The organism is Candidatus Brevundimonas phytovorans, from assembly GCA_029203145.1.
Lineage (GTDB): Bacteria > Pseudomonadota > Alphaproteobacteria > Caulobacterales > Caulobacteraceae > Brevundimonas > Brevundimonas phytovorans.
In genome coordinates this window covers 2440593-2496034 of record CP119309.1, presented here as the reverse complement: position 1 = coordinate 2496034, position 55442 = coordinate 2440593, and the positions used below count along the sequence as shown (strand labels likewise).

Genomic DNA, 55442 nt, shown 5'->3' with positions numbered 1-55442 from the left:
AGACGTCGATCTCGACCTTGCCGGTGGGGCCGACTTCGGCGTCGCCGCTGCCGCTGACGCGCAGTTTGGCGTCGGTGACGAACAGGTCTTCCAGGTCGGCGCTGCCGGCGCCCGAGATGTCCACGGTCACGGCCTCCGTCTTGCCCTGGGCCGTGATGTCCGAGGAGCCGCTCAGGGTCAGGTCCAGGGTCGGCTGGTCATAGGCGCGGATCGTCAGGTCGGCGGGACCGGACAGGTCGAAAGCCTTCACCGAGGGCGCCCTGATGGTGATCTTCAGCGCTTCGGTCTCGCTCCAGCCGTGGATGCCCGTGCCGGTCCAGCGGATATAGCTGCGGTCGCCCTTGGGGGCGTCGTCCATGGTCAGGCGACCATTGACGAAACGGACGCGGTCAACGGCGCTCTTGGGGCCGGAGATGGTGATGCCGGGCGAGGCGGCGTCCTGATCATAGGTGACGTCGGCGGGCAGATCGATGGCCAGGCGCTGGTCGCCGGTCCAGGCCAGGGTGCGGGTCACGTCAGGCGAGACGGCGCCGCGCTCGATCTTGAAGCTGTCGTCGCCGGCGTCGTCGTCGGTGACGACCCAGGTCCAGTCGTGGCGGGCCAGGTCGCGGCCCCCGACGGCGAAGGCGCCGCCGATGCCGACGATGGCCAGGATCAGGCCGGCGCCGGAGATGATGAGTAGATTGCGGATCATGTCAGTTCCTCCCTCAGAACCGGCTCAGGCTTGCGATTGGGGTTCGAGCGCGGGCTTGACCACGCGGTAGTGCAGGCGGGCGTACCAGACGGTGGCGTCGATCAGCCACTTGGTCAGCAGGGCCATCAGGCCGCCCATGAACAGGCCCAGACCCATCAGGCCGACGCCCAGCAGGGCCGCCGCCAGGCCGCCGCCCGGCACGCCGATGAAGGGCCCGGCCACCAGGACGAAGCCGCCGGCCACGAAGACCGCGATCCCGCCGATCAGGATCGACAGCACCGTGCCGAACACCGGCAAGGCTATGGGCAGCAGGATCAGGATGTCGATGGCGCCCAGGCCCAGGATGCCGAAGATGGCCCCGGCGGCGGAGGAGGCGGTCTGTTCCTGCCCCCAACGCTTGGCGCTGGCCTCGGCCTTGAGTTCGCGGGCCAGACGATCGGGATCGCCCAGGGCCTCGGCGACCTGCGCCTCGGTGCGGCCGGCGGCGAGCCCGTCGGCGAAGTGGCTTTCATAGTCGGCGATGATTTCGTTCGCCGTGATGGTCGGCAGTCCGACCAGGCCGCGTTGCAGGCGGGCCAGGAATTCGGCGCGGTTCATTGTTCAGCTCCCCGTTGAGCGTCTGCGGATTGATCGGTCAGGGCGGCCGGCTCAGCCGGGGCGCCCGCCGCTATGGCGTCGCTGTTCGGCGCGGTGTTCGCCACCAGGGCGTCGACGGCCTGGGCGAAGGCCCGCCACTCGGCGGTCTGACCTTCCAGGGCGGCGCGACCGGCGGCGGTCAACCGGTAATACTTGCGCGACGGACCGGCGGATGATTCGACCAGATAGGTCTCGACCAGGCCGTCCGTCTGCATGCGGCGCATCAGCGGATAGATGGTGCCCTCGCCCATGCCGATGGCGTCGGACAGGCGGCTGGCGATCTCGTAGGCGTAGCTGTCGTCGCGGGCCAGCAGGGCCAGCACGCATAATCCCAGCACGCCTTTCTTCAGTTGGATGTCGATGGAGTCGGGCATGGCGTTCCCTTCGTTGATGACGAATGGGTATCGCAAGGTATCGTGCGCTGCAAGGTAGCTGTCGCTACATGACAGCGAATTAATCCGCCGAACTTTTGCCTCATCCCGTCACTTGCGCGTCTTGATCGCTTGGCAAGCGCTACCCGAGCCGATAAGGACCGGCCCTGAAACGCCGAGGTCCGTCCAGGGCCCGGGGGTGTTTGCGAATTGCTCGCAAGTATCGGCTGCGAAACGGTTTATGAGGATTCGAATGGGGATGGGCACGCGAGCCATGGCGCGGATCGGAGGCGGTGTCGCCGCGACCGCCCTTGCCGCCTTCGTCGCCGCGCCGGCGTGGGCGCAGGATCTGCTGGGTCAACCGACCCCGGGCGGAATTGACCTGCAACCTGCTGCGGCGCCGCTGAAGCACGAGGCGATCTTCTTCCACAATGTGGTGCTGATGCCCGTCATCACGATCATCACCCTGCTGGTGCTGGGCCTGCTGATCTGGATCGCCATCCGCTACAACAAGAAGGCCAACCCGGTTCCGGCCAAGTGGAGCCACAACACGGTCATCGAGGTCATCTGGACCGTGGTGCCGGTGTTGATCCTGGTCGGCATCTCGCTGTTCTCGTTCCGCCTGCTGTTCGCCTACCACGACATGCCCGACCCCGACCTGACGGTGAAGGTCACGGGCAACCAGTGGAACTGGGCCTATGAATATCCCGATCAGGGCGTGGCCGAGTACATCTCGAACATGCTGCCCGAGGACAAGGCGCCGCCGCACCTCTACCGCCTGGCCGCCGACGAGCCGATGGTCGTGCCGGTCGGCAAGACCGTCCGCCTGCTGGTCACGGCCTCTGACGTGATCCACGCCGTCGCCTTGCCCGCCTTCGGTCTGAAGACCGACGCCGTTCCGGGCCGCGTCAACGAGACCTGGTTCAACGCCGAGAAGACCGGCGTCTATTACGGCCAGTGCTCCGAGCTGTGCGGCGTCGACCACGCCTTCATGCCGCTGCAGATCAATGTCGTCACCGAGGCCGAATTCGCCGCCTGGGTCGCCTCCAAGGGCGGCTCCATGACGAAGAAGGCCGACGAAGCCGCCGCCGCTGCGGCCGCAGCGGCTCCGGCCGCCATGGCTGACGCCGCCGCCGTTCCGGCCCCGACCGCCGCCGCTCCCGCGGCCCCCGCAGCCGCTGCCGCGCCCGTCGCGCCGGCCGCCCAGTAACAAGACGCGAGAGCCCAACGATCATGGCCACCGCTGCCACGCACGACGATCATCACGATCACAAGCCGGGTTTCTTCACCCGCTGGTTCTTCTCGACGAACCACAAGGACATCGGTCTTCTGTACCTGATGTTCGCCATCTTCACCGGTCTGGTGGGCGGCGCCCTGTCGGGCCTGATCCGCTGGGAACTGGCCGAGCCGGGCATCCAGCTGTTCAAGGAAGGCACGATCATCCAGCAACTGGGGATCGTTGAGGCTTCCAAGCACGGCTATAACGTCACGGTCACGGCCCACGCCCTGATCATGGTCTTCTTCGTCGTCATGCCGGCGACCATGGGCGGTTTCGCCAACTACTTCACGCCGATCATGATCGGCGCCCCGGACATGGCCTTCCCGCGCCTGAACAACATCTCGTTCTGGCTGCTGTTCGCCGCCTTCGTCCTGCTGGTCATCTCGATGTTCGTCGACGGCGGCCCGGGCAAGGGCTTCGGCGGCGGCTGGACGGCCTATCCGCCGCTCTCCACCATGGGCCACACGGGGCCGTCCTTCGACCTGGCGATCTTCTCGCTGCACGTCGCCGGCGCCTCGTCGATCCTCGGCGCGATCAACTTCATCACCACCATCTTCAACATGCGCGCGCCGGGCATGACCCTGCACCGCATGCCGCTGTTCGCCTGGGGCGTGCTGATCACGGCCTTCCTGCTGCTGCTGTCGCTGCCGGTTCTGGCGGGCGCCATCACCATGCTGCTGACGGACCGTAACTTCGGCACCAGCTTCTTCGATCCGGCTGGCGGCGGCGATCCCGTGATGTACCAGCACCTGTTCTGGTTCTTCGGCCACCCCGAAGTCTACATCATGATCCTGCCGGGCTTCGGCATCATCTCGCACATCGTCTCGACCTTCTCGAAGAAGCCGATCTTCGGCTACCTCGCCATGGCCTACGCCATGGTCGCCATCGGCTTCATCGGCTTCATCGTGTGGGCGCACCACATGTACACCGTGGGCATGAGCATCAACCTGCGCGCCTACTTCGTGGCCGCGACGATGATCATCGCCGTGCCGACGGGCGTGAAGATCTTCAGCTGGATCGCCACCATGTGGGGCGGCTCGATCACCTTCAAGACGCCCATGCTGTGGGCGATGGGCTTCATCTTCCTGTTCACCCTCGGCGGCGTGACCGGCGTGGTCCTGTCGAACGCCGGCATCGACTACAGCCTGCACGACACCTACTACGTCGTGGCCCACTTCCACTATGTGCTGTCGCTGGGCGCCGTCTTCTCGATCTTCGCCGGTTTCTACTACTGGTTCGAGAAGATGTTCGGCGTGAAGTACAACGAGTTCCTCGGCGCGACCCACTTCTGGATCATGTTCATCGGCGTGAACCTCGTCTTCTTCCCGCAGCACTTCCTGGGTCTGCAGGGCATGCCGCGTCGTTACATCGACTACCCGGAAGCCTTCACCTACTGGAACCACATCTCGTCGGTCGGCTATCTGATCACCATCGTCGGCGTCGCCGTCTTCCTGGTCATGCTGGCTGAAGCTGCGATCCGTCGCCGCAAGGGCGAGGCCAATCCGTGGGGCGAAGGCGCCACCACCCTGGAGTGGACCCTGTCGTCGCCCCCGCCGCACCACCAGTTCAACGAACTGCCGGTGGTCAAGGCGGACAACCACTGATCCGAACCGGATAACCCTTGAGAGGCCGCCCTTTCGTCACCGGAAGGGCGGCCTTCGGCTTTTTATGACCATGACCGACCGCCCCACACGCGAGACCCCCCTTGTTACGACCTCCCAGCCGGAAGACTTCTTCCAGCTGCTGAAGCCGCGCGTCATGTCGCTGGTGGTCTTCACCGCCGTGACGGGCCTGGTGGTCGCGCCGGGCCATCCCAATCCTCTGCTGGCCGCCATCGCCGTGCTCTGCATCGCCGTGGGAGCCGGGGCCGCTGGCGCCCTGAACATGGCGCTGGAAGGCGAGACCGACGCCTTGATGCGACGCACACGGGGGCGGCCGGTCGCGGCGGGTCGTATTCGCAAGAACGACGCCATGGCCTTCGGCTCTGTCCTGTCGATCTTCTCCGTCATGCTGCTGGGCATGACGACCAACTGGCTGGCCGGCGGTCTGCTGGCCCTGACCATCGTCTATTACGCCGGCTTCTACACGCTGCTGCTCAAGCGCCGGACGCCCCAGAACATCGTCATCGGCGGCGCCGCGGGCGCCTTTCCGCCGGTCATCGGCTGGGCGGCGGTGACGGGTGACGCGCCGTGGCAGGCCTGGCTGCTGTTCGCCATCATCTTCCTGTGGACACCGCCGCATAGCTGGGCGCTCGCCCTCTATTCGGCCGGCGATTACGCCAAGGCGGGCATTCCGATGATGCCGGTCGCGCGGGGCGCCAAGTCGACCCGCCTGCAGATCCTCATCTACAGCCTGATCTTCGTGCCGGTGGCCGTGGCCCCGGCCTTCCTCGGTCTCGGCGGCGTCGTCTATCTGGCGGTGTCGGTGGCCGGCGGCGCCTTCTTCCTGGCCCTGGCCTTCCGCCTGTGGCGCTCGCGCGCGGGCGACCAGCCGGACAAGGCCGAGGCGGTGGGGCGAGAGGCCGCATTGTACGACGTCCGGGCCGAGGCCAAACCGGCCCGCAACATGTTCGCCTTTTCCATCCTGTATCTGATGGCGCTGTTCTCGGCCCTTTTGGTCGAGCAGCTGCCGGGCCTGGGAGCCTGACCGCGTGACCCGTCCTGATTTTATCAAGCTGACCGACGAACAAGTCCGCGCGCGCAAGCGCCGCAACGTGGCCATCGCCCTGGGCCTGGTCGGCTTCATCGTCCTGGTCTTCGTCGTGACCGTGGTGAACCTTCAGCGCAACACCGAGGCCCGCAAGGCGGCCGAGGCGGCGGCGGTCGGCACGGTGCTACAGGCCGACCCCACGCTGCCCGCCCCCGCAGCCGCCCCGGCGTCGGAGCCGACGCCGTGAAGAACCGCAAGAACATGGTCGCGCTGATCTGCGCGGCCGTGGTCATGGGCATGACGGGCGCGGCCTTCGCCGCCGTGCCCCTGTATCGTCTGTTTTGCCAGGTCACGGGCTTTGACGGCACGGTGAAGAAGGCCGAAGCCGCCCCGACCCAGATCCTGGACCAGAGCGTCCTGATCCGCTTCGACACCAACGTCCGCAACCTGCCGATGACCTTCAAGGCCGAGCAGGTCAGCCAGCGGGTGCGAATCGGCGAAACCGGCATGGCCTATTTCAAGGTGACGAACACCTCGGATCAGCCGATCCACGCCACGGCGGCCTATAATGTCGTGCCGGAACGCGCCGGTCCCTACTTCCAGAAGCTGCAGTGCTTTTGCTTCGAGGGGCAGGAAATCGGCCCCGGCGAAACCAAGGAATTCCCGGTCCAGTACTTCGTCGCGCCCGAGATGGCGACGGATGCGGAGTCCAAGGGGGTGCGTGAAATCACCCTCAGCTACACCTTCTTCCCGACCAAAGGCTTCGAGCAGGCCGCTTCCGGCCAATCCGCTACTGGCAAAGCCGGATAGCGGGCGCTATAGCCCCTGATATAACGATCTCTCGCCTTAATTCAGAGACCCCTGGAATGGCCGACGCGCACGCTAAACCGCATCACGACTACCACCTGGTGGACCCGAGCCCCTGGCCGCTGATCTCGTCCATGGCCTGCGTGGCCATGTTCGTCGGCGCGGTCATGTGGATGAAGGGCCTGTTCGGCCTGCCGGAAGGCACCAAGTGGCTGTTCTTCGCCGGTCTGGCGGGCGTTCTGTTCGCCATGTTCGGCTGGTGGTCGGACGTGATCAAGGAAGGTCAGAAGGGCGACCACACCCCGGTCGTCTCGATCGGCCTGCGCTACGGCATGATCCTGTTCATCGCCTCGGAAGTGATGTTCTTCGTCGCCTTCTTCTGGATGTTCTTCGACATGGCGCTCTTCACCGAGTCGCGCGCCCTGACCCCGGAAATCGGCAACTGGGCCGACACCGCCGCCGCCTGGAAGACCTGGCCGCCCAAGGGCGTCGAGCTGCTGGACCCCTGGGGCCTGCCGCTGCTGAACACGGTCATCCTGCTGCTGTCGGGCACGACCGTCACCTGGGCGCACCACGCGCTGCAGGTCGGCGACCGCAAGGCCGCCAAGCTGGGTCTGTTGATCACCGTCCTGCTGGGCGTCCTGTTCACCGGCGTTCAGGCCTATGAATACCAGCACATCCTGCACGAGGGCTTCTTCTTCAACGAGGCCGCCACCCACTCCAAGCTCTATGGATCGGTCTTCTTCCTGACGACGGGCTTCCACGGCTTCCACGTCCTGATCGGCACCATCTTCCTGGCCGTCTGCCTGCTGCGTCTGCAAGCCGGTCAGATGAGCCCGCAGAAGCACTTCGGCTTCGAAGCCGCCGCCTGGTACTGGCACTTCGTGGACGTGGTCTGGCTCTTCCTGTTCGCCTTCGTCTACGTCACCTTCGGCTGACGTTGAGCGATCCAGGCTCTGCACTTCAGACGGCGCGGGACGAACAGTCCCGCGCCGATTTGCATGGCGGACAGGCGATCCGCGCGGGCCTGCGCGGCCGTTGCCCCGCCTGCGGCCAGGGGCCTCTGTTCCAGGGCTTCCTCAAGGTCCGCCCCCTCTGTGAAACCTGCGGCTATGACCTCGCCTCGGTCGAGACCGGCGACGGCGCCGCCACCTTCATCATGCAGATCGCCGGCTTTGTGGTCGGCTTCTCGGCCCTGGCGGTCGAGATCGCCTGGCATCCCCCCATCTGGCTGCACCTGATCCTCTGGCTGCCGCTGGTCGCCGCCCTGGCCCTGGGCCTGATGCGCCCCGGCAAGGGGCTGATGACGGCGCTGCAAATGCTGCGAACCCGAGACCCGAAATGACCGTTGCGACCCGCCCGCGTTTTCCCGTCATCCTGACCGTTCTGGCCCTCGCCCTGCTGGGGCTGCTGTTGTCGCTCGGCGTCTGGCAGATGCAGCGGATGCAGTGGAAGGAGGGCCTGATCGACGGGGCCGAGGCCGCCGCCGGCCTGCCGCCCCTGCCGCTGGTCGAGGCGCTGACGCTTGAGGACCCCGAGTTCCGGCGCGTCGTCCTGACCTGTCGCGGTCTGGGCGCGGCGCCCTATGTCGAGTTGCAGTCCATCGAGAACAGCGACGCGGGCGTGCGTCTGGTCTCGGCCTGTGCGGTTGAAGGCGGGCCGACCCTGCTGGTCGATCGCGGCTTCGTCTCCGCCGAGATCTCCGCCCGTCCGCCGGTGAACGCCGACGACACCATGCCGGTCGTCATCACCGGCGTCCTGCGCCGCGCCCCGGCCCCCAGCGCCCTGACGCCGCCGCCCGCCGAGGGCCGCTTCTATGGCCGCGACGCCGAGGCCATGGCCCGCGCCTTGAAGGTCGAGGGGCCGGTGTCGCCCTTCACCGTCTTCGCCACGACCTCGACCAATCCCGACTGGGCCGCGTTGAGGCCCTCGGCGCCGCCCGCCGCCTTCACCAACAATCACCTGGGATACGCCCTGACCTGGTTCGGTCTCGCCGTCGCCCTGATCGCCTTCTACGGGGTGCTGCTGCGCCGCCGCATGACCCGCAAGGATACAGACTCCTGACTGCTCGCCTTCACACCCTGTCCAACGGCGTCCGCGTCGTCTGCGACCCCATGCCCGGTCTGCGGACCTTCGCCCTGACCGTCGCCGTGCGCGGCGGGGCGCGGATGGAGGATGAGGCCCGCTCCGGCTGGTCGCACCTGCTGGAGCATCTGGTGTTCAAGGGCGCCGGCGACATGGGCGCCCGCGACATCGTCGAGCGGATCGAGGCCGAAGGCGGCTCGATCAACGCCGCCACCGGCTATGAGCGCACCAGCTTCGAGATTCGCGCCCTGCACGGCTCCCTGCCTCTGGCCATGCAGATCGTCTCGGACCTGGTCTTCCGCCCCACGCTCGACCCCGCCGAGATCGTGCGCGAGAAGGACGTGGTGGCCCAGGAGATCGCCGAGGCCTTCGACACCCCCGACGACCACGTCTTCGAAATGGCCCAGACGCGGGCCTATGCCGGTCAGGCCCTGGGGCGGCCGATCCTCGGCACCGTCGACAGCCTGAAGGCCGCCGACCGCGCCGCCGTGGCCGACTGGCGCGCCCGCCTCTATTCGCCCGACCGCATGGTGGTCGCGGTCTCGGGCGCGGTTGAAGAGAACGAACTTCTGGCCCTGGCCGAGCGCTGGTTCGGGCAGGAGGCCGCGACGCCGCTGGACCCGCTCGCGCCCGCCGTCTTTGTCGGCGGCGAGGCCAAGCTGACGCGCAAGATCGAACAGGCCAATCTGGTCTTCCAACTGCCGTCGATGGGTGTGCTGGATGCGCGCCTGCCGGCCCTGCGGCTGTTCACCGAAATCCTCGGCGGCGGCATGGCCTCGCGCCTGTTCCAGAGCGCCCGCGAGGACCGGGGGCTGGCCTACGCCATCGACGCCTATCAGGAGGCCTATGAGGACGCCGGGCTGATCGGTATCTACGCCGGGGCCGCCGCCGACCGCGCGGTCGAACTGGCCGAGGTCAGCGCCGCCGAGCTGCTGGATCTGGCCGAGAAGGGGCCTACGGACGCCGAACTGTCGCGCGCCAAGGCCGTGCTGAACGCCACCCTGTGGATGGCCGATGAAAGCCCCGCCAGCCGCGCAGGCCGCAACGCCGCCCAGACCCTGATCTTCGGCGCGCCGGTCTCGTCTGAGGACAGCGCCGCCCGCATCCTGGCCCAGTCCGCTGACGATCTGCGGGCCGTGGGCCGCGCCATGGTCGAGGCCGGGCGCTCGGCCACGGCGGTTCTGGGGCCCAAGGCGGCGGCCCCCGCGGGCGCCGCCTTCACCGCCCGATTGCAGGCCCGCTAAGTCGTGGCTGGCGCTGCGCGCGCGCTGAGGTAGTCTGCTCGCATGGCCCTGTTCGACTGGATGGCCGAGGCGACCGGACCCGTCCTGCGCGGACAGGGGGTCTTGCTGCGCCCGCCGCGTCCGGCGGATCATGCCGAATGGGCCGAGCTGCGCGGCGGCTCGCGCGACTATCTGCAACCCTGGGAGCCGGCTTGGGCCGAAGACGACCTGACGCGGGCGGCATTTCGCCGGCGCCTCGGCGTCTATGCCCGCGAGATGGAGTTGGGCACGGCCTGGCCCCTGTTCGTCTTCGATCCCGCCGAGGACACCCTGATGGGCGCCATCACCCTGTCCAACATCCGGCGCGGCGTGGCCGAAACCGGGACGCTGGGCTACTGGATCGGCCAGCCCTATGCGGGGCAGGGCGTAGGCACGGCGGCGGCCCGGACCATGCTGGGCTTCGCCTTTGGCGCCCTGAAGCTGCACCGCGTCGAGGCCGCCTGTGTGCCGACCAACGCCGCTTCGCGCCGCGTCCTCGAAAAGGCGGGCTTCCGTCAGGAAGGACTGGCGAAAGCTTATTTGAAAATTAACGGCGCATGGGCAGATCATCTGCTGTTCGGCGTCATCAGGGACGAGTTCGTCCCGGACCCGGCCGCGTCCAGTTCTTACATCCGGGATTCGCTTTGAACACACGATCCAGAGCGTTGGCCTGGGACCCCACCACGGCGATCGAGGCGCTGGCCGCCGCCGACGCCGCGCTGTGGATCTGGACGCCCGCCGACGACCAGATTCGCTTTACCGGGGCGACCCGATCCCTGGGCCTCGGTCCGCTGGCGCCTGAGTGTTCGGGCGCCGCCTTCGCGGCCCTGGCCATGCCCCAGGACCGCGCCCTGGCCGACCGCCTGCTCAAGCCCCAGGCTGAGGGCGTGGAGATCGCCGTGCGTCTGCGCATGCGCGGCTGCGAGACCTGCCTGTGGCGCGGCGTCTGGCTGGAGGACGGGTTGCGCGCCGCCGGCGTCGTCGCCCTGGAAACCAAGTTCGCCGGCGCCGACCGCGACACCCTGACCGGCCTGCTGGATCGTCGAACCTTCCTGGTCCGCGTGGCCGAGACCCTGGCCCAGCCGGGGGATTATGAGCTGGTGGTGGCCGACGTCGACCGCCTGCGCCGCCTGAACGAGGCCCTGGGCCATGAACGCGCCGATCTGGTGCTGTCGGCCCTGGGCTCCCGGCTGGCCGGCGCCTTCTCCAAGGACTGTTCGCCCGCTCGAATCGGCGAGGACGAGTTCGCCGTCCTGACCCGGCGCGGGGCGACCGGCGGCAGCGACCGTGTGCGCGAGGCGTTGGAACAGCCGTTGCGCGTCGCGGGCTTCGACATCTATCCGACCGTCTCCATCGGCGCCGTGGCCGCCGAGGGCGGACCGGACGCGCCTGATCCGGCCGAATTGCTGCGCCGGGTCGAACTGGCGGTGGAGCAGGCCAAGACGGCCGGACGCGGCGGAGCCGCCGCCTATGGCCGGGCGCTGGAGAGCGACAGCCTGTCGCGGCTGGCGCTGGAGGCGGACCTGCGCAACGCCTTCGTGCGCGGCGAGATCGAGCCCTTCTATCAGCCCATCGTCAACCTGAAGACCGGCGCCGTCGCCGGGTTCGAGGCCCTGGTGCGCTGGCGTCATCCGCAGCGCGGCCTGGTGCCGCCGGACGACTTCCTGACCCTGGCCGACGAAATGGGCCTGATGAACGAGCTGGGTCTGCTGATGATGACCCAGGCGGCGCGTCAGCTGGCCGAATGGCTGCATCGCCATCCTAGTGCGGGGAAACTGTTCTGCAGCGTCAACCTGTCGGTCGGCGAGATCGAGCGCGACCATCTGGTCGAGGACGTGGCCCGCATCATACAGGAGACCGGCCTGCCGCGCGGCGCGCTGAAGCTGGAAGTCACCGAGGGCGACATCATGCGCGACACCGCGCACGCCGCCGAGGTGCTGACGAAGCTGCGCGAGGCGGGGGCCAGCCTGGCGCTGGACGACTTCGGCACCGGCTTCTCGTCCCTGTCCTATCTGGCGCGCCTGCCCTTCGACACGCTGAAGATCGACCGCTACTTCGTTCTGACGATGAACAAGGACGAGGGCTCGGCCAAGATCGTCAAGTCCGTGGTCAACCTGGGTCGCGACCTGTCACTGGAAGTCGTGGCCGAGGGGGTCGAGAACGCCGAACTGGCCGGCCTGCTGCTGGACGCCAGCTGCCACTATGGTCAGGGCTTCGGCTATGCGCCGGCCCTTCCGGCCCAGGAGGCCGAGGTCTATCTGAACGAGTCGCTGGCCGACGGCACAGCGCCGATCAAGGCGCGGTCGGCATGAAGATCAAGGGCGCGACGCGGGACCGCCTGATCATGGTTGGCGCTGCGACGCCGACCATCCTGGGTTTTGGGCTCGGGTTCCTGTTCACCCGTGACCTCGTACAGGCGGCTGCCATCGGCGGCGTCCTGTGTCTTGCCTCAGCGGGGCTCAGCCTGACGCCGCCCGTGACCGCGGCCCGGATGCGGAATCTGCGCCGCAAGTATCCGAAGGAAGACTAGGCCCGTCCGCTCTGGGCTGACAGGCGGGCGGCGTCGACGCCGAGACCGGCCAGGGCGCGGCTCCACTTGGTGGCATAGTCGGCGTCGAAGATCAGGTCGGGGTCGGCGTCAGCAGTTAGCCAGACGTTTTCGCTGAGTTCCTCCTCCAACTGACCCTCGCCCCAGCCGGCGTAGCCCAGCAGCAGGACCGAGCGGCGCGGGCCGTCGTCTTCGCTCATCGCCGCCAGGGCGTCGCGGGTGCCGGTCACGGCCAGACCCTCGCCGAAGCTCAGGCTGATGTCGTCATTGGTCCAGTCGTCGGTGTGCAGGACAAAGCCGCGCTCGCGCTCGACGGGCCCGCCGATCAGCACCGCCTGTTTCGCCAGGGCGTCGGAGACGGGCGTGTCCAGCTTCTTCAGCACCTCGGACAGGGTGACGCCCGGCGCCGGCTGGTCCAGCCGCAGTCCCATGGCGTGCTCGTCGTCATGGGCGCAGATCAGGATCACGGCGTGGCGGAAACGGTCGTCGTCTATGCCCGGCATGGCGACCAGAAGACGCCCGGTCAGGGAGGAAAAGGCGATCATTCCGCTATCATCGGGTGGGGAGCGTCACGACGCAAGGCGCGAGGGAACGAAGGGCGCTTGGCGATCCTTCCTGTCGTCTCTATCTGACATTCGAACGCTGCCCGGATTCCCCGGGCCTTTCAGCCCTCGGAGACACCCATGACCATCCAGATCGGCGACCGCATTCCCGACGCGACCCTGACCACCATGACCGCCGACGGCCCCAAGCCGGTCACGACCAGCGAGCTGTTTGCGGGCAAGACCGTGGCCCTGTTCGCCGTCCCCGGCGCCTTCACCCCGACCTGCTCGGCGCGTCACCTGCCGGGCTATGTCGATAATCGCGCCGACCTGGCCGCCAAGGGCGTGGACACTGTCGCCTGCCTCTCGGTCAACGACGCCTTCGTCATGGGCGCCTGGGCCAAGGCCAACGACCTGAACGGCGCCGACGACGTGGTCATGCTGGCTGACGGCAACGGCGACTTCACCCGCGCGGTCGGCCTGGCGCTGGACGCCAAGGGTTTCGGCATGGGCGAGCGCTCGCAGCGCTACTCGATGCTGGTCAAGGACGGCGTGGTCGATCAACTGAACATCGAACAGGGCGGCGAGTTCAAGGTGTCCTCGGCCGAGCACCTGCTGGCCCAGCTCTGATGCTGACCGTCATGGTCTGATCCATGACGGACGTCTTCACCCCGGAGAAACGCAGCGCGGTCATGCGCCGGGTGAAGGGGCGCGACACCGCGCCCGAATGGAAGGTCCGGCGGATGCTGCGCGCCGCCGGGATCGGCTACCGTCTGGGCGGCTGCGGCCTGCCTGGACGGCCCGACGTGGTGATGAAGGGGCGCAAGGTCGCCCTCTTTGTCCACGGCTGTTTCTGGCACGGCCACGACTGCCCGCGCGGGGCGCGACAGCCCCAGGCCAACGCCGCCTACTGGATCGCCAAGATCGACCGCAACCGGGCGCGTGACGCGCGGGCCGCGGCGGAGCTGACCGCCGGGGGATGGCGGGTGCTGACGGTCTGGGAATGCCAGTTGCGCCAGCCAGGCTTCGCTGAGGCCCTGGCGACCGAGGTGCGAGAAGACTAGGCGGCCGCGCTTTCGGCGGCGTTGGCCGCGGCGTTCAGCACCTGGGACAGGGCGCCCAGCAGGGCGCCGGGCGTCAGCGGCTTGGAGACGAAGTAGTTCATCCCGGCGGCGGTGCAGGCGGCGATGTCCTCAGGCGCTGTGTCGGCAGTGACGGCGATGACCGGAACGGCGGCGTTCAGCCCGCCGCCGGCGCGCAGCCGCCGCGTGGTCTCGCGTCCGTCCAGTTCGGGCATACGCACATCCATGAAGACGACGTCGAACGGAGTCCGCGCGCAGGCCTCCAGCGCGGCCAGGCCGTCCTCGGCCATGGCGATCTCGCAGTCCATGGACTGAAGGATCAACTGGATGGCGCGGCGGTTGATGGCGTGGTCGTCGACGACCAGGACGCGCAAGGGGGCCTCGGCGAGGGTCTCCTCGGACGGCGCCGGCTCGACGACCGTCGCCGTCTCCGCTGGCGGCGCCTTGGCGGGCGCGGGGGCGGGCGCAGTCGCGGCGGCCGGGGCCGTTGCAACGGGCCGGCTCAGCGGGCGGACGATGGTGGTGCGCGCCTCGGGCGCCAGGGCCGAGGGCGTGGCGTCCAGTGCGGCGCCGCGCGGCAGGATCAGGGACAGGGTGAAGATCGAGCCCTGGCCGGGGGTGCTTCGCACGGTCAGGCGGCCACCCATCAGCTCGATCAGGTCCCGGCTGATGCTCAGGCCCAGACCCGAGCCGCCGAAGCGGGCGGCCACGCCCTCGGCGGTCTGATCGAAGGCGTTGAACAGCCGACCCAACTGGGCCTGCGTCATCCCGGCGCCGGTGTCCTCGATGTCGATGAGCAGGACATGGGCGCCGTGTTCGTCGGGCCAGGCGTTCAGACGCAGGGTGATGGCGCCCGCGTCGGTGAACTTCATGGCGTTGGAGATCAGGTTGTTCAGCACCTGGCGCAGGCGCATGGCGTCGCCGCGCACCATCTGCGGCAGGGTGCGGGCCCCCTCCATGCGCAGGCGCAGACCCTTGGCGCGGACGGGGCCGGCCCATAGGCGCGCCGTCTGCGACAGCAGCAGGCGCAGGTCGAAGTCGCGGCTGTCCACGCTCATCCGTCCAGCGTCCAGCCGCGCGTGGTCCAGCAGGTCGTCGAGCAGGGCCTTCATCATCAGGCCGGCGTCGGTGATCAGGGCCACCTGCTGACGGGCGGACCCGGACTTGTCGCCGCGATCCAGATCGTCGGCGCCGGTCAGGATAGCGCTGATCGGGGTGCGCAGGTCATGGGCGACGGCGGCCAGGAAGGCGCCCCGGCTGGCCATGACGGTTTCGGCCTCGGCGCGCTTGCGGTCCGCCTCGATACGGGCGGCGGTCTCGGCGCGATTGGCGCGGGACAGGTGCTTGCGCGTGTTCAGGCAGAAGACGGTGTAAGACAGGATGGCGATCGCTGTGGCGGTGACGATGTGCGGCGCGGCGCCCATCTGGGCCATGAACAGCGGGGTCAGGGCGAAGATCGACAACTGGGGCAGGACGGTGCAGGCGAAGATTCGCATCGACCCGGCCGACATGATGACTGAGTTGATCATGCCCGCGGACAGAAGGACCGAGGCGGCGACGCCGCCCATGGCCCCGCCCACGGTCCACAGCGGCACGGCCATGACGCCGAAGAAGCCGGCGTTCAGCATCAACACCAGATCGCCGTAAAGGCCGCGCCAACCCGTCGGCTCCGTCACCCTGCCCGCGACGACGGGGGCGAAGACCTCCGCCTCCAGAAACTGGATCAAGGTGTAGATCACCAGCCAGGTCGCGCTGAAGCGCCAGCCCAGCATGGGGCTGAACACAAGGGCGGTCGCCACCCCCATGACGATGCGTTGCAGCATCGCCTTGCGGCGTTGACGAATGGCGGGCGCCCAGATGGTCGAGGCGGCGTCGGCGGCGGGTTGCGTCATGCGACTTTCCGAGCAGGCGATTTCGCCTATCGGGTCAATGATGCAGCGGCTTGCCCTAATGCTCCGTCAACGACCGGCGCCGACCGCGTCGGAAAGATGGGCGAAGCCTTCGGCGCGCAGACGGGCGGCCAGATCGCGCTTGACGGCGCCGATCAGGCCGGGGCCGTCATAGATGAGGGCCGAATAGATCTGCACCGCCGTGGCGCCCGCGCGGATGCGCGCCCAGGCGTCAGCCCCGCTTTCGATCCCGCCCACCGCGATCAGCGGCAGACGCCCGGCGGCGGCCTCAGCGGCGGCTTCCAGGGCCTTCTGGGCGAAGGGCTTGAGCGGCGCGCCCGACAGGCCGCCGGCCTCGCCCGCAAAGCCGGATTTCAGCGTGGCGGGGCGCTCCAGCGTGGTGTTGGACACGATCAGGGCGTCGATGCCGTGCGCCAGCGAGGCCTCGACGATCATGCCGATCTCTTCGCCGATCAGGTCGGGCGCGATCTTCAGAAACACCGGCGCGCCGTCGGCGGGACGGGCCTCGTTGATCCGCCCCAGCAGGTCGTCCAGCGCCTCGCGCCCCTGCAGCGCGCGCAGACCGGGCGTGTTGGGCGAGGAGATGTTGATGGTGAAGTAGTCGGCCAGACCCGCCAGTCGTTTCAGGCCTGCGACATAGTCGGCCGCCTTGTCCTCGGTGTCCTTGTTGGCCCCCAGGTTGGCGCCGATGGGGGTGCGCTTCGGACGGTGGGACAGCCGCGCGGCGAAGGGCTCCAGCCCCTCATTGTTGAAGCCCATGCGGTTGATGACGGCGCGGTCTTCGGACAGGCGGAACAGGCGGGGCTTGGGGTTGCCTGGTTGAGCGCGAGGCGTGACCGAGCCGCATTCCACGGCGCCGAAGCCCAGGCGTGAAAGCCCGTGCAGCGCCTCGCCGTTCTTGTCGAGCCCTGCGGCCAGACCGACCGGGTTGGACATTTCCAGCCCGGCGATGCGGGTCTTCAGGATGGGATCATCGGCGCGGGCCGCCGGCAGGGGCGTGACCTGCAGGGCGCGAATGGCCAGACGGTGCGCCGTCTCGGGGTCCATCTGGCGCAGGATGACGGCGCCGAGGTCGGTCAGGCTCATGGGTTTTCGCTCAGGATCATCTCGCCGTCGGCGCTGACCGTCAGGGCGCGCACGCTTCGCGTCGCCGCGACCGGCAGGGGGCCGTAGATATGGGGGAAGAGGGCGCCGCCGCGCGACGGCTCCCAGACCAGGGCCTCGCCCAGCGCTGTCAGATCGACCTCGACCAGCATCAGGTCGCTCTGGCCCGCATAGTGTTTGGCGGCGGTCACGGCCAGCTGATCGGCGGCGGACAGGTGGATATAGCCGTCGGCGTGGTCGACCGGCGAGCCGTCATAGGCGCCCTCGGCCAGGGTCGCCCGCCAGTCGGCGCGGCTCAGGATCTTGAAGGCGGTGGTCGGCAGGTCGGTCATTTGGCGAGATCGTGCGGCGTCAGCCAGCCTTCGTAGGAGGGGCGTCCGGCGACATCGACAGTGAAGATGGCCGCCGCCCCGGTGGGAAAACCGCCGCTCATCTTGTCCATGACGCCGGGCGAGGCGGCGCTCTCGATCAGATATTCGACCGCCAGCTGGTGCACGCCGGGATTGTGCGCCACCAGCAGCAGACAGCCCGCCGTATCCTCGGCGGCCTCGACCGCACGGCGCAGGGTGTCGGACGAGGCGTTGTAGAGGGCGGGCGACAGATGCACCTCGACGTCGCCCATGGCCTCGCTGACCGCGTCCCAGGTCTGATGCGTGCGCCGGGCGCTGGACACCAGGGCCGTGTCGGGACGCAGGCCGCGTTCGGCCAGGGCCCGGCCCATGGCCAGGGCGTCGGCGCGGCCGTGTTTGGACAGGGGGCGGTCGATGTCGCCGCCGGTGGCGCTTTTCTCGGCCTGGGCGTGACGCATGATGATCAGTCGCTGCATGGGCTCGCCTTAAGGCCGTTTGCGCTCGCCGACCAGTGCATGAGCGGGCGGCCCATGGTCGCGCGAGGCGGGCGAGGGTGTCAGCGCCGGGCGTCCCGCCAGCACCGTCTGGGCCAGACCCTGCGGGCGTACCCGCGCATAGGATTGCCGCGTAGCCTCCAGCATGATCAGGCCCGCCGCCCCCGGCAGCATCCAGCGGCCCATCTGCTCGATCCCGTCAGCCATGGGCAGCAAGGGCCGCCACGGCGGGACATAGAGGGCTTGCGACCAGGCGGCGGGCTCCAGGCCCACCTCGCGCACCAGCCGCTCCAGTTGGCCGCGGGTAAAGGGGCGGCCGTGGCCGAAGGGGGTGGTTTCGGCCCGCGCCCACATGCCGCCGCGCGCCGCCGTGGCCAGGATGATGCGCCCGGCGGGGGCCAGGGCCCGCACCGCCTCGGTCAGCAGGGCGCGGGGATCATCGGCCTCCTCCAGGGCGTGAACCAGCAGGATGCGGTCGAAGGTTCCGGCGGCGAAGGGCAGGCGTTGCTCATCGACGAGCAGGGTGCGATTGCGGCCCCCCGCCGTCCACGGCTCGGCGCCCTGTCCGCCCGGCATGGCGGCGATGACGCGGCGGGCGCCGACAAAGCCGTCCAGCCAGGGCGTGGCGTAGCCCAGCCCCAGGACGTCGCAGCCGTTGGCCTCGCCCCAGGCGTCTTCCAGCCGTCGCGCCAGCATGCGCCGCACCAGCGCGCCGGTCGGCTCGCCGTAGAAGGTGCGAAGATCGTCGATGCTGCGGCGCATTTCTCTCACTCACGCTCTATTCGCTGCGCTCATCGCTCCGTGGGGGGGCGAAGGGTCGCCGACGCCCGGTCGGGCTTTGGGCAGCGGGGTCGAGCTTGGTTCTCTCGCGCCACTATAGTCCCCAGATGGCCTTGGCTGCTAGGATGCCTCCATGACCCTGACCGTGCGCCAGTTCGCCTGCCTGTCCGACAACTACGGCTTCCTGATCCGCGACGAGGCGACCGGGATGGTCGCCACCGTCGACACGCCGGACGCCGAGGCCGTTCTGGCCGAGATCGAGGCGTCGGGCTGGGGCCGGTTGGACCTGATCCTCAACACCCACTGGCACCCCGACCATACCGGCGGCAATGAACGCCTGAAGGCCGAGACCGGCTGCGAGATCATCGGCCCGGAAGAAGTCCGCCGCGCGGCGCCGCTCGATCGCGTCGTGGTCGATGGTGATGTGGTGCGGTTGGGCGAGACAGCCTTCGACGTGGTGCTCTTGCCCGGCCACACCCTGGGCCATGTAATCTATCGGTCGGTCGAGGACGATCTGGCCTTCGTCGGCGACGTCATCTTCGCCCTGGGCTGCGGACGCCTGTTCGAGGGCTCGCCCGAACAGATGTGGGACAGTCTCGGCCGCATCGCCGCCTGGCCCGAGACGACCACCCTCTACTGCGCCCACGAATATACGGCCTCGAACGCCCGCTTCGCCCTCAGCCTGGACGACCGGCCCGAGATGAAGGCCCACGCCGAGGCTATCTTCGCCGCCCGTGAGCGGGGGCAGCCGACCGTGCCGACCACGGTCGCGGCCGAGCGCCGCTTCAACCCCTTCCTGCGCGCCGCCGACGCCGCCGACTTCGCCGCCCGCCGCGCGGCCAAGAACGGGTTCAGGGGCTAGTTCTTCGCCTTGCGGTCGATCAGGACGGCCTGCTGCCAGCGGCTAGGCGCCTTGTCGGTGCGGTGGATGCAGCCGGCCCAGCAGCAGGGGCGCTTCTGGCCTTCCCGCAGTTCCTCAGTCGTGCGTTCGATGCGGCGCTGGCGCGTCTTGGGCTGCTTGGCGTCCTCGACCCAGCAGATGAACTCGTTGCGGCCCAGCGGCGTCAGCGCCTTCCACAGGGCAAAAACCTCGGGGTCCGCCCGCAAGGCCGCTTGAAGTTCGGCGTCCGCTTCATGGACCACGCCATGCGGAAAATCGCTGGCCATGAAGCCTCCAGATGCAGACGGTGGCTGGAGCTTGTTCGCGAAGCGGCCGAATGTCCATCACCGGCTGTGGGGTGCAGTTCGGCAATGGGGGGAAAGCCGGCTTTGCCATATGTAGCTTGGTTGCATGACTGAAGACGATTTCCGCCGTTACGAAAAGCTCGTCACCGAGGCTGGCTTCGACGTGAAAACGAGTCGCTACGACGTCGACCATTTCGGAAACTGGATGATCGTGGTGGGCCGAATGGATCTACCGCAACAGCGGATCGTATGGGATGGCAAGGACCGCACGCTGACCGTCGAGACCGCCGCGAGTAATGGGTGGTTCCCGAAGTGGTTCGGGCCAGAGCACGCATCAGGCGCCGCGCTCGCGAGCCTTTCATCTCATGTTTCTCAAGAATGGCTATCGCAGATGGAGCGGGAGCGTCTGGAAGGATGGGCGACCTTTTATCTGCAGCAGGTCCTCTCCATCGCCGTCGGTCTTTGGGAGGAAGGCCGCTACGCTGAATATGTCCAAATGCTTTCGCCCCACAGAGAGCGACTATCGCCAGCACAACTGAAGCGTCTTGATCTCGCGAAAAGGCGCGCCGCCGACGGCTAACGCCGACAAGCGGAAGATTGTAGATTCCCCCATGGGTCGAAAACAGACTTTCATGGGGTCCGCTCTCAAGCGCGGAGTCAGTCCTGCGGGATCACCGCGCGGATGACACGGGCGGACGAGGGTCGGCCGGCGATGCCGCGCTGGGGGTCGACCACGACGCGCAGGTCGCCCTGGGAATAGCTGACCGAGGCGCGGCTGCCCTCGACCACGGTGATGCTGCGCAGCCGGTCCAGGAAGGGCCGGGCGCTGGGCGAGCGGGCGATGCGGACCACAGCGTCGGTGGTGACGATCAGGGCCTCGATGCACAGGGCCTCGGACTGGTCGCCCGAGACGTTGATGCGCACCAGCCGGCCCATGGCCTCGCTGACCAGACCGCTGCGGCGGGTCATCAGGTTGAACATCTGCACGGGGCCGAGGCTGGTCGGCTCCAGGCTGACCGCGGGGCCGGCGGGGGAGACGGGCGAGCCGCCCGGGTTGCGCGTCGTATAGAGGGTGATGCCGCCGCTGGGGGTGACGCGCAGCACCTGTTCGCCGGCGTCGTTGCGATAGATGGTGTCGCCGCGCGGCGCCGAGGAGGGACGCAGGGCCCAGGTCTCGGTCGAGCGGTCGAACCGCAGCAGGGTCAGGGACCCGGCGCGGTCCAGCACAAAGCCCTGGCCGGCCTCGGAGACATAGCGGGCCGGAGGCGGCAGGGTGCGCGTCACCGACTGATCGCGGATCGAACGGCTCTGCTCGGCCTGGGCGTTGGAGCGCAACTGGGCCGCCGCCGGGGTGGCCGCCAGACCCGCCGTCAGGCAGGCGGTCAGGGTCATCAGGGCGGCGAGGTCCAGGCGCAGGCCCGCGACCGTCCGGGCGGGGTGCGCCGGGACGGCGAAGCGTGGCGGATTCTCCGCTGCAACCTCGACCGTGGCCATCATGAAAGCAGTGGTGGAACGCCCGAACGGCGGATTTTAGGCAAAGCGGATTTAGCCAACCAGGTACTGGCCGCCGTTCAGCGACAGGGTGCAGCCTGTGACATATCCAGCACGCTCGCCTGAAAGCCAGGACACCATGTCGGCGATCTCCTCGCCTTTTCCGAGCCGTCCGACCGGAATCTGGGCCACGATGCTGTCCAGAACCTTCTGATCCATGGCCCCGACCATCTCGGTGTCGATATAGCCGGGGGCGATGCAGTTGACGGTGACGCCCTTGCGCGCGTTCTCCAGGGCCAGGGCCTTGGTGAAGCCGATCATCCCGGCCTTGGCGGCGGAATAGTTGGCCTGACCGATCTGGCCCTTCTGGCCGTTGATCGAGGAGATGTTGACGATGCGGCCAAAGCCCCGGTCGCGCATGCCGTTGATCACCTGGCGCGTCATGTTGAAGACGCTGTCCATGTTGACGCGAATGACGTCGGACCACTGGTCGTGGCTCATCTTGTGGAAGAAGCCGTCGCGGGTGATGCCGGCGTTGTTCACCAGGGTGTCGATGGGGCCCAGTTCGGCCTCGACTTCCCGCACCGCCCGTTCGCAGTCCTCGAACGATCCGACATTGCCCTTGATGACCATGACGCCCAGCTCGCGCGCGGTCGCCGCCGCCGCTTCGTCATTGCCGGAATAGCCGGCGGCGACGGCCATGCCGTCTTCCCTCAACCGCTGGACAATCGCCTTGCCGATACCCCGGGTTCCCCCCGTCACCAGAGCCACTCGCGCCATGATCCGCTCCCCATTTTGGACGACGCCGCATCAACGTCGTCCTACCCTCGGCAACCAGCCTTAGCTTGGCAAGGGGCGTGGGAGAAGACGCCGTTACGCGGCTTGGTCAATCTGGGCCATGTCGATGACGAAGCGATAACGGACGTCGGATTTCTCCATTCGCGCATAGGCCTCGTTGATCTGATGCGGGGCGATGGTCTCGATGTCGCAGACGATGCCGTGGGCGGCGCAGAAATCCAGCATCTCCTGGGTCTCACGGATGCCGCCGATCAGGCTGCCGGCCACGCTGCGACGACGCCACAGCAGGGGCATGGCGAAGACCGGCAGACCCTCGGTGGTCAGGCCCAGCATGACCATGGTCCCGTCGCGCGCCAGCAGGTTCAGGTGGTTGGCGATCTCATGCGTGGCGGAAACCGTGTTGATGATCAGGTCGAACTGCTCGGCCGCCGCCGACATGGCGGCCTCGTCGGAGTTGATCAGGAAGTGCCGGGCGCCCATGCGTTCGGCGTCGGCGCGCTTGCGGTCCGAGGTCGACAGGACGGTGACTTCCGCCCCCATGGCCACGGCCAGCTTCACGGCCATGTGACCCAGTCCGCCCAGACCCACGACCGCCACCTTGGACCCCGGACCCACCTTCCAGTGACGCAGCGGGCTGTAGGTGGTGACGCCGGCGCACAGCAGGGGCGCGGCGGCGTCCAGCGGCAGGCTGTCGGGAATGGACAGGACATAGTTCTGATCGACCGTGATCCGGTCGGAATAGCCGCCTTGGGTTATGGTCTGGCCGACCGCCTCGCCCTTGGGATCGCGCGAGCCATAGGTCTGGGTCATGCCGGGGACGCAGTATTGCTCCTCGCCCGCCTGACAGGAGGCGCAGGTGCGGCAACTGTCGACCATGCAGCCGACGCCGACGCGGTCGCCGACCTTGAAGCGGGCGACATTGGCGCCGACGGCGGTGACGATCCCGGCGATCTCGTGGCCCGGCACGATGGGATAGCGGGTGCCGCCCAGGTCGTTGTGGACGACGTGCAGGTCGGAATGGCAGACGCCGCAGTACTTGATCTCGATGGCCACATCGTCCGGTCCCGGATCGCGGCGATCAAAGCTGTAGGGCGTCAGGGGCTGGTCGGCGGCGGTGGCGGCGAAGGCGCGCGTGGCGATCGGCATGGGACGGTCCTTGAAGCTGGGCGGTAAGGCGCGCCGCAAATGGGACGCGCCCCGCGTCGCCGCAAGACGACCCGGCCGCTATTTCAGTTTCGCGATCAGCGCCTGAGCCGCTGCGGGGTTCCGCACCTTGGCCCCGGAAATGAAGTAGGCGAAGACGTCGCCGCGCTTGGCCCAGTCGCGCGCCTGCTTGGCCACGGCGTCCAGTTCGTCTGAGGTCATGCCCGTCGGTTCATCCTCGCGGCTGGACATCAGGCGGGCGTAGGAGAAGTCGGCGGTGGCCTCGTCGATCTGGGGCCAGGTCGGGGACTCGTCGTCGACGGCATAGACGATGGCCGCGCCGTATTGGCGCGCCAGGTCATAGAATTCCTGACAGGCGAAGGTCGGGTTGCGGACCTCAAGCGCGTGACGCAGCCGCACGCCGTCCTTTTCCCTGGGCAGCAGTTTCAGGAAGCCCTCGAAGTCCTCGGCGTCGAACTTCTTGGTGCCCATGAACTGCCAGTTGATGGGCCCCAGCTTGTCGCCCAGCAGGGTCAGTCCTTGCGACAGGAAGCGGTCGAAGCTCTCGCCGCCCTCCGACAGGACCTTGCGGTTGGTGCAGAACCGGCTGGCCTTGATCGCAAAGACGAAGTCGTCGGGCGTCTCGTCGCGCCACTTCATCCAGCTGTCGGGCTTGAAGGTCGAGTAATAGGTGCCGTTGATCTCGATCGAGGTCAGCGCCCGGCTGGCGAACTCCAGCTCGCGCTTCTGCGTCAGGCCCTCGGGATAGAAGACCCCCCGCCACGGCTCAAAGGTCCAGCCGCCGACGCCGATATGGATGGAACCTGTCATGGCTGAGCCTCCTGCGTCCCTCTTGATCGCAGAAATCGCGCTGTCCCGCCACGGAAAGCGGACCCGTCGAATGTCGGCTCAGGGGGGGTAGCGGACCTTACAACCGCGCGATCTACGAGCGGGCGGGACGTGGCCTTCAACCGCCTTCCTCAACGGCTACCCGTCGCGGCCCGCGAGTGCGCTGGTGCACTCGGCCCATTGACGGGCCTGTTCGTCCGTCAGCATGACGGGGAAGGTGGTCGGCATTGACCCGCCTTCCATCGTGTAAGCGACGTCAAGCTGGCCTTCAGTAGACAACCGGGTCATGGCGTTCAGCGTCTCGTCGCCGGTGAAGTCGTAGACGAAGAGCCGGAAGTTCGGGTCGTCGGCCTCAAAATTCGCCCGTTGCTCCGACAAATTTGTACGGTAGCCGTTGACCACGTAAGCGTTTGCCGGCGGCCGCCAGCCGCCATTCTCCACGGCCAGGACGCCAAGCTTCATCCCGATGAAAACTCGGCTCTGATCCGGCCAGTTGTAAAAGGTGAAGCTCCCTGACACCGCAACCGGCTGACCGCGGAAGTACGCCGTGTCCACCACGTAGACATCGAAGCTTGCCTCACAGGCGAAGTGGATGCCGTCTCTGAACTTCGGACTGACGACGACAGACTCGGTCTGGGCCTGGGTATGAAGCGCGAGGATCGCTAGGGCAGTCGCAAGCATGTTGGTCCTGTCAGTGGGGGCCGCTAGCAGCTTCCCCTTTAAACTGTTCGAGTCGCCTACACTTGCGAAGATAGCCTCCTTTCCGCAGCGTGGACAATGTGATGCCAGCGCGGATGGCGGGCGGGTCGAAAACCGTCGTTGTCTCGCGCGCCGATTAGCCGTCGTTGATCGTCCTTCACCGCCGAGGCAGCCGAAGGCTGGCGGCGCAGTGGCGCAACGCCGCAGCCGGGTCTATAGCGCCGCCGTCGTGGGAGTGTTGTGCGCGTGCCGGAACTGACGCCTGAAATCATCGCCCTTCTGGGCCTGGCGTCGGTCATCGCCGGATTCATCGACGCCATCGCGGGCGGCGGGGGTCTGATCTCTCTGCCGGCTCTGTTGTCGGTGGGATTGAACCCGGTCGCCGCCATCGCCACCAACAAGGTGCAGGGCAGCGTCGGCACGGCCAGCGCCCTGTGGAACTTCTGGCGCAAGGGGCGTGTGGATTTCCGCCTGATTCGCTGGCCTCTGGCCCTGGTCGGCGTGGGGGCGGGGCTGGGCGCCGTGGCCGTGACCCTGGTGGATTCGCGCTGGCTGATGATCCTGCTGCCGGTCCTGCTGATCGGCATTGCGCTGTATTTCCTGCTCGGACCCAAGGCCTCGGACGAGGACGCCCACGCGCGCCTGACGCCGCTGGCCTATGCCTTTGTCGCGGGCGGGATCGGTTTTTACGACGGCTTCTTCGGCCCCGGCACGGGCTCCTTCTTCGCCCTCAGCCTGGTCATGCTGCTGGGCATGGGGCTGACGCGGGCCACGGCCCATACCAAGGCGCTGAACCTGATGAGCAATGTCGTCGGCATCGTGGTGCTGGCGGCGGGCGGTCACGTGGTCTGGACGCTGGCGGGCATCATGGCCGTGGGTCAGTTCGTCGGCGGGCGGCTGGGCTCGCACGCCGCCATGCGCTTCGGGCCGCGCCTGATCCGACCCCTGCTGGTGGTCATTTCGCTGGGCATCACGGCGCGGCTGCTGTCTGACCCGGCCAATCCCCTGCGGGTCATGGCGGCGGGCTGGTTCAGCTAGATCGGCCTAGTTGGGCGTCAGCATCGCCAGGGCGGTCAGCAGGTCGCGGGCGGTGACGGGCTTGGCCAGATGCAGATCGGCGCCGGCCTCGCGGGCGGCGTCGCGGTGCTCGGCCATGGCGTTGGCGCTCAGCATCAGGATCGGCGTGCGCGGGGGCGTCGCGCGCGCGGCCTCCAGCGCACGAATGGCCCGCGTGGCCGTCAGACCGTCCATGCCGGGCATCTGCATGTCCATCAGCACCACGTCGAAGGCCTGGGTTTCACAGGCGGCGACGGCCTGGGCCCCGTCATCGACGATGACCAGTTCGGCCACATGGTCGGCCAGGATCAGTTGCACCACGCGCTGGTTGACGGGGTGATCCTCGGCCAGCAGCACGCGCAGGCGGCGCGACAGGCCGGGTCCCGCCGCGGCGGGCTCTCGCGCGTCATAGGCCTGAAGGCTTTCGGCGCGGGGCAGGGGCAGGACGACGCTGAACCGGCTGCCGAGGCCGGGCGTGGAGGCGCCCTCGATGCGCCCGCCCATCATCTCGGTCAGGGAGCGGCAGATCGACAGGCCCAGGCCGGTGCCGCCAAAACGGCGCGTGATGCTGGTGTCGGCCTGGCTGAAGCGCTGGAACAGCTGGGCGGCATGGTCGGCGTCAAAGCCGACGCCGGTGTCCTCGATCACGAACGACAGCAGCGTCGGGGCGCCGTCGTCCTCGCTCAAGCTGAAGCGGACGCTGACCGAGCCCTCGGCGGTGAACTTGACGGCGTTGGACAGGAGGTTGCCCAGGATCTGGCTGATGCGGACGCTGTCGCCGATGAAGACGCCGCGCACATGGGGCGGGCGATGGACCTGGAAGCTCAGGCCCTTGTCCTCGGCCTTCATCCTCAGGGTGTCCAGGGTGGCGGCCAGGGCCTCGTCCAGATCGAAGGGGCGCAGCTCCAGCGTCAGCTTGCCGGCCTCGATGCGCGACACGTCCAGCATGTCCGAGACCAGCCGCTCCAGCGTCACGCCGGAGGTGGCGATCAGCCCCACCATCTCGGCCTGCTCCGGCGACAGGGGCGTGCGCGACAGGGCGTCGACGATGCCGATGACCCCGTTCAGGGGCGTTCGGATCTCGTGGCTCATATTGGCCAGGAAGTCGGACTTGGCGCGGTTGGCGGCCTCGGCGGCGGCCTTGGCGTCGATCAGGGCCTGTTGCGCGGCGATCTTGGCGGTGACGTCGCGGGCGACGGCGTAGATGCGGTCGCCGAACTTCTGGGCCCGCCATTCCAGGGTGACGTAGTGGCCGTCACGGTGACGATAGCGGTTCACATGACCCCGGACCGGGGCGTCGGGACCGCGCATCTCGACCTCGGCCACGCTGTCGCGTGTTGCGGGCAGGTCGTCGGGGTGAACCAGGGTCAGGATGGCCAGACCGATCAGGTCCTCGGGCTCATAGCCCAGGATGGACGCCCAGGAGGCGCTGGCCCGGACGATGATCCCTTCCAGATCGCGAATGACCAGCAGGTCCAGCGATACGTCGAAGAAGGTGGCCAGATCGGCCGCAGCGTCGCGCGCCAGCTGCGGCTTTCCCGTCAGGGATAGGGCGGCGGCCGGCGGCAGGGGCATGGGTGATCCTTGGGCTACAGATCGCCACGCTTAAACTGCGCCGGTTAAGGCAGCCTTGCCGCTGTGTGACAGCGGGCCGCCGCCGGACCGGTTCAGTAGGCGAAGTCGCGATAGATGCGGCTGACGTCGCCCTGCCACTCGCCGTGATACAGCTCCAGCAGGCGGTCGGCCGGGGTCACGCCGCTGTCGGCGATGTCTTCCAGCTCCGACAGATAGCCGCGCTCGTCGACCATGCCGCCCGAGAAGCGGGCGCGGTTCTTCAGGCCGTGCTTGGCGATCTCGACCAGATCGACGGCGATGTCGCGCACGCTGCGGCCCGCCACCTCGGCCTTGAGGCCCAGGCGGGTGACGTCGCGGCGCAGGCGCTCGTGGTCGGCGATGTCCCAGTCCTTGCACAGGTCCCAGGCGGCGGCCAGCGACGGCGCGTCGTACAGGATGCCGGCCCACAGGGCGGGCAGGGCGCAGATGCGGCTCCACGGACCGCCGTCGGCGCCGCGCATCTCCAGATACTGTTTCAGGCGCACTTCGGGGAAGAGGGTGGTCAGGTGGTCGGCCCAGTCCTTGGCCGTGGCGCGCTCGCCGGGCAGGGCGTCCAGACCCTCGGTCATGAATTTGCGGAACGACTGGCCCGACAGGTCGACATAGGTCTCGCCGCGCTTGGCGAAATACATGGGGGTGTCCAGCGCATAGTCGGCGTAGCGCTCGTAGCCGAAGCCGTCGGCGAAGACGAAGTCCAGCATGCCGGTGCGGTCGGGATCGGTGTCGGTCCAGACATTGGCGCGGGCCGACAGGAAGCCGTTGGGCTTGCCCTCGGTGAAGGGCGAACAGGCGAACAGGGCCGTGGCGATGGGCTGAAGCGCCAGCGAGGTGCGGAACTTCATGATCATGTCGGCTTCTGAATCGAAGTCGAGATTGGCCTGGATGGTGCAGGTGCGCAGCATCATGTCGAGGCCCAGCGAGCCCTTCTTGGGCATGTAGGCGCGCATGATGCCGTAACGGCCCTTGGGCATGACCGGCACGTCCTCGCGCCGCCACAGGGGGTCGAAACCGGCGCCGAGGAAGCCGAGGTTCAACTGGTCGGCGACCTGCTTGACCTCCATCAGGTGCTGGCCGGTCTCCGAACAGATGTCGTGGATGGTCTGCAGCGGCGCGCCCGACAGCTCGAACTGACCGCCCGGCTCCAGGCTGATCGAGGCGGTGAAGCCCTCGGCGTTCTTGCGCTCCAGGGCGATGACGTGGCCGGCTTCCTCCACCGGCGACCAGCCGAAGCGTTGCAGCCCGGTCAGCATGGCCAGGATGCCGTTCTCGCCCTCATAGGCGGGGCGGCGCAGGGTGGACTTGTCGAAGCCGAACTTCTCGTGCTCGGCGCCGATGCGCCACTGGTCCTTGGGCTTCTCGCCCTTCGACATGGCGTGGATCAGGTCGTCTCTGGAAAGCGGCGCCGTGTCGGTCATCTGTAACCCCTGCTGTCGCGGCTAGATGGGCGAGGATACGGCCCCGCTCAAGAGGGGAGGCGAGAAACTTCTATCGCTCCCAGTCGCCGATGGCGGCCTGCCACAGGGTCATGGCGGCGATGGCGGCGGTGTCGGCGCGCAGGATGCGCGGGCCCAGAGAGACGGCGGTGGTGAAGGGCAGGCTGCGCAGCCGCTCGCCTTCCTCCGGCGAAAAGCCGCCCTCGGGGCCGATCAGGATGGCCCACTTGCCCCCGCCCGCCGCCGTCAGGGCCGAGACGGCGGGCGCCCCGCCGGTCTCGTCGCAGAACATCAGGCGGCGCGAGGCGTCCCAGCCGTCCAGCAGGGCGTCCAGCTTGACCGGATCATCGACCAGGGGCACGTCCAGCCGCCCGGTCTGCTCGGCGGCCTCCTCGGCGATGGCGTCCAGACGATCGAGGCGCAGGCGGTCGGCGTTGGTCCGGTGGGTCAGGGCCAGTCGCACGCGCGCGGCGCCCAGTTCGGTGGCCTTCTCGACGATGGTTTCGATCCGCGCCTTCTTCACCACGGCGACGATCAGTTCCAGATCGGGGCCGTGGGTCTGTTCGCGCACCTGTTCCTCGGCGCGCAGGACGACGCCCTTCTTCAGCACCTCGGCCACGCTGACGCGCCATTCGCCGTGACGGCCGTTGAAGGCCAGCAGGTCGTCGCCCGCCTTCAGCCGCATCACCTGGGTCAGGTAGCGCGACTGGTCGAGGGTCGGAGCGACGGCGAGGCCGGGGGCGAGGTCGCCCTGAACGTGCAAACGGATCATGTCAGGGATTTAGCGGGCGCGCGGGCCGCCGTCATCCCGGACTGATGCGCCAATCCGTCTTGCTGTCTGATGCGATCCTATCCACATATCGATGGTATCGATATGGAGTGCGCGAATTGCTGCGAGCGTTTGAGCGTCGAGCGGGGCCCTTTGCGGCGGTCGCCGTGGCTGTGATTGTTTCCATCGGGACCTATGCGCAACTTGCTCTGCCCTACCCCCGAGGAGGGCCTTGGCCAGCAGGGTGCTATTTCGGGGATGCCCTCATCGTCTTCATTCGATGCGACGCTAGCGTGCCCGGATTTATCGAGCCGGTTCTGACCTGGAGCTGGTACCTGACCTGGGGGTGGTTCTGGCTGGTGGCCTTCTTTGTCCCGCTTGCGCCCTACCTGGGCCTGCCGGTGCTGGGGGTATGGATCACCACGCTGGTCATTGCGGCCCGCTGGGTCTGGCGAAAACGCCCGTGGCGCCCTCGCGGGGATGAGCGGGAAATATAACGCAGCTATCTTCTATGTCAGCCGGTCGCGCTGGGCGGGCCAGACGGGGGGCAGGTCGGTCCAGCCCTGGGCGTGGCGCAGTTCGCGTTCCAGCATCCGACTCATGGCGTCCAGCGGCAGGTCGTTGGGATCGTCGCCGAAGGGATCTTCCAGTTCGTCGCCCAGAGCGTCGAGCCCGAAGAAGGTGTAGGCGACCAGCAGGGACACCGCCATCGTCCACCACCCCAGCGCGGGGGCCAGGGCGAAGGGCAGCATCAGGCAGAAGGCATGGGCCGTGCGGTGCAGCAGAAGCGCATAGGCGAAGGGCAGGGGCGTGGTCTTGATTCGCTCGCACCCGGCCAGAACATGGCTCATCTCGGTCAGCCGCAACTCCAGCACCGAATAGCGGATCGGGTCGATCAGGCCGTCGCGCAGCAGTTCGGCGCACTGGCGGCCCACCGAAGTCAGGGCGGCGTCGGTGGCGTGGGGCGCGGGCTCGACCGAGGTCCAGCGGGCGATCTCGCCAGCCTCGTCGCGGCCCCGCAGGCGGGCGGCCAGGCCGAAGACGAAGCCGCCGACGCCATCCAGCATGGGCGTGCGGCGCTCAGCCGGCAGCAGGGTCGTCTGGCGGACGAAGGAGCGGACGGCGATGATCAACTCGCCCCACAGCTTTCGCGCCTCCCACCAGCGGTCATAGCAGGCGTTGTTGCGGAAGCTCATGAAGATCGACAGCGCCAGCCCGATCAGGGCGAAGGGCGCCGCCGCCAGATGCACCGGCAGGTCGGGCCGCGCCCGGTGCAGTAGAACCGCCGCCACGGTGATGACCACGGTCAGGGCCAGCCGCCCGACCACGCGCGGCAGGATGGACCCGTTGATGGCGAACAGAATTTCCAGCGGGCCGGGGCGGGAGCGGACGATCATGCGCCACCCCATACCGCCCCGGTGGTCTGTTTTACAGCGTGCGCGCGATCAGCAGCTTCATGATCTCGTTGGTGCCGCCGTAGATGCGCTGGACGCGGGCGTCCTTGTAGAGCTGGGCGATCGGGTACTCGTTCATGTAGCCGTAGCCGCCGAACAGCTGCAGCATCTCGTCGATGGTCTCGCCCTGGATGTCGGTGACCCAGTATTTGGCCATGGAGGCGGTGGCGGCGTCCAGCTGGCCCTTGAGGTGCAGGCCGATGCAGTGATCGACAAAGACCTTGGCGACGGTCAGTTTCGTTTTGACCTCGGCCAGCTTGAACTGGGTGTTCTGGAAGTCGATGACCCGCTTGCCGAAGGCCTTGCGCTGCTTGACGTAGTCCAGCGTCGCTTCCAGCCCGCGCTCGGCGGCGGCCACGCCCTGAACGGCGATGTTCAGGCGCTCCTGCGGCAGTTGCTGCATCAGCTGGACGAAGCCCAGGCCCTCAGCCCCGCCGATGGCGTTCTCCAGCGGAACCTTGACGTCGTTGAAGAAGAGCTCGGAGGTGTCGTTGGCCTCCATGCCGATCTTGTGCAGGTTGCGGCCGCGCTCGAAGCCCCCAATCGCTTGACCATTGGCGCCGTCGGTCTCGACCACGATCAGGGACGTGCCCTTGGCGCCCTCGGCCGGATCGGTCTTGGCGACGACGATGATGAAGTTGGCCAACTGGCCGTTGGTGATGAAGGTCTTGGAGCCGTTCAGGACATAGTGGTCGCCTTGCTTGACGGCGGTGGTCTTGACGCCTTGCAGGTCCGAACCGGCGCCCGGCTCGGTCATGGCGATGGCGCCGACCAGTTCGCCAGACGCCAGACGCGGCAGCCAGCGCGCCTTCTGCTCGGCCGTGCCGTAGTGCCAGATGTAGGGCATGACGATGGCGTTGTGCAGCGAGATGCCGAAGTGGTCCGCCCCCTTCCAGCCCAGCTGGCGCATCAGCACCACCTCATGGCGATAGTCGCCGCCGAAGCCGCCGTCTTCTTCCGGCAGGCTGAGGCCCAAGAGCCCTGCGTCCCCCGCGTCATTCCACAATTGGCGCGGCACCGAGGAGTTGGCGATCCACTGCTGGAACTTCTCGGGCGGCGCGTGCTCGTCGATCCATTTGCCGACGCTGTCGGAGAAGAGGGTGATCTCCTCGTCCTGCATGAAGTCGGGTTCGGGTGTGTTGAGCACGTTCATGGTTTTCCTCTCCTCCCCATCCCTGATGGGGAGGGGGACCGCGAAGCGGTGGAGGGGGCGACTCCGCCGCAAAGTGTTGGAGCGCGCCGATCTTGAACGTCGGCGTCGCCCCCTCCGTCACGGCGCTGCGCGCCGCGCCACCTCCCCATTCGCAAAGCGAACAGGGAGGAAAGACAAGATTAGAACGCCTCGGCGGGCATCTGCATCAGCACCTCGGCGCCGGTCTTCATCTTGACCAGGTGGGCGGCGGCGTCGGGCAGGATGCGCTCGACGAAGTAGCGGCCGGTCTGCAGCTTGGTCACATAGTAGGGGTCGGTGTCGCCGGCGGCGATCTTGGCCTGGGCCGACTTGGCCATCTGCGCCCACATATAGGCCAGGGCCGTCAGGCCGAAGATGTGCAGGTAGTCGGTCGAGGCGGCGCCGGCGTTGTCCGGGTTGGCCATGCCGTTCTGCATCAGCCACATGGTGCCGTCCTGCAGCTTCTTCTTGGTGTCGGCCAGACCGTCGACGAAGGGCTTGATGGCCTCGTCGTCGCCGTTCTCGGCCACGAAGGCGTCGATGTCGGCGAACCAGCTCATGATGGCGCGGCCGCCGTTGGACGGCAGCTTGCGGCCCACGAGATCGAGCGCCTGAATGCCGTTGGTGCCCTCATAGATCATGGTGATGCGCGCATCGCGCAGATACTGCGAGGCGGGGAAGTGCTCGGTGTAGCCCGAGCCGCCGTGGACCTGCATGGCCAGCGAGGCGACGTGGAAGCCCTTGTCGGTCAGATAGGCTTTCAGCACAGGCGTGATCAGGCCCATGTAGTCCTTGGCCTTGGTCGCCGTGGCCTCGTCCGAAGACTTCTGCAGGTCAGCTTGCAGAGCGGTCCACAGGATGAAGGCGCGGCCGCCTTCGACGAAGGCCTTCGATTCCAGCAGCATCCGGCGCACGTCGGGGTGGACCATGATGGGGTCGGCGGGGCCGTCCGGGTTCTTGGCGCCGGTCAGGGCGCGGCCTTGCAGGCGGTCGTTGGCGAACTCGACAGCAGCCTGATAGGCGGCGTCGCCGATGGCCAGGCCTTGCAGGCCGGTGCCGAGGCGGGCCTCGTTCATGACCACGAACATGTTGTTCATGCCCCGGCCTTCTTCGCCGATCAGCCAGCCCTTGGCGTTCTCATAGGCCATGACGCAGGTGGCGTTGCCGTGGATGCCCATCTTGTGTTCCAGGCCGGCGCATTGGACGCCGTTGCGCTCGCCGATGGAGCCGTCTTCGTTGACCAGAAACTTGGGCACCACGAAGAGCGACAGGCCCTTGATGCCCGGAACCGCGCCTTCGACGCGGGCCAGGACGGTGTGGATGATGTTGTCGGCGAAGTCGTGCTCGCCCGCCGAGATCCAGATCTTCTGGCCGGTGATGGAATAGGAGCCGTCGCCGTTGGGCACGGCCTTGGTGCGGACCATGCCCAGGTCGGTGCCGCACTGCGGCTCGGTCAGGTTCATGGTGCCGGTCCACTCGCCGGTCGCCATCTTGGGCAGGTACTTCTGCTTCAGTTCGTCCGAGGCCGAGGCTTCGATGCCGTGATAGGCGCCGCCCGTCAGGCCCGGATACATGGAAAACGCCGCCGAGGCCGCCGCCGTGAATTGGCCCACCGCCATGGAGACGATGGAGGGCAGACCCTGGCCGCCGTATTCCGTGCCGAAGGCCAGGCTGGTCCAGCCGGCCTCGACCATCTGATGATAGGCTTCCTTCCAGCCCTTGGGCGTGGTGACGACGTCGCCGTCGATGGTGCAGCCTTCCTGATCGCCGGCGCGATTGATCGGGGCGATGACCTCCTCGGCGAACTTGCCGCCTTCCTCGATGATCTGGTCGATCAGGTCGCGGGACAGGTCGGCGTCGGCGAAGTGGTTGGCGTAGCGTTCGACCTCCAGCACGTCGTGCAGGACGAAGGACAGGTCGCGGACAGGCGCCTTGTAGGCCATGGGATTACGCTCTCGCTTTGAAAGGCTGGAAGTGGGTGTCGGGGTTGAGCCGCTCGCTCAGCAGGTTGGCGTATTCGTCCGCCCCCGGCAGAAGGTCGGGGCGGTGTTCGCCCAGCTTGGACTCCATCCAGGCGCAGGCTTCCTCAGCCGTCTGGATGGCGCCCTCGATGTCTTCGAGCTGCTGTTTCAGCGCCTCGACCTGGGCGCGGTGACGGCGCAGGGCCACGGCCATCTGATGGACGTTGTGATCCTTGCGGTCATACAGATCCAGCATCTCCTGGATCTCCTGCAGGGTGAAGCCGATGCGGCGGCCCCTCAGGATCAGCTTCAGTCGGGCGCGGTCGCGGCTGTCATAGACCCGCGTCTGGCCCTTGCGGGCCGGGGTCAGCAGGCCCTTGTCCTCATAGAAGCGCAGGGCGCGCGCGGTCGCCCCGAACTCGCGGCACAGGTGCCGGATGGAATAGGTGCGGTGATCATCAGCGGTCGCCATGCGTCATCCATAACTTGACGCGGACGTAAAGGGAAGCTTCTCCACCGTCCCCTCGACAAGTTGTGAACAGCGGGGGTCGCAAACGCAAATCGGCCGCGGCGAGCTAGCGCCCGCCGCGGCCGATCCGGGGAGGAAACCTGTCGATGTCGCCTAGTGACGGCGGAACCAGAACACCGGCGCCGTGATGGCGATCAGGAAGAGGTTGGTCAGGGCCAGGCCGATATTCAGCTCCATGGCGTGCAGGATCAGCATGATGCTCTGCAAGGCCAGCAGGCCGACACTGGCGGTCAGCAGCAGAGGACGACCGATGCGCCATGACACCAGGGGGCTGAGCACCATCAGGGCCAGCACGATCTCGACCACGCCCAGACCGCGCACGAAGTTGGCGCTGGCCATGGCGGGCCAGTGCATCAGCACGGTCAGATTCTCCATCGACTCCGTCAGCTTGGCGTAGCCGGCGGCGACGAAGAACATCGCGATCCAGCCCTGGAAGGTCCACAGGGCCAGGTTCAGATAATCGGCTTTTGCGCGAGAGCGGGGGGTGAGGGTGGTGGAGGTCATGGCCGAAACCGGAGGGGTTTAATTGGTAACAGTGGCTATATCAGATCGTATCACCCGCATTCAAGGAACTGTAACAATCTGTGAAACGGGATAGGCGCGACCTGCGGCGGCGGCGTGGCTGAAACCACAATTCCCCGTAACCCGACGGTGATCGTCAAACGGCATTAGGCTGCGCGAAGCGGCCTGTCAACGCTCGATGACATCAGTTGATGACATGGGGCGCAAGTGTAACAAAATCCGTTCATCCCCGCGGAGGCGGGGACCCAGTTCTTTGGCCAAGGGCGTCACCTTGGATCATGGTTGTCGGTGGTGCGTGAAGCTCTCACTGGGTCGCCGCCTCCGCGGGGATGAGCGGGACGTGGCGGGCTATAAAGCCCAGGCGCTCCGGGCGGCGTCCAGACGGGCCAGTTTGGCGTGCAGGGGCGCCCAGTCGTCGCCCTGTTCGATGGCCGACCACAGGGCCTCGACCTCGTCGATCAGCATCTCCTCGGGCTCGGGCATGGCGAACATCGGGTGCTCCAGCCGCTCGGGCCGGTCGGGCTCATGCTCCAGCAGGGCGAAGCGGAAGGCGTCGAAAGCCTCGCCCTGATAGGTGGGGCCGCGCACCCCGCCCAGCGCCCGCGCGCCGGAGCTGAAGCCGCCGAACCAGTCGAAGAAGAGCGGCTCCCAGCGCAGGGCCTCGCCCTTGTCGCGCAGCAGGGCCAGGGTCGCGTCCAGCAGCCTCTGATCGGCGGCCTCGCTCAGGCTCTTGACCCCCAGCCGGTTGAGGAAGGCGGCGCGCAGATGGCGGATATAGGCGGGACCGAACCCGTTCAGCGCCTCGGTCAAGGCCGCGACCTGCGGCTCGGCGATCAGCTTCAGGCAGCCGGCGAGCTGGGTCAGGTTCCAGAACACGGCCTCGGGCTGGCGCGCGAAGGCGTACAGCCCCTCGCTGTCGAAATAGGCGGCGGTGAAGGCGGGGTCATAGTGGGGCAGGAAGCGCCACGGGCCGTAGTCGAAGCTCTCGCCTGTCACGTTCAGATTGTCGGTGTTCAGCACCCCATGGACGAAGCCGGCGGCGATCCATTTCGCCGTCAGCCGCGCCGAAGCCTCGACCACCGCGGCCAGGAAGCCGGGCGCGTCGCCTGGCGCGACCGAGGGGTGATAGAGGCTGCGGGCGTGCTCCAGCAGGACCTCCAACTGGTCCTTGCGCCCATGATAGGCGGCGCGCTGAAAGGTCCCGAAACGGATGTGGCTGTGCGACAGCCGCACCATGACGGCGGAACGGGTGGGCGAGGGCTCGTCGCCGCGCTCCAGCGCCTCTCCCGTCTCGATCAGCGACAGGATGCGGCAGGTCGGCACGCCCAAGCTTTCCAGCATGGCGGCGGCCAGCACCTCGCGCATCCCGCCCTTCAGGGTCAGCCGCCCGTCGCCGCGCCGCGACCACGGCGTCTGGCCGGAGCCTTTGGTGCCGAGGTCGAGAAGTCGAGCTGGAGGGGCGCTATCGCTCGCGACGCGGTCGCTCGCTGTTTGAGCGCCAACCTTTTCCCGCATCTGCGCCGCCAGGAAGCCGCGCCCGTCGCCGAGGTCGGGGTTGTAGGTGCGGAACTGATGGCCGTGATAGCGCATGGCGACCGGTCCGGGTTGGCCGGGCAGGGGATTGAAGCGGCCAAGGTGGCTCAGCCACTCGTCATCGCTCAGCGTCTCCAGCCCGACGGTGGCCGCCGCCCGGTCGTTGCGCACGCGCAGGAGGGTCTGGGGAAAGTCCGCCGCCTGCACCGGATCGCCGAACTCGGGGCCGAGGTCGATGAAGCGTGGATCGGGGCGATAGGCGGGGGAGACGGGCATGAAGCGGCAGATGCGCGCTCGCCGCCCGTTTCGCAACCGCAACATCAACGGCCAAGCCGGGGTTGAACCCTGGGGCGGCTCAGGTATTTTCGATGGCAGAGATCAGGTCCCGTCACGCGCGGGGCCAGGCTGGCGCTCAATCAGGAGCGAATCCGGTCAGGCGTCCGTCGATAACCTGACGCCACGACAGTCCTTTTGATTTCGGAGACCGCCGTGGCGAGAAAATCCACCCTCGAATTCCTCAAGACCGAAGCCGGATCGGGGGCCGCCCTCGGCCTCGCCGCCGTCGCCGCCCTGATCGTCGCCAACTCGCCCTGGGCTGGCGACTATTTCGGCTGGCTGAAGAGCGTCCACGTGCTTCAGGTCGGCCCGCTGCGGCTGGAAGAGACGATCTCGAACTGGATCAAGGAAGGCCTGATGGCGGTCTTCTTCCTCGTGGTCGGGCTGGAGATCAAATACGAGATCCTCAAGGGCGAACTGAGCAATCCCAAGAAGCTGGCCTTGCCGATCATCGCCGCCCTGGGCGGGATGGCGGTTCCGGGCTTTATCTATCTGATCGTCGCCCATCTGCTGGGCGGGCCGTCGCAGGGCTGGCCCATTCCCCTGGCCACCGACATCGCCTTCGCCCTGGCCGTCTTTGCGGTGGTGGGCAAGAAGCTGCCGTCGTCACTGCGCGTCTTCCTGTTGACCCTGGCCATCGTCGATGACCTCGGCGCCATCGCCCTGATCGCCGTCCTGTTCAGCCAGGGGGTGCAGTGGCTGCCGCTGCTGGGCGTGGCCGGTCTGCTCGCCGCCTTCGCCCTGCTGGGCCGTCGCCGTCTGGCCGGGCCCTTCTGGGTGCTGGGCTTTGGCGCGGTCTGGTATCTGACGGTGCTGTCGGGCCTGTCGACCTCGCTGACGGCGGTGGCCTTCGCCATGATCGTGCCGGTCGAGCCGCGCCGCGAGACCTCGCAAAGCCCGTTGAAGGAGGCGATGCACGACCTGCACCCCTACGTCGCCTTCCTGGTTCTGCCGCTGTTCGCCTTCGCCAAGGCGGGCGTGTCCTTCGCCGGACTGTCGCTGGAACAGGCGTTTGCGCCCCTGGTCATCGCCATCGCCCTGGGCCTCTTCATCGGCAAGCAGCTGGGCGTCTTCGGCGCCGCCTGGCTGGCCGCCAAGCTGAAGATCGGCGACAAGCCCTCGGGCGCCAGCTGGCTGCAACTCTATGGCGTCAGCCTGCTGTGCGGCATCGGCTTCACCATGAGCCTGTTCATCGGCGTCCTGGCCTTCCCCGGCGCGGTGGATTCACCCGAGCAGATCGAGGTCAAGCTGGGCGTGATCGGCGGTTCGGTGTTGTCAGCCCTGGCCGCAGCGGTGATTCTCAACCTCGCCGCGCGTCGTCAACAGCAGAGAGAAGATGAAACTTCTGTCAGGCTGTCTCAGTAAACAATGATAACATTGACCTAGCGGAACCGTTTTTTGTCGCTTTCCCGCCACATATAGAGCGGTGTTGGACGAAATCGCCGTTTTGGCGTCTCACGACTTCTTGTCGCTGTCTCAACCCTGGCTTACGCCTGTCGTTGGAGAATTCACGTCGTTCAATGAGCGTGGATCGACAGGGACAGGAACCGCCACGGTCGCCACGCGCGCCGGGGCATAGAGCCGGGGAGCCGCCTTATGCGTTTCAACAACATCCTTCGCTGCACGGCGTCCGTCGCCGTCGTCGGCGCGGTCGCCTTCGGTTTCGCCGGCGCCGCCTCGGCCCAGGACGGGCCGACCACGATCGACGACATCATCGTCACCGCCCAGAAGCGTGAACAGAACCTGCAGGACGTGCCGATCGTGGTCACGACCCTGTCGCAAGAGGCGCTGAACGGCGCCGGGGTGCGCGACATCAAGGATCTGCAGATCCTGACGCCGGGCATGACCGTCACCTCGACCCAGTCGGAAGCCTCGACCACCGCCCGTATCCGCGGCGTCGGCACGGTCGGCGACAACCCCGGTCTGGAAAGCTCGGTCGGCGTGGTCATCGACGGCGTCTATCGCTCGCGCAACGGCGTCGGCTTCGGCGACCTGGGCGAACTGAGCCGCATCGAGGTGCTGAAGGGGCCGCAGGGCACCCTGTTCGGCAAGAACACCTCGGCCGGCGTCATCAACATCATCTCCGAGGCCCCGTCCTTCACGCCGGGCTTCAACGCCGAGGCCACCTACGGCAACTTCAACGCCTGGGGCGTCGCCGGCTCGGTCACGGGCCCGATCACCGACCAGATCGCCGGTCGCCTCTATGTGGCCAAGCGCGAACGTGACGGCTTCTACGACGTCGTCACCGGCGCCGGTCCGCGCACCGAAAAAGACGATCAGAACCAGAACTTCTGGACCGCGCGCGGCCAGCTGCTGATCCTGCCGTCGGACGAGGTGTCGATCCGCCTGATCGCCGACTATTCCAAGCGCGACGAATACTGCTGCGTCTCGACCCAGATCCGCACCGGCCCGACCTATAATGCGATCGCTGCGGTCGGCGGCCAGCAGGCGGCTCCGGCGCCGGGCAACGGTCCGCTGCCTTTCTCGCGCACGGCCTACGCCAACCGCAGCACGGCCCAGACCATGGAAGACATGGGCTTCTCGGCCGAAGCCAACATCGACATCCCCTCGTGGAACGCCACCCTGACCTCCATCAGTTCCTGGCGGAACTGGGAGGGGGTCAACGGCATGGACCTCGACTACACGACCGCCGACCTTCTCTATCGCGTGGATGACGGCAGCTATGGCTTCAAGCTGGAGAACCTGACCCAGGAGTTCCGTCTGGCCGGCGCCACCGACAAGCTGGACTGGCTGTTTGGCGTCTTCTTCACCAAGGAGGACATCGGTCGGGCTGACAGCTACTACTACGGAGCAGGTTACACGCCCTTCCTGTCCATCCTGCTCTCCTCGCAACTGGCCGCTGGCGGCTTCCCGGTCAGCCCTAATGACATCGGCTGTTTCAGCCGGCCCGGTCAGACCAGCGCCGGCCTCGGCGGCTGCCTCATGACCGGCGGCATGGCGCCGTCCGGGCCCACCGCTGCGACCGGCCCCGGATTCGGCCTCGGCGAGGGCGTTCGCGACCACTACAGCCAGAGCACCCAATCCTTCGCCCTGTTCACCAACAATACGGTGCACCTGACCGACAAGTTCGATTTGACCCTGGGTCTGCGCTACAGTCAGGATCACAAGTCGTTGCTGGCTGTGCAGGATAATGTCGGCACGAACGGCGCGGCTTGCGGCAGCACTCTAGCGAACGCTGCGGCCATCCAGGGCGTGTTCGGCCCGACTATCGGTCCGCGCCTGATCGGCAACATCTGTCTGCCCTGGGCCAACCCGCTGTACGACAACCGCCGCCTGTCCGAGGAAAACACCGGCGGCGAGTTCACCGGCACGATCAAGGCCAGCTATCGCCTCAACGACAGTGTCATGGCCTACGGCTCCTACGCTCATGGCTACAAGTCGTTCGGTTACAACCTGGACCGCGTGCAGAACGGCGTCACCCCGACGGCGTCGCTCTACTTCCCGGCTGAAACCGTCGACAGCTATGAACTGGGTCTGAAGAACACCCTGTTCGATCGCACGGTCCTGCTGAACCTGACCTACTTCAATCAGAAGTTTGAAGATTTCCAGCTCAACACCTTCCTGGGCACGGCCTTCGTGGTCGAATCCATCCCCGAGCTGAAGTCGCAGGGCTTTGACGCCGACTTCGTCTGGTTCACCCCGATCGAAGGCCTGTCCTTCACCAGCGGCGTGACCTACACCGATACCAAGTACGGGAACTTCACCGCGGCGGACCTGACCAACCCGGGCAACTTCCCGCAGCTGTCCCTGCTGCCGGGCGCGCGGGCTTCGTTCGCCCCGGAATGGTCGGCCACGGGTTCGGTCGCTTTTGACCGCTCGATCGGCGCGGGCCTGAAGATCGGCTTCAACCTGTCGGCCAAGTATTCGACCGAATACAACACCGGTTCCGACCTGCTGCCCTACAAGATGCAGGACGCCTTCACCCTGGTGAACGGCCGCGTCACCCTGGGTTCGGATGACGACCGCTGGGCCCTAGACATCTGGGCCCAGAACCTGACGGACGAGGAATACAAGCAGGTGGCCATCAACGCCCCGCTGCAGGGTTCCGCCTTCCAGACGACGGTTCAGCCGAACGGGACCTACTTCAACCCGGCCCTGGACACGCAGACCTACAACGCCTTCCTGGGGCAGCCGCGCACCTACGGGGCGACCCTGCGCGTCAAATACTGATCGCCCCGCCCTCGGGCGGAGCAGCGTGAAGAGGCGGGCCGGAGCCATCCGGTCCGCCTTTTTCTTTGAGGCGGGTGCAAAACGGCCGGGCCGATCAACTTCCTGTGGCGCGATCCACGGCGACTGCTAGCGTGGCCTTTATGAAAACGGCTCGATCCTTTCTGGCGTCGCTGAGCGCTCAGGTCCTGTTGGCTTTGGCCTTGGGGCTGGCGGCCGGCGCGGGCGCGCAGCAATGGGGCCTGCCGGGCGGGCACGGCACGGCGGACTTCATCGCGGCGATCGGCCAGCTGTGGCTGAACGCCTTGAGGATGACCATCATCCCTCTGGTCTTCTCCCTGCTGGTGACGGGCATCGCCTCGATCGCCGACGCGGCCCGGACCGGGCGGCTGGCGCTGAAGGCGGTGTTGCTGTTCGGCGTGCTGATTCTCGGCGCCACCTTCTACGCCGTAGCCGCCGCCTATGGGCTGCACGCCCTGTGGCCCATCGACCCCGAGGGCGCCCGACTGCTGCTGGCTGGCCACCCGGCGGCCCCGGGGGGCATCGGCGCGGCCGCCCCCTTCAGCGAGTTTCTCAAGACCATCGCCCCGTCCAATCCGATCCGGGCGGCGGCCGAGGACGCCATCCTGGGCATGGTGGTCTTCGCCGTCTTCTTCGGCTTTGCGGCCTCGCGCCTGCCCGAGCGGCTGCGTCTGCCGCTCGTCACCTTCTTTGAGGCGGTGGGCGAGACCATGATCGTCATCGTGCGCTGGGTGCTGATGGCGGCGCCCCTGGGCGTCTTCGCCCTGTCGCTGGGCGTAGGTCTGACGGCGGGGGCCAGCGCGGCGGGGGTGCTGCTGCACTATGTGGCCGTCATCTCCATCGCCTGCATAGGCGTCGGTCTGATCTTCTATCCGCTGGCGGTCATCTTCGGCCGGGTCAGCCTGAGCCGCTTCGCGCGCGCGGCGGCCCCGGCTCAGGTCGTGGCCTTCTCGACCCAGTCGTCTCTGGCCAGCCTGCCGGTCATGGTCGAGCGGTCGGTGGACATGCTGGGGGTGCCGCGCGCCACGGCGGGTCTGGTCCTACCGCTGGCGGTGGCCATCTTCCGCATCACCAGCCCGGTCGCCAACCTGGGCGTGGCCATCTATTGCGCCCACCTGTTCGGCGTCGAGCCGTCCTTGGGGCAACTGGTCGCCGCCATGCTGACCGCCATGCTGATCTCGATCGGCACCGTCGGCCTGCCCGGTCAGGTCAGCTTCTTCGCCTCCATCGCTCCCATCTGCATCGCCATGGGGGTGCCGCTGGAGATGCTGCCCCTGCTGCTGGCGGTCGAAGTCATCCCCGACATCTTCCGCACCCTGGGCAATGTCACCGCCGACATGGCCGTGACCCGCATTGTCCAGGGCGGCGAGGTTGTCGAGGTCGAGTGAACGACGGTTGACCAGAATCCGCCATGAAGGCCAAGCTTCCTTCACCGTGTCGGAGGAGGAAGGCCATCATGAGCAAGAGACTGGCGAGCGCCCTCGTCGCCCTGACGATGGTCTGCGGCGCATCTGCGCCCGCCCTGGCGCAACAGGCCGCGACCATAGAGGCGCTCAGCGCCCCGGGCGGCGTGGTCGTCACCTGGCGCCTGACCCAGCCGACGACGCGCGCGACCTTCCTGTCGCCCAGCGTCATCCGCGACCTGTGGACGGTGACGACGCCGGGCCTGGCCCTGAAGGACGGCGGGGTCGAGGGCGAAGAGCCCTTTGACCGCTTCGAGATCCAGATCGCCCCCGACGCCGCCGAGGTGGATCGCACCTATATGGGCCTGTCGCGCGTAGGGGCGGGGCATGTCCTCTATGGGCCCGGTCTGGAGTTGGTCGGCATGGACGCTGTCCTGACCGCGCGTCCCGTTGCGGGGGAGGCGGCCCTGCCGATCACGGATGCGGTCAAGGGCTATGTCTATCTGGGCCCGCAAGAGGCGGTGATGCGCCGTGACGGTGCGGTGGTCGTGACCAGCGCCTCGGCCCCGCCGGCCCTGACGCTCCTGCTGCGCGACGGCTTCTTCGCGGCGCAGAAATTCTATGATGCGCGGCTGGGTCATGTCCTGCCCACCGAGCCGACGCTGATCATCTCGACCGACAGTCCGGGGCCGAGCGGTTTTCGTGGCGATGTGACCGATACCGGGGTCATCTCGCTGCGCTTCCACGGCGACTGGGCCTCGCCGCCGCCGGATGTGGCTGTGCCTCTGGGCACCTTCGTCTGGCACGAGGCCCTGCATCTGTGGAACGGCCACGGGGTGATGAGGGACAGCGGCCCGGCGCCCTGGCTGCATGAGGGCATGGCCGAATACGGCGCCCTCGTCGCCGCGGTGTCGAGCGGCGTGGTTGATGAGGCGCAAGGTCGGGCGGCGCTGACAAAACGGCTGCGGGCCTGCCGCGATATGCTGCTGGACGACGACTACGATCCCGCGCGTCTGCGTCGCGGCCCGGCCATCTATGACTGCGGCGTCGTGGTGCAGTGGCTGGCCGACCTGGAGACGCGTCAGGCCTCAAACGGGGCGCGCGACGTATTTGATCTTTGGAAGACCCTGCTGGACGCCGCGCGCGAGGGCGAGGGCTACGGCGTGTCCGAGTTTCGCGCCCTGTTGCGGCCTGACAGCGCCGTCGCGGTGCTGATGGACGGCCCTGGCGCGGGACGGTGGGCGGGCGTCGACGCTCGCCTCGCGCAGTTGGGCGTCACCCTGGGAAACCAGCCCGAGGCGCGGGACTATCGCCGTGCGGCCCTGCACCATGTGGCGGACCAGCATTGCAGAGGAGACATGGGCTTCTACGAAAACCTGGACGGGTTGCAGTTGGCGACCGAGGACCGCTGCGGCGTCTTGTCGGGCGACCCGAAGATCGCTCTGATCGAGGATATCGACCCCATGGCCGAGGGCGAGGCCATGTTCATGGCCGTGCAGGCCCGGTGCGCGGCGTCGCTGCCTGTGCGCTACCGGACGCCCGACGGTCAGGTGATTGAGGCGGCCTGTGATCGTCCTCTGGCGGCCCCCACGGTTCAGGCCGTCACCGCCGCCCCGCCGCTGGCGACGAGGGCGGTCTAGGTCCAAGCAGGGGCGTGGTGTCGGAGAATCGCGCAAAATCCATTCTCATTCTGGCCGGTATCGCCTAGACGATCACACGTATCCTTCTGTGTTCCGAGCCGGGCTGAGATTTTCGTGCAAGACACCGTCCGCCGCATCCTGACCGCCCGCGTCTATGACGTGGCCGAAGAAACCCCTCTGGACCCGCTGAAGCGGCTTTCGGCGCGGCTGGGCCGTCCGGCCCTGCTGAAGCGCGAGGACCTGCAGCCGGTCTTCTCGTTCAAGATCCGCGGCGCCTATAACCGCATCGCCAACCTGACCGAGGCCGAGTTGGCGCGCGGCGTCATCTGCGCCTCGGCGGGCAACCACGCGCAGGGGGTGGCCCTGGCGGCCGCGAAACGCGGCGCGACCTCGACCATCGTCATGCCGACCACCACGCCGGGCATCAAGGTGGCGGCGGTCAGGGCCCTGGGCGGCCATGTGGTGCTGCACGGCGAGAGCTTTGACGACGCCTATGCCCACGCCCGCGAGCTGGAAAAAGAAACCGGCGCCACCTTCGTCCACCCCTTCGACGACCCCGACGTCATCGCCGGGCAGGGCACGGTGGGTCTGGAAATCCTGCGCCAGCACCCCGACCCGATCGACGCCGTCTTCATCCCCATCGGCGGCGGGGGCCTGGCGGCGGGGGTGGCCGCCATCGTCCGCTTCCTGCGCCCCGAGACCCGCATCATCGGCGTCGAGCCCGCCGACGCCCCGACGATGAAGAGCGCCCTCGCCGCCGGTCAGGTGGTGACGCTGGATCAGGTCGGCCTGTTCGCCGACGGCGTGGCGGTCAAGCGGGCGGGGGACGAGACCTTCCGCCTGTGCCGCGACCTGCTGGACGACATCGTTCTGGTCGACACGGACGCCATCTGTGCGGCGGTGAAGGACATTTTCGACGACGTGCGCGCCGTGGCCGAACCGGCGGGGGCCGTGGCGCTGGCGGGGATGAAGGTCTGGGCCGCGCGCCATCCGGGGGGCGGCGCCCTGGTGGCGATCAACTCCGGCGCCAACGTCAATTTCGACCGCCTGCGCCACGTCGCTGAACGGGCCGAGATCGGCGAGGGCGCCGAAGCTCTGCTGGCCGTGGCCATGCCGGACCGCCGCGACGACTATCACCGCTTCCTGCGCTCGCTGGACGGCCGCTCGGTGACCGAGTTCAACTATCGCTGGTCCGGCGACGGGCGGGCGCAGATTTTCGTCGGCGTGGCCTTGAAGAACGGCGCCCATGAGCGCGAGGAGTTGATCGCCCGCCTGCGCGCCGACGACTACGCCGTCGAGGACATGAGCGACAACGAGACGGCCAAGCTGCACGTTCGCTACATGGTCGGCGGGCGCACCATCGGCCTGCCGCACGAGCGGCTGCTGCGCTTTGAATTCCCCGAGCGTCCTGGCGCCTTCCTGCGCTTCCTCAACAGCTTGCAGCCGGCCTGGGCCCTGACCCTGTTCCACTATCGCAACCACGGCGACGACGTGGGCCGGGTGCTGGCCGGGATCAGCGTCCCGCCGGATCAGGCGGCGGCCCTGACCGCCGCCCTGGACGGCCTGGGCTATCCCTATGTCGACGAGACCGACAATCCGGCCTGCCGCCTGTTCCTCGATGGAGCGGCCTAGGCTCAGGCCTTGCTGATGGCCTCGGCCACGGCTTCGGCGGGGCGGCCGGTCAGGTCCTTGGGGATTTCGCCGACCAGACGTTCCTCCAGCGCCTTGTGCCAGTGCTTGCGCAACTGGCCGAGGGTCCTGGGGGCGGCGACCACCGCCAGGGCTTCCAGCTTGTGGGTCAGGGCCATGTGGTTCAGCGCCTCGGCCACCCCCATGGCGAAGCCGTCCTCGGCCTGGGTGTCGTTGTCGGGATTGGCCTCGCTGGAGCGGCGGCCCGGCGCGCCGGACAGGCGCTTGGGGATGGCGGGGGCCTCGACCGGCTTCAGTTGAATGTCCAGAAGATGGCCGGTGTTGCGGAACAGGCTCAGCTTCGCGCCGTCGACGACAGCGACGAAAGCCCCATTGGGCAGGTTCATCATCATGGCTCCGGGAGCGCGCCGGTGTCGTGGCGCCCTAGTCTAGCGCAAAGGCGCCCTGCTCCGTTCCCACCTCGGCCTTTTCATGGGCCAGCAGCCAGCGCTTGCGCGCCAACCCGCCGGCATAGCCCGTCAGGGTCCCATTGGCGCCGACGACGCGGTGGCAGGGCACGATCACCCCGACCGGATTGGCCCCGTTGGCCAGACCCACGGCGCGCACGGCGCTGGGCTTGCCGATGGCGGCGGCCAGCCGGCCATAGGACCAGGTCTCGCCCGCCGGAATGGTGCGCAGGGCGGCCCAGACCGAGCGCTGGAAGTCGGTGCCGCCCGTCTTTACCGCGATCCCGTCCAGCGCCGTGGCGTCGCCGCCGAAATAGGCGGCGATGGCCGCCCGCACCGCCTCGGGCGCCCGGCCCGGCGTCAGCACGACCTCGCCATAGTGACGGGTCAGCAGCTTTCGCATCCGCGCCTCATAGTCCGCGAAGTCGAAGGCCCGCACTGCGCCCTCGGCGTCGATGACCAGCAGGACCTCGCCCACCGGCGAGGCGAGGCGGTCCAGCGTAAAGGTCTCAGGCTGCGTCTTTTTCATCATCGCTCTCCATGATCCGTACACTGTCGATCCCCGCTTCCCGCAGGTGCAGCGCGCCATAGGCCCGCCAGGGCCGCCATTGCTCGGCCCGTGGCGCGAGCCGTTCGTCATTCCAGTCTTGGGGCAGCCGGTCGCTGGCCATGTCCGTCGCCTCATCGATCCAGTCGCCGGGCAGGCGCAGGCCGGGCCGCGCCCGCACCAGCGACGCCAACAGGGCGTCCCCCGACAGGTCGCGCTGGATCGCTTCGGGGTCCGCCGACAGGTCGAACACCCGCCGCACCCGCGCCAGAATACCGGGCAGGGCCTTCAGGTCCGAGGCCGCCACCGTGACCGCCAGCCGGTTCCCGCTCTCGAACCGGGCTGAGACCTCGCCGGTCGCGCCATCCACATCGGGCGTCAGCGCGCGTCGCCAGACCCCGCCCTCGACCGTGTCGCCGCGCACCGTCAGCGCCGCCAGCATCGCGTCTATTTCATAGGGCGGACGGTAGGGCAGGCTCAGCCGCACGCCCCCGTCGCCCAGCCTCTCCGCCCGCCGCCTCAGCATCGAGGGCGGCCGCCCATAGAGCGACTGAAACGTCTCGTTGAAGCGCCGCACGCTGCCAAAGCCCGAGGCCAGCGCCACCTCAGCCATGGCCAGATCGGTCTGGTGGATCAGGGCCTTGGCCAGCAGCACGCGCCGCGTCTGGGCCACGCTGACCGGGGCGGCGCCCAGATGCTGGCGGAACAGGCGGCGCAGGTGGCGTTCACCGACGCCCAGCCTTGCGGCCAGACCATCGACGTCGCCCTCATCCAGAGCGCCCGCCTCGATCAGGCCCAGGGCCCGGCTGACCGTATTCGAGGTGCCGCGCCACGCTCCCATATCCGGGGCGGTTTCGGGTCGGCAACGCAGGCAGGCGCGGAACCCCGCCTCCTCCGCCGCCGCCGCCGAGGCGACGAAGCGCATATTCTCACGCCTGGGCGTCCGGGCGGGACAGACCGGACGGCAATAGATCCCCGTCGTCTTCACGCAGGTGAAGAAGCGCCCGTCAAAGCGCGGGTCGCGCGTCAGGACGGCCCGGTAGCAGGCCTCCTGATCCAGACTGTCGCGGGCGTCTTCCATACGGGCAGAATGCGCCCACGACGCCGCGCTGTCTCGCGGTTTTCGGACATGGCGGCGCCGGCTCAGGTCGTGAGGTCGCTCGCGCCTTGGCTCGCTTCTGGGGCGGGGGCCCCCCGCTGGCCCGGACCTGGCCGCATCCACGGCGGCGGCGAACCGGCGCCCTCCCCGAAGCGGGGGGCGGCGGGCGGGGCGCGCCACAGCCGGGGCGCGATCGGCGCTTGGCGGGCGGCGAGGGCGAGTTGCAGGATCAGGGCCTTGGCGTCCTCGCTGTCGGGCCGCAGCCGCACGACCTCGCGGCCGGCGTCGAGCGCCCCGGCGTCGTCGCCTATGGCGCGGCGGGCATGCGCCAGTTTCAGCCAGGCATTGGCCCCCAGGGGATCAAGCGCCACCGAGCGGGATAGGTGCAGGGCGGCCTCCGCATGGTCGCCTCTGCTCGCTCGCAGGCGGCCGAGGCGATAGAGGGTCAGGGGGTCGTCCGGCTGCAGCGTCAGGATCTGGCGATAGGCCCGTTCCGCCGCTGGGACGTCGGCCTTCCTTTCCAGATCGACGGCTATGTCGCGCATGGCCCCCAGGCCTCTGGGGTCCAGGGTCTCGCCCAGGTTGCGCCCGCTGCGGGTCGCCACGGAGCAGGCCTTCAGCCGCTGTTCCTGCGCGGCGAAGACATATTTGTACGGCTCATTGCCCAGCAGGAAATGATAGGTGGAGAAGCCCTGGGCGATGGCGTGGCGCAGGCTGTAGGCATGCAGCAGATAGCCGGCCGGCGCCTCGGCATAGGTCTCGTCCCGCCCGCCGATGAAGAAGAGCATCGCCTTCTTGACGGGATCGACCAGGATGGCCAGGGCGGCCACGGCCCGGTCGCCTTCGGCGTCCCTGTGCCGGAAGACAGGCAGGAACAGCGTCCCGTTGTAGGCGCAGCGGCTCAGCATGGCGCGGTTGCGGTTGATGATGGCCTCGGCCTTGGCGCCCTTGCGGCCCGCCCATTTGGCCTTCCAAAAACCCAGCAGGGCGTCGATGTCGTCACCCCAGGTCTCGGCGTCGGCGGGCATGATGGCGTAGTTCTCGGCCGCATCGACCTTGCGCAGCCCGCGACGGATCTTCTGCCGGTGGTTGGCGCTGAGGCTCCCCAGATAGGCGTCCCAATCCGACGGCAGGGCGACGGAGGGACAGACGTTATTGTCCGTCTGCGTGACCGGATCGATGTAGGTGATGTCCTTGTGGACGAAGCGATGCGCGTCGAACCCTGACAGGAAAAGCCGACGCCGCCGGTCGGACATCCACAGATTGGCCAGGGTCAGCCGGGCCCAGTGAAGCTTTTTCCGCAGGTGGTCGCCAAGGGCCGCCACCGCCGCACTCTCGAACGCGGGATGAGCCAGGAGCCCGGCATGGTCGGAGTATCCGCCGCCCGCGAGCGACAGTTCGTTGATGAAGCCGCACGTCGGATGGAAACGCACCTGCATCCGCAAAGGCAGGAAGGCGACGTAGCGATCATCCGCCGGGGTCGGCTTGGCCGCGAGAATCAGCCAGACGCTGCGATGCGTGGCCAGGCAGTCGGCGATCCAGCGCCAGGACATGAAGACGCTGGCCTCCGGGTCGGCGGCGTAGACCGCCTCCCAGTCGTCGCGCACGCTATCGAGCGCGTCGAACCCCTCGATGACATCGACATGCATCGGACAGCCCTCACAGCACAGCCGAGCCACAAACGGGCCATATTTGGCTTGGTTCCAGAATGGGACGCGCGCCGAGCGGCGGGGCCCGACTACGCCGAAATCGTCGTGACGCCGCCCCTGACTTCCCTTCCTCGCAAAACGGCGGTTAAGCTGTCCGCCAGTAGGGGGAAGTTCTCATGTCACGTCGTCGTATCGCCGCGCGTCCGTTGCTCGCGCTCAGCCTGGTTCTGGCCGCCGCCGCCAGCCCCGTTCTGGCCCAGCAGAGCCCGCCGACCCAGGACGCGGTCCTCGGCCATGCGCCGGGCACGCGCATCACCCGCCCCGCCGAGGTGCGGCGCTATTTCGAGGCCCTGAGGGCGAGCGCGCCCGACCGCATGGTCATGGGCGACTACGGCACGACCTGGGAAGGCCGTCCCCTGTTCTGGGCCGCCGTCGGCTCGCCCGCCAACATCGCCCGACTGGATCAGATCAAGGCTGCGACGCGGGCTCTGGGCGATCCGCGCCGCACCTCGCCGGATCAGGCCCGCGCCCTGATCGCGAACACCCCGGTCATCGTCTGGATGGCCTATTCGGTGCATGGCAACGAGATCAGTCCCGCCGACGCCGCCATGGCCGCCGCCCGCCGCCTGATGGACAGCGCGGACGCCGAGGCGCAGGGCTGGATGCAGAACGCCGTGGTCGTCTTCGTCCCGACCCAGAACCCCGACGGACGCGACCGTTTCATCACCACCTTCGAGGCGGGCCTCGGCGTCCAGCCCAACCCCGATCCCCTGTCGGCGGAACGGTCAGAGCCCTGGCCCTCGGGCCGCTATAACCACAACCTGTTCGACCTGAACCGCGACTGGTTCATCCAGTCCCAGCCGGAAACCCAGGGCCACGCCGCCCTGATCCGCGACTGGCGGCCCCAGGTCCTGGTCGATTCCCACGAGATGGGCACGGACTCGAGCTTCTTCTTCCCGCCCGAGGCCAATCCGTTGAACCCGTGGATCTATCCGCAGATTCTGGACGCCCGCGAACGCTTTGGCCGCAACAACGGCGCGCGCTTCGATCAGGCCGGCCTGGCCTATTTCACGCGTGAAACCTACGACGCCTTCTATCCCGGCTATGGCGACGGCTGGCCCGCCTATTTCGGCGCCGTCTCCATGACCTATGAGCAGGGCTCGGCGCGCGGCCTGATGGCGCGGCGCCGCTCGGGCGAGGTCATCACCTACGCCGACACGGTCAAGGGCCACCTGACCGCCAGCCTGTCGACCATCGAGACCGCCGCCCGCGACCGCGAAAAGCTGCTGAACGACTTCTACGCCTTCCATCGCGACGGACTGGCGGGACGGGGCGCCTATGTCCTGTCGCGTTCCAGCGCCGCCGATCCGGCCGCCGCCGACAAGCTGGCGGGCCTGCTGGTGCGTTCCGGCATCGAGGTCGGGCGCGCCACGGCTTCCTTCTCGGCCTGCGGGCAAAACTATCGCGCCGGCGACTTCGTGGTGAATCTGTCGCAGCCCCAGCGCCGCATGGCCGAGGTCCTGCTGGCCAAGGACGTGCCGCTGGACCCGAAGTTCGTGGCCGAACAGGAGGCTCGTCGCGCGCGGGGTCTGGGCGACGAAATCTATGACCTGACCGGCTGGTCCATGCCCCTGCTGTTCAACGTGCCGAGCCAGAAGTGTTCGGGCGCGCCCTCGGTCCAGACCACGGCGGTCGGCCCCGAACTGATCCGCCCGGTCGCCATCGCCGGATCGGACGCCGCCTATGGCTATGCGATAAACCCCGGCACGGCGGGGATGCGCTTCCTGACCGCCGCCCTGAAGGAAAACCTGCCGGTCCGCTCGATCGAGGAAGCCTTCACCCTGGACGGCAAGGCCTATGCGGGCGGCGCCTTCATCGTGCCGCGCGCCGGATCGCCCGCCGATCTGGACGAGCGCGTGCGCCGCATCGCCGCGGACAGCGGGGCCGAGGTCACGGCCCTGGCCACGTCCTGGGTGTCCAGCGGCCCCAATGTCGGCTCGGAGTACGCGACCACCATCAAGGCCCCGCGCGTGGCCATGGCCTGGGACGACCCGACCGACGCCGAGTCCGCCGGTTCGATCCGCCACGTGCTGGAGCGCGAATACGGCTGGCCGGTCACGGCGGTCCGCACCCGCCGTCTCGGCAGCGCCGACCTGTCGCGCTACGAAGTGCTGATCCTGCCGTCGGGCGGCAATTATGAGAAGATCCTGGGCGCGGACGGCATCGCCAGCTTGCGCGCCTGGGTCGAGGGCGGCGGCGTTCTGATCGGCGTCGGCTCGGCCAGCCGCCTGCTGACGGACCCTGACGCCAAGCTGCTCGACAGCCGTCGCGAAACCGCTGTCGTCCCCGAGGGCGACAAGGCGGACGGGGGATCGGGCGCCACGACCCCCGGCACGGAAATCCCTTCCGAGGCTGACTATCTGGACCGCACCAACCACCACGGTTCGCCCGATTCCGTGGCCGGGGTCCTGGCCCACGCCGTCGTGGATCAGGAGCACTGGCTGGGCGCGGGCGTCGCGCGCGATCTCAGCGTCATGGTGCGCGGCTCGGACATCTACACGCCCCTGACCCGCGAGCAGGGGACCAATGTGGTGCGTCTGGCCGGCCCGGACAGCATCCTCGCCTCGGGCCAGCTCTGGGCCGAAAACCGCCGTCAGCTGGCCTACAAGCCGGTGGCCATGGCCTCGGAACTGGGTCGCGGTCAGGTCGTGGCCTTCACCCAGGACGTGACCATGCGCGCCTTCCTGGAAGGGCTGAAGCCGCTCTTCCTCAACGCCGTCTTCCGCGGCCCGGCCCACACCTCCGGCGGCAACGGCGAGGACCGCCGCTAGCCTCGGTGTTCAGGCGGGGCGGCGACGGCTAGGGTTCAGCATGATGAGCCTTCGCCTCGCCGCCCTTGCCCTTGCCGGGCTGACGCTCGGCGCCTGCACCGCCACGGTCGGCGGCCTGCCGATCAGAAACACGCCCTCCGACCTGGCCCAGTGCCCGGACCTGAGCGGCGCCTATCAGGCCCAGGGCGAGATCCTCAGCCGCCGGGGCGCGCCCACCGCCGAGCCCGATCTGAACGCCCTGCTGGCTCGGCCTCTGGCGGTGCGCGACCTGTCTCAGGCGCCAGATGTCTGGGGCGACGGAGCCCCGACCACGATCACCCTGTCACAGGCGGCGGGCGGCTGGCGGATCACCGCCGACAACGGCCGAGGCGCGGCCGCCGAGGGGCGGCTGCCGCTGCTGAACGGCGCCCCCGATCCCCAGCCGAACGAACCGCCCTATGCCGCCGACCTGCTGTCGCGCACCAACGGCTGCGCGCGTGGCCGGCTGTGGATCGCGACCGAGAGCGTGCGCACCCAGTATGAGAGCTATTCCGCCAACAGCCACGTCGGCGTTCTGACGCCCACGCCCGACGCCCTGTTGCTGGATCTGTGGAGCGAGCGGCGTCAGATCGGTCTCCTGCCCTGGACCTTCGTGGATCGGTCGCTGACCCGCTACCGCTTCGCCCGGATCGCGGCGCCCGCGACGCTGCCTTAGGAGCCAGCGACGCGCGGCTATATTTACCCGGGTAATAACTTCTGTTATTTGATCCGGGTAAAAACAAGGGAGGCGTCCATGACGTCCGCGGACCGCAAGGCGCTCATCAACGACTACAAGGACCGTGAAACCATCGCCGGGGTCTTCGCCGTCATCTGTTCCGCCACTGGCCGCGCCTGGGTGGGCCAGAGCCGCCACATCGACACTCAGCAGAACGGCCTGTGGTTCGCGCTGAAGATGGGCGGCAGCCCCTACAAGTCGCTTCAGGCCGAATGGAAAACCCACGGCGCCGACAGCTTCCGCTTCGAGCAACTGGACCGCCTGTCGCCGGACCTGTCCGACATGGCCCGCAAGGACGAGTTGAAGAAACGCGCCGCCCTGTGGGCCGTGCGGCTTGGTGCGGAGAGCCTCTGAAAGATCGGCGCTCTTGCGATGTAACCTGTAGGTGATATATGTAACCCATAGGTGCCATGGAGGGGCGGATGGACGACGACCTGCAGCGGGCGAGGGTGAATGAGCGGCATCGGGTGCGCCGGCTGCGGATGATCGCGGCGCTGGGCGGCGTGGGGGCGACGGCGGGCGTGCTGGGCCTTGTGCTGGCCGGGAACGGCGAGGGATGGGCGTCGGCAGCTGGCGTTGTGCTTGCCTTTGTGGGGCTGGGCGCGGCTGTCGCCTCATTCCCTCTGGCGGGCCGATATATGCCCAACGGCGACACTGTCCGCGTCGAGAACGCCAAGGGCGGCTATCGCGACGTGGTCCAGAAGCAGCGGGCCGTGTCGATGGCGCTGATGCCGTTGACCACGCTCTATCTGGTCTATCAGAGCACGCAGGGGGCCTGGGACATCGCGAGCGGGCAGGGCGAAGGGCTGGACTGGATGATGGTGGGACTGTCGCCGATGGTTTCGATCGTTCTGCTGATGATGGTCGCGGGTCTCGACAACCCCGGCGACAAGAAGATGAAGCGGTTGCTCGAGGACGAACTGACCCTGTCCTTTCGTCGCGACGCGCTCAATGTGGCGCTGGCCGTGGTCATGATCGGCCTGCTGGTCGTCTTTGCTCTGGGGCTGTGGCGGCCCGAGGCGGCGGTGGCGGCCCTGCCGGGGCTGATGTTCGTCACGGCTTCGGCGGCGGGGCTGCGCTATTGGCAACTGGACCGGCGGGCCAGCGGTGGCTGAGCCGCGTCTGGTCATCCATCTGAAGGCGGTGCGGACGGCGGCGGGCCTGACGCAGCAGGAACTGGCCGACCGGGCCAGGCTCTCGAGGAAGACGGTGAACACGGTCGAGAACGGCGTCTTCACCCCTTCCGTCCTGGTCGCCCTGACGCTGGCGCGGGCGCTGGAGGTGCCGCTGGACGCCCTGTTCACGCTCGAAGACTGAACTGATTTTCCTTGCGCCCTGTGCGGAACGGCCTACATTGCGCCTGCTTATGCTAACTTTGAGCATAAGTCGGAGCGGCGCAGACGGCGCCAGGGAGTGACGAAGATGGCGGATGGCGCTTTCGGCCTGTCAGAGGAACTGGCGCGCGAGACCGCTCCCGTGTGGGAGAAGGTCAAGGGTCTGGTGACGCCGCTGGAGTGGCCGGAACAGGCGAAACTGATCAGCGAGATCAATGCGCTGAAAAAAGAGCGCAACGCCGTCATCCTAGCCCACAACTATATGACGCCCGAGATTTTCCACGGGGTCGGCGACTATGTCGGCGACAGCCTGGGGCTGGCCAAGGAGGCTGCGCGCTCGAACGCCAAGGTCATCGTCCAGGCGGGCGTGCACTTCATGGCCGAGACGTCGAAGATCCTGAGCCCGGAGAAGACCGTGCTGATCCCCGACCTGCGCGCGGGCTGCTCGCTGGCCTCCTCGATCACCGGCGCGGACGTGCGGCTGATCAAGCAGCGCTACCCCGGTCTGCCGGTCGTCACCTATGTGAACACGACCGCCGACGTGAAGGCTGAGACCGACATCTGCTGCACCAGCGCCAACGCCGTTCAGGTGGTGGAATGGGCGGCGAAGGAATGGGGCGTCGACAAGGTCATCCTGATCCCCGACGAGTTCCTGGCGCGCAATGTCGCGGCCCAGACGAATGTCGGCATCATCGCCTGGAAGGGCCGCTGCGAGGTGCATGAGCGCTTCACCGCCGACGACAT

Annotated in this window: 57 protein-coding genes (2 of these 57 cut by a window edge); 29 read left to right on the top strand and 28 right to left on the bottom strand. The window is 67.9% G+C overall.

What is annotated here, in order from left to right; all coding sequences use genetic code 11:
• The 3 genes in view from P0Y52_12270 to P0Y52_12260 are tightly spaced (at most 24 nt apart) and all read right to left on the bottom strand, a layout consistent with a single transcriptional unit that may run on beyond the window.
• Positions 1 to 694, bottom strand: partial view of a DUF2807 domain-containing protein gene (locus tag P0Y52_12270; protein WEK57312.1) — the 5' portion only. 86 nt of this gene lie to the left of the window's left edge; only the first 694 of its 780 coding nucleotides appear in the window; its start codon is at positions 692 to 694; the stop codon falls past the left edge of the window.
• 24 nt (positions 695 to 718) lie between these two features.
• The gene (locus P0Y52_12265; GenBank protein WEK57311.1) at positions 719 to 1291 is read right to left on the bottom strand and encodes a DUF1700 domain-containing protein; all 573 of its coding nucleotides are present in this window, start codon (positions 1289 to 1291) and stop codon (positions 719 to 721) included.
• On the bottom strand, positions 1288 to 1704 hold the full coding sequence (locus tag P0Y52_12260; protein WEK57310.1) for a PadR family transcriptional regulator: 417 nt from the start codon (positions 1702 to 1704) through the stop codon (positions 1288 to 1290). Before P0Y52_12260 ends, P0Y52_12265 begins: the two co-directional genes overlap by 4 nt.
• A gap of 271 nt (positions 1705 to 1975) precedes the next feature.
• On the opposite strand from P0Y52_12260, the gene coxB reads away from it, so the two are divergent.
• From coxB to P0Y52_12200, 12 genes are all read left to right on the top strand, one after another.
• Positions 1976 to 2911 (top strand): cytochrome c oxidase subunit II, encoded by a 936-nt coding sequence (coxB, locus tag P0Y52_12255; GenBank protein ID WEK57309.1) that lies wholly within the window; start codon positions 1976 to 1978, stop codon positions 2909 to 2911.
• 23 nt (positions 2912 to 2934) lie between these two features.
• Positions 2935 to 4584, top strand: coding sequence for a cytochrome c oxidase subunit I (gene ctaD / locus P0Y52_12250; GenBank protein ID WEK57308.1), 1650 nt, complete (start codon positions 2935 to 2937; stop codon positions 4582 to 4584).
• 64 nt (positions 4585 to 4648) lie between these two features.
• Positions 4649 to 5626, top strand: coding sequence for a heme o synthase (cyoE, locus tag P0Y52_12245; GenBank protein ID WEK57307.1), 978 nt, complete (start codon positions 4649 to 4651; stop codon positions 5624 to 5626).
• Positions 5627 to 5630: 4 nt separating this feature from the next.
• Positions 5631 to 5876, top strand: coding sequence for a hypothetical protein (locus tag P0Y52_12240; protein WEK57306.1), 246 nt, complete (start codon positions 5631 to 5633; stop codon positions 5874 to 5876).
• Positions 5873 to 6439, top strand: a complete 567-nt coding sequence (locus P0Y52_12235; GenBank protein ID WEK57305.1) for a cytochrome c oxidase assembly protein — start codon at positions 5873 to 5875, stop codon at positions 6437 to 6439. The genes P0Y52_12240 and P0Y52_12235 overlap by 4 nt, the downstream gene beginning before the upstream one ends.
• A 56-nt stretch (positions 6440 to 6495) precedes the next feature.
• Positions 6496 to 7374, top strand: a complete 879-nt coding sequence (locus P0Y52_12230) for a cytochrome c oxidase subunit 3 (protein ID WEK57304.1) — start codon at positions 6496 to 6498, stop codon at positions 7372 to 7374.
• Positions 7375 to 7433: 59 nt separating this feature from the next.
• Complete coding sequence (locus P0Y52_12225) at positions 7434 to 7781, top strand: DUF983 domain-containing protein (protein WEK57303.1); 348 nt, start codon at positions 7434 to 7436, stop codon at positions 7779 to 7781.
• A complete protein-coding gene (locus P0Y52_12220; protein WEK57302.1) occupies positions 7778 to 8500 on the top strand; it encodes an SURF1 family protein in 723 nt (240 codons plus the stop codon). The genes P0Y52_12225 and P0Y52_12220 overlap by 4 nt, the downstream gene beginning before the upstream one ends.
• A gap of 50 nt (positions 8501 to 8550) precedes the next feature.
• Complete coding sequence (locus P0Y52_12215; GenBank protein ID WEK57301.1) at positions 8551 to 9765, top strand: pitrilysin family protein; 1215 nt, start codon at positions 8551 to 8553, stop codon at positions 9763 to 9765.
• Between the two features lie 42 nt (positions 9766 to 9807).
• Positions 9808 to 10431, top strand: a complete 624-nt coding sequence (locus tag P0Y52_12210; GenBank protein ID WEK57300.1) for a GNAT family protein — start codon at positions 9808 to 9810, stop codon at positions 10429 to 10431.
• The gene (locus P0Y52_12205) at positions 10428 to 12095 is read left to right on the top strand and encodes a bifunctional diguanylate cyclase/phosphodiesterase (GenBank protein WEK57299.1); all 1668 of its coding nucleotides are present in this window, start codon (positions 10428 to 10430) and stop codon (positions 12093 to 12095) included. Before P0Y52_12210 ends, P0Y52_12205 begins: the two co-directional genes overlap by 4 nt.
• Positions 12092 to 12313 (top strand): hypothetical protein, encoded by a 222-nt coding sequence (locus P0Y52_12200; GenBank protein WEK57298.1) that lies wholly within the window; start codon positions 12092 to 12094, stop codon positions 12311 to 12313. The genes P0Y52_12205 and P0Y52_12200 overlap by 4 nt, the downstream gene beginning before the upstream one ends.
• On the opposite strand, the gene P0Y52_12195 is transcribed toward P0Y52_12200, so the two are convergent.
• A complete protein-coding gene (locus tag P0Y52_12195; GenBank protein ID WEK57297.1) occupies positions 12310 to 12876 on the bottom strand; it encodes a YqgE/AlgH family protein in 567 nt (188 codons plus the stop codon). The two genes, P0Y52_12200 and P0Y52_12195, sit on opposite strands and share 4 nt — an antisense overlap.
• Before the next feature lie 138 nt (positions 12877 to 13014).
• Between P0Y52_12195 and P0Y52_12190 the strand changes: the two genes are divergently transcribed.
• Together P0Y52_12190 and P0Y52_12185 are read left to right on the top strand one after the other, a co-directional pair.
• Positions 13015 to 13503 carry a peroxiredoxin gene (locus P0Y52_12190; GenBank protein ID WEK57296.1) on the top strand — a complete coding sequence of 163 codons (489 nt, stop codon included), beginning with the start codon at positions 13015 to 13017 and terminating at the stop codon, positions 13501 to 13503.
• A 23-nt stretch (positions 13504 to 13526) separates the two neighbouring features.
• Positions 13527 to 13937 (top strand): very short patch repair endonuclease, encoded by a 411-nt coding sequence (locus P0Y52_12185; protein ID WEK57295.1) that lies wholly within the window; start codon positions 13527 to 13529, stop codon positions 13935 to 13937.
• On the opposite strand, the gene P0Y52_12180 is transcribed toward P0Y52_12185, so the two are convergent.
• The 5 genes from P0Y52_12180 to P0Y52_12160 form a co-directional block, all read right to left on the bottom strand.
• Entirely contained in the window at positions 13934 to 15847 is a 1914-nt protein-coding gene (locus P0Y52_12180) for a response regulator (protein ID WEK57294.1), read from the bottom strand. The two genes, P0Y52_12185 and P0Y52_12180, sit on opposite strands and share 4 nt — an antisense overlap.
• Positions 15848 to 15913: 66 nt before the next feature.
• Positions 15914 to 16951 (bottom strand): quinone-dependent dihydroorotate dehydrogenase, encoded by a 1038-nt coding sequence (locus P0Y52_12175; protein WEK57293.1) that lies wholly within the window; start codon positions 16949 to 16951, stop codon positions 15914 to 15916.
• Positions 16948 to 17301 (bottom strand): DUF952 domain-containing protein, encoded by a 354-nt coding sequence (locus tag P0Y52_12170; GenBank protein WEK57292.1) that lies wholly within the window; start codon positions 17299 to 17301, stop codon positions 16948 to 16950. The genes P0Y52_12175 and P0Y52_12170 overlap by 4 nt, the downstream gene beginning before the upstream one ends.
• The gene (locus tag P0Y52_12165) at positions 17298 to 17795 is read right to left on the bottom strand and encodes a histidine phosphatase family protein (protein WEK57291.1); all 498 of its coding nucleotides are present in this window, start codon (positions 17793 to 17795) and stop codon (positions 17298 to 17300) included. The genes P0Y52_12170 and P0Y52_12165 overlap by 4 nt, the downstream gene beginning before the upstream one ends.
• Positions 17796 to 17804: 9 nt before the next feature.
• Positions 17805 to 18575 carry a methyltransferase domain-containing protein gene (locus tag P0Y52_12160; protein WEK57290.1) on the bottom strand — a complete coding sequence of 257 codons (771 nt, stop codon included), beginning with the start codon at positions 18573 to 18575 and terminating at the stop codon, positions 17805 to 17807.
• 151 nt (positions 18576 to 18726) lie between these two features.
• Here P0Y52_12160 and gloB point away from each other — a divergent pair, with 151 nt between their 5' ends.
• Positions 18727 to 19455, top strand: a complete 729-nt coding sequence (gene gloB, locus P0Y52_12155; protein ID WEK57289.1) for a hydroxyacylglutathione hydrolase — start codon at positions 18727 to 18729, stop codon at positions 19453 to 19455.
• On the opposite strand, the gene P0Y52_12150 is transcribed toward gloB, so the two are convergent.
• Positions 19452 to 19760, bottom strand: coding sequence for a YdeI/OmpD-associated family protein (locus P0Y52_12150; GenBank protein WEK57288.1), 309 nt, complete (start codon positions 19758 to 19760; stop codon positions 19452 to 19454). The two genes, gloB and P0Y52_12150, sit on opposite strands and share 4 nt — an antisense overlap.
• A gap of 124 nt (positions 19761 to 19884) precedes the next feature.
• Between P0Y52_12150 and P0Y52_12145 the strand changes: the two genes are divergently transcribed.
• On the top strand, positions 19885 to 20358 hold the full coding sequence (locus P0Y52_12145; protein WEK57287.1) for a hypothetical protein: 474 nt from the start codon (positions 19885 to 19887) through the stop codon (positions 20356 to 20358).
• A gap of 77 nt (positions 20359 to 20435) precedes the next feature.
• Here the strand turns inward: P0Y52_12145 and P0Y52_12140 are convergent, their stop codons facing one another.
• The 5 genes from P0Y52_12140 to P0Y52_12120 all read right to left on the bottom strand — a co-directional run bounded on the left by P0Y52_12140 (position 20436) and on the right by P0Y52_12120 (position 24740).
• Positions 20436 to 21275, bottom strand: a complete 840-nt coding sequence (locus P0Y52_12140; GenBank protein ID WEK57286.1) for a DUF4908 domain-containing protein — start codon at positions 21273 to 21275, stop codon at positions 20436 to 20438.
• Between the two features lie 48 nt (positions 21276 to 21323).
• Positions 21324 to 22049: an acetoacetyl-CoA reductase gene (gene phbB, locus P0Y52_12135; protein WEK57285.1), complete on the bottom strand. Its 726-nt coding sequence runs from the start codon at positions 22047 to 22049 to the stop codon at positions 21324 to 21326.
• Between the two features lie 93 nt (positions 22050 to 22142).
• Entirely contained in the window at positions 22143 to 23213 is a 1071-nt protein-coding gene (locus P0Y52_12130) for an NAD(P)-dependent alcohol dehydrogenase (GenBank protein ID WEK57284.1), read from the bottom strand.
• 78 nt (positions 23214 to 23291) lie between these two features.
• On the bottom strand, positions 23292 to 24041 hold the full coding sequence (locus P0Y52_12125; protein WEK57283.1) for a DUF72 domain-containing protein: 750 nt from the start codon (positions 24039 to 24041) through the stop codon (positions 23292 to 23294).
• A 156-nt stretch (positions 24042 to 24197) separates the two neighbouring features.
• Complete coding sequence (locus P0Y52_12120; protein ID WEK57282.1) at positions 24198 to 24740, bottom strand: hypothetical protein; 543 nt, start codon at positions 24738 to 24740, stop codon at positions 24198 to 24200.
• Between the two features lie 264 nt (positions 24741 to 25004).
• Between P0Y52_12120 and P0Y52_12115 the strand changes: the two genes are divergently transcribed.
• Entirely contained in the window at positions 25005 to 25796 is a 792-nt protein-coding gene (locus P0Y52_12115; protein WEK57281.1) for a TSUP family transporter, read from the top strand.
• 6 nt (positions 25797 to 25802) lie between these two features.
• Here the strand turns inward: P0Y52_12115 and P0Y52_12110 are convergent, their stop codons facing one another.
• The 3 genes from P0Y52_12110 to P0Y52_12100 all read right to left on the bottom strand — a co-directional run bounded on the left by P0Y52_12110 (position 25803) and on the right by P0Y52_12100 (position 29633).
• On the bottom strand, positions 25803 to 27389 hold the full coding sequence (locus tag P0Y52_12110) for an ATP-binding protein (GenBank protein WEK57280.1): 1587 nt from the start codon (positions 27387 to 27389) through the stop codon (positions 25803 to 25805).
• A 92-nt stretch (positions 27390 to 27481) separates the two neighbouring features.
• Positions 27482 to 28843 carry a glutamate--cysteine ligase gene (locus tag P0Y52_12105; GenBank protein ID WEK57279.1) on the bottom strand — a complete coding sequence of 454 codons (1362 nt, stop codon included), beginning with the start codon at positions 28841 to 28843 and terminating at the stop codon, positions 27482 to 27484.
• Positions 28844 to 28913: 70 nt separating this feature from the next.
• Positions 28914 to 29633: a 16S rRNA (uracil(1498)-N(3))-methyltransferase gene (locus P0Y52_12100; GenBank protein WEK57278.1), complete on the bottom strand. Its 720-nt coding sequence runs from the start codon at positions 29631 to 29633 to the stop codon at positions 28914 to 28916.
• A gap of 290 nt (positions 29634 to 29923) precedes the next feature.
• Here P0Y52_12100 and P0Y52_12095 point away from each other — a divergent pair, with 290 nt between their 5' ends.
• Positions 29924 to 30127 carry a hypothetical protein gene (locus tag P0Y52_12095; protein ID WEK57277.1) on the top strand — a complete coding sequence of 68 codons (204 nt, stop codon included), beginning with the start codon at positions 29924 to 29926 and terminating at the stop codon, positions 30125 to 30127.
• 12 nt (positions 30128 to 30139) lie between these two features.
• On the opposite strand, the gene P0Y52_12090 is transcribed toward P0Y52_12095, so the two are convergent.
• From P0Y52_12090 to P0Y52_12065, 6 genes are all read right to left on the bottom strand, one after another.
• Positions 30140 to 31027 carry a bestrophin family protein gene (locus P0Y52_12090; protein ID WEK57276.1) on the bottom strand — a complete coding sequence of 296 codons (888 nt, stop codon included), beginning with the start codon at positions 31025 to 31027 and terminating at the stop codon, positions 30140 to 30142.
• A gap of 31 nt (positions 31028 to 31058) precedes the next feature.
• A complete protein-coding gene (locus P0Y52_12085; GenBank protein WEK57275.1) occupies positions 31059 to 32237 on the bottom strand; it encodes an acyl-CoA dehydrogenase family protein in 1179 nt (392 codons plus the stop codon).
• A gap of 179 nt (positions 32238 to 32416) precedes the next feature.
• On the bottom strand, positions 32417 to 34198 hold the full coding sequence (locus P0Y52_12080) for an acyl-CoA dehydrogenase C-terminal domain-containing protein (GenBank protein WEK57274.1): 1782 nt from the start codon (positions 34196 to 34198) through the stop codon (positions 32417 to 32419).
• A gap of 4 nt (positions 34199 to 34202) precedes the next feature.
• Positions 34203 to 34688 (bottom strand): MerR family DNA-binding transcriptional regulator, encoded by a 486-nt coding sequence (locus P0Y52_12075; protein WEK57273.1) that lies wholly within the window; start codon positions 34686 to 34688, stop codon positions 34203 to 34205.
• A 150-nt stretch (positions 34689 to 34838) separates the two neighbouring features.
• On the bottom strand, positions 34839 to 35249 hold the full coding sequence (locus tag P0Y52_12070) for a DoxX family protein (GenBank protein WEK57272.1): 411 nt from the start codon (positions 35247 to 35249) through the stop codon (positions 34839 to 34841).
• A gap of 366 nt (positions 35250 to 35615) precedes the next feature.
• Complete coding sequence (locus P0Y52_12065; GenBank protein ID WEK57271.1) at positions 35616 to 37076, bottom strand: YdiU family protein; 1461 nt, start codon at positions 37074 to 37076, stop codon at positions 35616 to 35618.
• A 213-nt stretch (positions 37077 to 37289) separates the two neighbouring features.
• On the opposite strand from P0Y52_12065, the gene nhaA reads away from it, so the two are divergent.
• The 5 genes from nhaA to ilvA all read left to right on the top strand — a co-directional run bounded on the left by nhaA (position 37290) and on the right by ilvA (position 46020).
• Positions 37290 to 38501 (top strand): Na+/H+ antiporter NhaA, encoded by a 1212-nt coding sequence (gene nhaA / locus P0Y52_12060; GenBank protein WEK57270.1) that lies wholly within the window; start codon positions 37290 to 37292, stop codon positions 38499 to 38501.
• Between the two features lie 231 nt (positions 38502 to 38732).
• Positions 38733 to 41327 (top strand): TonB-dependent receptor, encoded by a 2595-nt coding sequence (locus tag P0Y52_12055; GenBank protein WEK57269.1) that lies wholly within the window; start codon positions 38733 to 38735, stop codon positions 41325 to 41327.
• A gap of 140 nt (positions 41328 to 41467) precedes the next feature.
• Positions 41468 to 42733 (top strand): dicarboxylate/amino acid:cation symporter, encoded by a 1266-nt coding sequence (locus P0Y52_12050; GenBank protein ID WEK59491.1) that lies wholly within the window; start codon positions 41468 to 41470, stop codon positions 42731 to 42733.
• A gap of 68 nt (positions 42734 to 42801) precedes the next feature.
• Complete coding sequence (locus P0Y52_12045; protein WEK57268.1) at positions 42802 to 44388, top strand: hypothetical protein; 1587 nt, start codon at positions 42802 to 42804, stop codon at positions 44386 to 44388.
• A 114-nt stretch (positions 44389 to 44502) separates the two neighbouring features.
• Positions 44503 to 46020 (top strand): threonine ammonia-lyase, biosynthetic, encoded by a 1518-nt coding sequence (gene ilvA, locus P0Y52_12040; protein WEK57267.1) that lies wholly within the window; start codon positions 44503 to 44505, stop codon positions 46018 to 46020.
• A gap of 2 nt (positions 46021 to 46022) precedes the next feature.
• Here ilvA and P0Y52_12035 read toward each other — a convergent pair whose 3' ends face one another.
• From P0Y52_12035 to P0Y52_12020, 4 genes are all read right to left on the bottom strand, one after another.
• Positions 46023 to 46424 (bottom strand): host attachment protein, encoded by a 402-nt coding sequence (locus P0Y52_12035; GenBank protein WEK57266.1) that lies wholly within the window; start codon positions 46422 to 46424, stop codon positions 46023 to 46025.
• 37 nt (positions 46425 to 46461) lie between these two features.
• Entirely contained in the window at positions 46462 to 47013 is a 552-nt protein-coding gene (locus P0Y52_12030) for a methylated-DNA--[protein]-cysteine S-methyltransferase (GenBank protein ID WEK57265.1), read from the bottom strand.
• Complete coding sequence (locus P0Y52_12025; GenBank protein ID WEK57264.1) at positions 46994 to 48112, bottom strand: Ada metal-binding domain-containing protein; 1119 nt, start codon at positions 48110 to 48112, stop codon at positions 46994 to 46996. Before P0Y52_12025 ends, P0Y52_12030 begins: the two co-directional genes overlap by 20 nt.
• Positions 48113 to 48174: 62 nt before the next feature.
• Positions 48175 to 49779: a GNAT family N-acetyltransferase gene (locus P0Y52_12020; GenBank protein WEK57263.1), complete on the bottom strand. Its 1605-nt coding sequence runs from the start codon at positions 49777 to 49779 to the stop codon at positions 48175 to 48177.
• Positions 49780 to 49955: 176 nt separating this feature from the next.
• On the opposite strand from P0Y52_12020, the gene P0Y52_12015 reads away from it, so the two are divergent.
• The 6 genes from P0Y52_12015 to nadA form a co-directional block, all read left to right on the top strand.
• On the top strand, positions 49956 to 52610 hold the full coding sequence (locus P0Y52_12015) for a M14 family zinc carboxypeptidase (protein ID WEK57262.1): 2655 nt from the start codon (positions 49956 to 49958) through the stop codon (positions 52608 to 52610).
• Between the two features lie 43 nt (positions 52611 to 52653).
• A complete protein-coding gene (locus P0Y52_12010; GenBank protein WEK57261.1) occupies positions 52654 to 53304 on the top strand; it encodes a hypothetical protein in 651 nt (216 codons plus the stop codon).
• A gap of 78 nt (positions 53305 to 53382) precedes the next feature.
• A complete protein-coding gene (locus P0Y52_12005; protein WEK57260.1) occupies positions 53383 to 53718 on the top strand; it encodes a GIY-YIG nuclease family protein in 336 nt (111 codons plus the stop codon).
• 68 nt (positions 53719 to 53786) lie between these two features.
• A complete protein-coding gene (locus P0Y52_12000) occupies positions 53787 to 54479 on the top strand; it encodes a hypothetical protein (protein ID WEK57259.1) in 693 nt (230 codons plus the stop codon).
• Positions 54472 to 54681 (top strand): helix-turn-helix domain-containing protein, encoded by a 210-nt coding sequence (locus P0Y52_11995; GenBank protein ID WEK57258.1) that lies wholly within the window; start codon positions 54472 to 54474, stop codon positions 54679 to 54681. Before P0Y52_12000 ends, P0Y52_11995 begins: the two co-directional genes overlap by 8 nt.
• A gap of 105 nt (positions 54682 to 54786) precedes the next feature.
• Positions 54787 to 55442 carry the 5' portion of a quinolinate synthase NadA gene (nadA, locus tag P0Y52_11990; GenBank protein ID WEK57257.1) on the top strand. The gene runs 424 nt beyond the window's last position, so 656 of the gene's 1080 nt are visible here — the first part of the coding sequence; its start codon is at positions 54787 to 54789; its stop codon lies beyond the right edge, outside the window.

Excerpts from the sequence above, each read along its gene's own strand:
- P0Y52_12150 (WEK57288.1), bottom strand. The coding sequence starts at position 19,760 with ATGGCCAGCGATTTTCCGCATGGCGTGGTCCATGAAGCGGACGCCGAA.
- P0Y52_12085 (WEK57275.1), bottom strand. The coding sequence starts at position 32,237 with ATGAACGTGCTCAACACACCCGAACCCGACTTCATGCAGGACGAGGAG.
- P0Y52_12075 (WEK57273.1), bottom strand. The coding sequence starts at position 34,688 with ATGGCGACCGCTGATGATCACCGCACCTATTCCATCCGGCACCTGTGC.
- P0Y52_12130 (WEK57284.1), bottom strand. The coding sequence starts at position 23,213 with ATGCCGATCGCCACGCGCGCCTTCGCCGCCACCGCCGCCGACCAGCCC.
- P0Y52_12190 (WEK57296.1), top strand. The coding sequence starts at position 13,015 with ATGACCATCCAGATCGGCGACCGCATTCCCGACGCGACCCTGACCACC.
- P0Y52_12090 (WEK57276.1), bottom strand. The coding sequence starts at position 31,027 with ATGATCGTCCGCTCCCGCCCCGGCCCGCTGGAAATTCTGTTCGCCATC.
- P0Y52_12170 (WEK57292.1), bottom strand. The coding sequence starts at position 17,301 with ATGACCGACCTGCCGACCACCGCCTTCAAGATCCTGAGCCGCGCCGAC.
- P0Y52_12000 (WEK57259.1), top strand. The coding sequence starts at position 53,787 with ATGGACGACGACCTGCAGCGGGCGAGGGTGAATGAGCGGCATCGGGTG.
- P0Y52_12165 (WEK57291.1), bottom strand. The coding sequence starts at position 17,795 with ATGCAGCGACTGATCATCATGCGTCACGCCCAGGCCGAGAAAAGCGCC.
- P0Y52_12185 (WEK57295.1), top strand. The coding sequence starts at position 13,527 with ATGACGGACGTCTTCACCCCGGAGAAACGCAGCGCGGTCATGCGCCGG.
- P0Y52_12125 (WEK57283.1), bottom strand. The coding sequence starts at position 24,041 with ATGACAGGTTCCATCCATATCGGCGTCGGCGGCTGGACCTTTGAGCCG.
- P0Y52_12230 (WEK57304.1), top strand. The coding sequence starts at position 6,496 with ATGGCCGACGCGCACGCTAAACCGCATCACGACTACCACCTGGTGGAC.
- P0Y52_12105 (WEK57279.1), bottom strand. The coding sequence starts at position 28,843 with ATGACCGACACGGCGCCGCTTTCCAGAGACGACCTGATCCACGCCATG.
- P0Y52_12055 (WEK57269.1), top strand. The coding sequence starts at position 38,733 with ATGCGTTTCAACAACATCCTTCGCTGCACGGCGTCCGTCGCCGTCGTC.
- P0Y52_12025 (WEK57264.1), bottom strand. The coding sequence starts at position 48,112 with ATGGAAGACGCCCGCGACAGTCTGGATCAGGAGGCCTGCTACCGGGCC.
- P0Y52_12220 (WEK57302.1), top strand. The coding sequence starts at position 7,778 with ATGACCGTTGCGACCCGCCCGCGTTTTCCCGTCATCCTGACCGTTCTG.
- P0Y52_12120 (WEK57282.1), bottom strand. The coding sequence starts at position 24,740 with ATGCTTGCGACTGCCCTAGCGATCCTCGCGCTTCATACCCAGGCCCAG.
- coxB (WEK57309.1), top strand. The coding sequence starts at position 1,976 with ATGGCGCGGATCGGAGGCGGTGTCGCCGCGACCGCCCTTGCCGCCTTC.
- cyoE (WEK57307.1), top strand. The coding sequence starts at position 4,649 with ATGACCATGACCGACCGCCCCACACGCGAGACCCCCCTTGTTACGACC.
- P0Y52_12045 (WEK57268.1), top strand. The coding sequence starts at position 42,802 with ATGAGCAAGAGACTGGCGAGCGCCCTCGTCGCCCTGACGATGGTCTGC.
- gloB (WEK57289.1), top strand. The coding sequence starts at position 18,727 with ATGACCCTGACCGTGCGCCAGTTCGCCTGCCTGTCCGACAACTACGGC.
- P0Y52_12010 (WEK57261.1), top strand. The coding sequence starts at position 52,654 with ATGAGCCTTCGCCTCGCCGCCCTTGCCCTTGCCGGGCTGACGCTCGGC.
- P0Y52_12065 (WEK57271.1), bottom strand. The coding sequence starts at position 37,076 with ATGCCCGTCTCCCCCGCCTATCGCCCCGATCCACGCTTCATCGACCTC.
- P0Y52_12050 (WEK59491.1), top strand. The coding sequence starts at position 41,468 with ATGAAAACGGCTCGATCCTTTCTGGCGTCGCTGAGCGCTCAGGTCCTG.
- P0Y52_12210 (WEK57300.1), top strand. The coding sequence starts at position 9,808 with ATGGCCCTGTTCGACTGGATGGCCGAGGCGACCGGACCCGTCCTGCGC.
- P0Y52_12215 (WEK57301.1), top strand. The coding sequence starts at position 8,551 with ATGCCCGGTCTGCGGACCTTCGCCCTGACCGTCGCCGTGCGCGGCGGG.
- P0Y52_12030 (WEK57265.1), bottom strand. The coding sequence starts at position 47,013 with ATGAAAAAGACGCAGCCTGAGACCTTTACGCTGGACCGCCTCGCCTCG.
- P0Y52_12160 (WEK57290.1), bottom strand. The coding sequence starts at position 18,575 with ATGCGCCGCAGCATCGACGATCTTCGCACCTTCTACGGCGAGCCGACC.
- P0Y52_12140 (WEK57286.1), bottom strand. The coding sequence starts at position 21,275 with ATGATGGCCACGGTCGAGGTTGCAGCGGAGAATCCGCCACGCTTCGCC.
- P0Y52_12145 (WEK57287.1), top strand. The coding sequence starts at position 19,885 with ATGACTGAAGACGATTTCCGCCGTTACGAAAAGCTCGTCACCGAGGCT.
- P0Y52_12015 (WEK57262.1), top strand. The coding sequence starts at position 49,956 with ATGTCACGTCGTCGTATCGCCGCGCGTCCGTTGCTCGCGCTCAGCCTG.
- P0Y52_12195 (WEK57297.1), bottom strand. The coding sequence starts at position 12,876 with ATGATCGCCTTTTCCTCCCTGACCGGGCGTCTTCTGGTCGCCATGCCG.
- phbB (WEK57285.1), bottom strand. The coding sequence starts at position 22,049 with ATGGCGCGAGTGGCTCTGGTGACGGGGGGAACCCGGGGTATCGGCAAG.
- P0Y52_12110 (WEK57280.1), bottom strand. The coding sequence starts at position 27,389 with ATGCCCCTGCCGCCGGCCGCCGCCCTATCCCTGACGGGAAAGCCGCAG.
- P0Y52_12020 (WEK57263.1), bottom strand. The coding sequence starts at position 49,779 with ATGCATGTCGATGTCATCGAGGGGTTCGACGCGCTCGATAGCGTGCGC.
- P0Y52_12070 (WEK57272.1), bottom strand. The coding sequence starts at position 35,249 with ATGACCTCCACCACCCTCACCCCCCGCTCTCGCGCAAAAGCCGATTAT.
- P0Y52_12200 (WEK57298.1), top strand. The coding sequence starts at position 12,092 with ATGAAGATCAAGGGCGCGACGCGGGACCGCCTGATCATGGTTGGCGCT.
- P0Y52_12180 (WEK57294.1), bottom strand. The coding sequence starts at position 15,847 with ATGACGCAACCCGCCGCCGACGCCGCCTCGACCATCTGGGCGCCCGCC.
- P0Y52_12035 (WEK57266.1), bottom strand. The coding sequence starts at position 46,424 with ATGAACCTGCCCAATGGGGCTTTCGTCGCTGTCGTCGACGGCGCGAAG.
- P0Y52_12260 (WEK57310.1), bottom strand. The coding sequence starts at position 1,704 with ATGCCCGACTCCATCGACATCCAACTGAAGAAAGGCGTGCTGGGATTA.
- P0Y52_12175 (WEK57293.1), bottom strand. The coding sequence starts at position 16,951 with ATGAGCCTGACCGACCTCGGCGCCGTCATCCTGCGCCAGATGGACCCC.
- P0Y52_12100 (WEK57278.1), bottom strand. The coding sequence starts at position 29,633 with ATGATCCGTTTGCACGTTCAGGGCGACCTCGCCCCCGGCCTCGCCGTC.
- ctaD (WEK57308.1), top strand. The coding sequence starts at position 2,935 with ATGGCCACCGCTGCCACGCACGACGATCATCACGATCACAAGCCGGGT.
- P0Y52_12080 (WEK57274.1), bottom strand. The coding sequence starts at position 34,198 with ATGGCCTACAAGGCGCCTGTCCGCGACCTGTCCTTCGTCCTGCACGAC.
- P0Y52_12265 (WEK57311.1), bottom strand. The coding sequence starts at position 1,291 with ATGAACCGCGCCGAATTCCTGGCCCGCCTGCAACGCGGCCTGGTCGGA.
- P0Y52_12005 (WEK57260.1), top strand. The coding sequence starts at position 53,383 with ATGACGTCCGCGGACCGCAAGGCGCTCATCAACGACTACAAGGACCGT.